The sequence below is a fragment of the Streptomyces sp. NPDC050508 genome, assembly GCF_040655155.1.
Lineage (GTDB): Bacteria > Actinomycetota > Actinomycetes > Streptomycetales > Streptomycetaceae > Streptomyces.
On the sequence record NZ_JBFAJJ010000027.1, the window covers coordinates 1 to 57,671 of the forward strand.

A 57,671-nucleotide genomic window follows, 5' to 3' on the forward strand; every position below is an offset into this window, starting at 1 on the left:
GCCCCAACGAATACGAACGCCGACACCACACCGCTAAACTCACGCTCGCCGCGTGATCAATAACCGCGTGCCCACCTTCACGGGGGAAGGCCCGTCGACCTCGACGTCGATGGTTGTCAACCCGACTTCCGAGGTCACATGCCATGTGATGGCTTCTAGCAAGTAAGGCACAGGGCGAGCAGGCACTGGCGCGCGAGTAGCCGTTGGGGAACTGCGGCCGTCTGGGGCGGCCGCGGCCAAGGATGAATGTCGAGCGGTACTGGCCGGATCCCCATGACGTGTAAGAGATTTCAAGTGCCAGGGGGTAGATCAGCCGGGCTGGAGGTATCGACGCCACTGGGTGCATGAAGATCGCTTTGGGTGGGTTGACGGATGACGGCGTACAACTCGTCGAGCGACAGCCCTAGTTCGACGGCCAGGGCGGCGACAGTGAAGAATTCTGGCGTGAACGTGCGGCCCTTTTCGATGCTGCGCACGGTCTCGACGGAGATCCCCGCGCTGCGGGCAACGGCCTCGGCTGAGCGCCCGGAGGTGCGACGGGCCTGCGTAAGGCGGGAGGCGAGTTCCCGCCCGCGGAGTTGGGCGGCGGGATCGAGCCTCCTTCGTGTCATGGGTGTAAGTATACCTGTATAGTTACACCCATGACGGTGACCGCAGTGGCCCCTTCCCCCAGTCGGCCCGAAGATGTACTCCGGCTGAATGCCGTCTGCCCGTACTACACGATGTTTCCGCTGGACTTCCCACTCCAGCAGCTTGCCGCCCGTCCCGATGCCACTCGTGTGCTGGACCCGTTCTGCGGGCGGGGAACAACCCTGTATGCCGCGCGTCTGGCTGGGCTGCCCTCGGTAGGCATCGACATCAACCCAGTGGCCGCAGCCATCGCCCAGGCCAAGCTCGTCCAGGTCACACCCGGTGCGGTGGTTCGTCTCGCGCGGCAGATCCTCGACGGCAGGACGCACGAAGAGGTGCCCGAGGGGGAGTTCTGGCAGTGGTGCTTCGAGCGCGAGACGCTTCGCGAGCTGGTGGCGCTACGTGAGGCCCTCCTGGGGATGACCACGCCGACGGCAGCCATGCTGCGCGCTGTTCTGCTGGGCATCCTGCACGGCCCGCGTAACAAGAACCTTCCGTCGTACCTGTCGAACCAGATGCCGCGCACGTACGCCTCCAAGCCGGCATACGCGGTCAAGTTCTGGAAGAAGCGTGACATGGAGCCGGTGCGTGTCCCGGCTCTGGAGGTCATAGAGCGCCGGGCCAAGCGACTGTTGGACGCGGCCCCGCTCGCCCACGGTGGCAGGGTCTACCTCGGCGACTCCGTCGAGACCCTTGGCAGCCTGCGGCAGAAGTTCGACCTGGTTGTCACCTCGCCTCCGTACTACGCCATGCGCACCTACGTGGCCGACCAGTGGTTGCGCTCGTGGTTCCTCGGAGGACCCCCCGAGGTTCCCTACGGAACGCACGGACAGATCGCCCGCCAGCCGAACCAGGAGGCCTTCATCCAGGCCCTGGCCGAGGTGTGGTCCGCAACCGCCAGCCGCTGCCATCGGGGCGCCCGTCTCGCGATCCGCTTTGGCGCCCTGCCCTCGGCCCGCACCGACCCGGAGCAAATGCTGCTGGCCTCCGTGAGGGAGGCGAAGGCCGGGTGGGCCGTTAAGGAAGTCCGACACGCCGGCACACCCCCGAAGGGCAACCGGCAGGCCGAGCAGTTCGGCAAGGCGGGCTCCGCGATTGACGAGATCGACCTCATCGCCGAGCTGACCGGACTGCCCCACTGATCGGGTAACGAGGTTGCTTCCCACAACTTCATGACGGATTGTCAGCGTCCCGTGCCATGCTGTGTAGACCAGGCGAGTGAATCACTCGCCTGTGCCAGCGCACGCGCGGTGTGGGGAGATGCATGTTCGACGCGGACCAGATCAAGCAGCTCAAGCAGTTGATCGGCGATCAGGTTGAAGCCGGTCGCGAAGAGCTGGACAAGCTGGTCGAGCAGGCCCAGGCCATCCGCTCTCAGGTCAAGGTGATCAGGCCGCGGTCGGCGACATCGGTCGCGTTGATGGCCTCCGACGGCGGCAACAACAAAGTCGCCTTCAACCCCTTCTACCTTCAGGTCGTCCGCGTCGTGGACTCCAACGGCAAGGAACTGTGCATGGAGGTGGTCTCCCCGATCGCCGACATCGACGGCCTGAGCACCCGCCAGTTCAACGAAGACGGCCGTCCGTGCACCGCGCTGGGCAGGCTGATGCATGGGTTGGGTGTCGAAAGGCTCCAGGACCTGTCGCCGATGATGTCCGGCAAGTCGCCCAGTTGGGTGCAGGTTTTCCGGGATCTGTGCGAGTGGGCGACGCTGTACGACCTGATTTGTCACCGTGACTACGCAGTCGACACCCTGATTGTCCGTGACGGCCTGCTGCGCAGCAAGATCTTCCAGGGCGAGTTGTTCGTGAAGATGGGCGAGCAGATCTACGAGGCCATCGAGCGGATCTGGCGCCAGGACCGTCGCAAAGTGTGGCTGGTGGGACTGGCAAAGAAGACCCAAGTCCTGGAGTACTACAGGCTGGCGATCTCGCTCTCGGGCGTGTTCGACAACGGCGCCGCGTGCTTCGCCAAGGTGCCCGCCGAGATGCTGGAAAAGGCATACCTGTGGGACGAATACACCCGCGACGTCAGGGACGACTCCCCGGGCGAGAAGCCAAAGTTCAACATCGGCTCCATGTACTTCGTCCGTTTCGGCCCGTACTCCGGTGACCCCATCTGGACCGTGGACATCATGTCCCGCCAGGACAGGGAAGCCCAGGCGATCTTCGGCTACCTGCAGGCCGACGCAGTGGCCGGCTTCCCTATCCCCCTCTACCCCAACTGCATTCAACAGGCCGACAGTTACTCCCGCGTCGCCGACCTGGACATGGACATCATCGAAGACCAACTCGTCGACGCCGTCCGCGACCAGGTCGGCGATGACAAGGCCCACATCATCGATGCCCTGCGGTTGGCCTCCGACGTGGCCGCCAACCGCTACGAGTAGCACCCCTCACTGTCCGCACCGCATCCTGTGGAGCAAGAACCGTCATGAGCCTGTTCGAGCGTGACAAAGTCGTCGGCACCTTCCGCGGTTTCTCCGAGGGTGGCATGGAGTTCCACGCCGACCTCGTGCTACCGCACCACGACGGCTTCCAGACCATGGCCATGCACGGCCAGTTCGTCCTTGTGCAGCTCGAACACGAACGGGAGGCTATCCTCGGGCGGATCACCACCATCGCCTCCCAGGGGCGCCTGGTATCTCCCATCGGTGAGGACTACGCCACTCGCGCGGTGCGCGACCAGCGGCCCATTCCCGATGAGCTGCGCGAGCGCTACCTGAAGTACAAGGTCGATATCCGCATCCTCGGCGTCCTTCGCGTGGAGGGCGACAAGCACATCTTCGTCCCCAGCCACCGGCGCCTCCCGCATGTCGGCGCGCAGGTCGCGCTCTTGGGTGACGACCTGCTCGCCGAGGTCGTCAACGCCAAGGACACTGACGATGGCGCGGTGCCCATCGGCTACCTCGCCTTCGGTGAATTCGTTTACGCCGGAACCGACAAGCGCGTGGGCGACACATCCTGGATGCAGCTCCAGGAGCCCGCGATCATGCCGACCTTCCAGATTGACAAGCTCGTGGCTCGCCGCAGCTTCGTCTTCGCCCGCGCCGGATTCGGTAAATCGAACCTGGTCAAGCTGCTCTTCTCCGCCCTGTACGAAGGCCAGCCCACTGTCCCGCGCCGCTCCGGCGAAGCCCCCGTCGGAACAATCATCTTCGACCCGGACGGCGAGTATTTCTGGCCCGACTTCAAGGGCCGCCCCGCCCTTTGCGACGTACCGCACCTGCGCGACAAGCTGGTCGTCTTCACCAACCGCAAGGGCCCCAGTGAGTTCTACCAGTCCTTCGTCATCAACGGCGTCAAGCTGAACATCAAGGAACTACAGGCATCACGCGTTCTGGGTATCGCGCTGCCACCGGAGAAGCAGGACCAGCAGAACGTCGTAAAGCTCAAGTCCCTCGACGGACCCCGGTGGAATCGGCTTGTCGACCTGATCCACCGGGACAAGTACGGCGCCGACCGCTCACAGGTCCAGGAGATTCTGAACCTCGATGCCGGCCAGGAGGCCGAGACTAACGCTGCGGTCAGCAATATGACCCGCGTTGTCAACGCACTGCACGACCCAGACAGCCAGCTCCTCAGCAGCCTGAAGGACTGTCTTTCCCAAGGCAAGCTCTGTGTGGTGGACATCTCGCAAATGCGTGGCTCCCAGGGGCTCCAGCTCGCTGGCGTGATCCTCGGCGACATTTTCGAGCACAACCAGAACCAGTTCACCGAGGCCGACCCGAAATCCATCCCTACCATCGCTGTCATCGAAGAGGCACAGTCCGTACTCGGTGGCTCCAGCCAGAGGGAAGACGGCCCCTTCATTTCTTGGGTGAAGGAAGGCCGCAAATACGATCTCGGTGCCCTGCTGATCACCCAGCAGCCAGGCAGCCTTCCGCAGGAACTCCTCAGTCAGGGCGACAACTTCTTCGTCTTCCACCTGCTCTCCCAAGGCGACCTGATGTCCCTGAAGAAAGCCAACGCCCACTTCTCCGAAGACCTGCTGGCCACCCTGCTCAACGAGCCACTCGTGGGTAACGGCATTTACTGGTCCAGCGCCCCCGGCACGGACCGCCACGCCCGCCCCTACCCCATCTCCGTGCGCGTCCTCAGCTTCGAGGACTCCTACAAGATGGCCGACCCGGACTACTCCCTCCCCGCCCCCAACAACTTCGCCACCCAGTCCCGGGCTTTCGTCGAGGAACGACGCACCGAAGCCCGGGCTGCTTCCGCCAGCCTCGCGGCTAACAACCCCCAAGGTGCCGCCACCGCGCCCGACGGGGAAGACGTCTCGGTGGACGACAGTGCGATCGCGATCGTCCACCTTCGGGACAACAAACCCGAGTTCCACAAGCTGATCAACAGCAGCCGCGGCATCAAGTGGGGACACATCGCCCACATGCTGGGCGAGAGGGCTCCCGAGTACGCGAAGCGCTCCGACGCCGCCTTCGACTGGGGCCGAAATCTGGTCAAGCAGGCACTCGACGAGCTGTATCCGGGAAAGTGGACCACCGAAACCCGCGAGGACGACAAGAACCCGGGCAAGTTCCCTAGGTACGTCATGCTCAAGGAGCACGCGTCAAAGGAGAAGCCGGACGCTGGAGAAAACACGAGCGGTGCATTGTTCGACACTGTACAGATCGAAGAGAAGCCTCCCTTCTAGGCCCGTGCCACCCCCGCCGCACGTCGCCGCGAGTGACACCCGTCGTTTGTGGCTGGTGACGATCCTGCTGGCTTATTCCGTGCTTAGTGGGGCCCATCGCCCGGACCGTATCTGCGGTAGCCAGCTTGCCTGCCCCGGCTTTTCTCGCACTGTGTGAGTGGATAAGCCAGCAGGATCGTCACCAGCCGCAAACGGCAGCATTCCTACGACGTGCTCGGCGGTACGTGTCCGCTCCGCTCAACCGACACGGCCGGTTGCCAGGGAGATGTCGGTGTGCCGTCCGGGTCTAGGCCGTGCGGCCACCACCTGTTGAAATTCGACGTCGCGAACGGGCGGTACGGGACGTCGGTGCCGCCGCGATCGGCGGCCTGACGGGCCAGAGTCTCGGCGCCTTCCCGGTCCCCGGCCTCCTCCCGCAATGTGGCCAGGAGGTACAGGGCGTCGGTATCGCCACGGGCGGCGGCCTGACGGTAGAGGTCCTCGGCGCCTTCCCGGTCCCCGGCCCTCTCCCGCATCCTGGCCAGAAGGGCCAGGGCGTCGGTATCGCCACGGGCGGCGGCCTGACGGTAGAGGTCCTCGGCGCCTTCCCGGTCCCCGGCCCTCTCCCGCGTCCTGGCCAGAAGGGCCAGGGCGTCGGTGTCGCCGCAGTCGGCGGCCCGACGGGCCAGAGTCTCGGCGCCGACCCGGTCCCCGGCCTCCTCCCGCATCCCGGCCACAAGGAACAGCCCGTTGATGTCGGCGGCCTGAAGGACGAGAGTCTCGGCGCCGACCCGGTCCCCGGCTTCCTCCCGCAACCGGGCCACAACGAACAGGGCGTTGGTGTCGCCGAGGGCGGCGGCCTGCCGGACCAGAGTCTCGGCGCCGACCCGGTCCCCGGCCTCCTCCCGCAACGTGGCCAGAAGGGCCAGGGCGTCGGTATCGCCACGGGCGGCGGCCTGACGGGCCAGAGTCTCGGCGCCTTCCCGGTCCCCGGCCTCCTCCCGCAACGTGGCCAGGAGGTACAGGGCGTCGGTGTCGCCACGGGCGGCGGCCTGACGGTAGAGGTCCTCGGCGCCTTCCCGGTCCCCGGCCCTCTCCCGCATCCTGGCCAGAAGGGCCAGGGCGTCGGTGTCGCCGCAGTCGGCGACCTGACGGGCCAGAGTCTCGGCGCCGACCCGGTCCCCGGCCTCCTCCCGCAACCGGGCCAGAAGGGCCAGGGCGTCGGTGTCGCCGCAGTCGGCGGCCCGACGGGCCAGAGTCTCGGCGCCGACCCGGTCCCCGGCCTCCTCCCGCAACCGGGCCAGAAGGGCCAGGGCGTCGGTGTCGCCGCAGTCGGCGACCTGACGGGCCAGAGTCTCGGCGCCGACCCGGTCCCCGGCCTCCTCCCGCAACCGGGCCACAACGAACAGGGCGTTGGTGTCGCCGAGGGCGGCCGCCTGACGGGCCAGACTCTCGGCGCCGACCCGGTCCCCGGCCTCCTCCCGCAACACGACCAGGCGGCGCAGGGCGTGGGCGTTGCCGTGGGCTGCGGCGCGTTGAAGGAGGTGGTGGCCCCATTGCAGGCGGTGCCGGGTTTCGGCCGCCTCGGCGAGGTTTTTGAGGTCGTCGGGGTGAGTGAGGTGAGTGTGCGCGGCGTGCCAGAAGGATGCGGGCGGGCACAGGTGACGGCGGGTGGTGCGGCCGTGTTGTTCGAGGTAGTCGGCGAGCTGGAACACCGAGCTCTTGGGTGGCGGCATGGTGGTGCTGGCTTCGGTGGTGGGGGTGGGTGGGCGTCGTGGGGTCCTGGGGGTGGTGCGGCGCAGGGGCGCTTGCTTGCCGTGGACCTGTTCGGCGAGTTCGGCGTAGGCCTGTTCGGCCCAGTCGTCGCTGAGCTGGTCGTAGTCGTCATCGCTGAGGTAGTCGGGGGCGGCGTCGGTCAGGAAGGCCTGGGGAAGGTGGAGGCCTACGCCCAGTCGGCGGGCGTCCATCGCCGCTTCCAGCAGTGCGCGGGCGGCGGCCTGGCGGGGCTGTTCGTAGCGGCGCAGGAGTTCGGGAGCTCCGGCCAGGTCCTGGGTGATGCGGCCGCCGCCCTGGTTGCGGGTGAGTGCGTCTGCCAGCAGAGCGTCGCCCTCCTCGGCCAGGGCCGTCGCGGCGGCCAGAGCTGCGGTGTCGAACGCGTCGGGGACGCTCGCCGTGTGGCCGGCCAGCAGTTCCCGCACCCGGCTGTACGGATCATCCGCGCCCGGTTCGGGCAGGGCGGTGTAGTCGTGGGCGTACTCGGGCCACAGCGTGCCCAGTACCAGGACCGGGCTGCGCTTCTCGTCGATCAGCAACTGGTGCACGGCCGCCGCGATCCGCTCGCCGAACTTAGGGTCGCCGAGGTAGTGCTGTGCCTCGTTGAGCCACACCACCGTCCGCGGCCCGACCTGGTGCAGGTCCTCCAGTGCGGCTTCGGCGCGGGTCGGGTCGAAAGGATGCCACAGCCGCCATGCCTTCTCAGCGAGCGGCTGCACGGCCTGCCAGCATGCCCGGGTCTTGCCCGTCGAGGAGGTCCCCACCAGGACCATGACCCCACTGCGGCCCGATGCGGCCGCCACTACCGCGTCGGCCAGCACCTGGTCATGCCCGCGTCGCACGTACCCAGGCAGTGCCCGCACGCCGTCGGCGCCCGACGCGCTCTGGCCTGGGCCGGCGGGGTGGACTTCCAGTTCGTGCGGCTCCCACTGCCCGATCGGCCGACCCGGCCCCGGCACGTCGACCAGCGCCGCGCCTGTCTCCTCGGCCGCGGTCCGCCTCAACTCCAGCAGCTCGCCCACCGGCAGCTTCAACGCACGGGCCAGCAGGGTCAACGTGTCCACAGACGGCACGCCCCCGCGGGGTGAGAGCGCTTTCGACACCGTCCCGCGCCCCACACCGGCGCTCCTGGCGAGCTGCGTCTGATCCAGGCGGGCACGAGCCCGTCCCTCATCGAGTCTCCTGCGTAGTTCGGCCAGTGCGGGACAGCGGCGGTCCGGCTCGTCGTGCATGTGATGGTCCCCCGGGGTGGTGTGTGCGCCCGTGTCCATCCTCGTCCCTGTGAACCATGACGCACAGCAATTCCGCGAGCTTCGTCCCTGTCAACGCCCCACCGTTTCCAGGGAGTTTGCCGTGACCCTCGCCATTGTCCTTATCGCCGTCGCTGTCGTTCTCGTCGTCGCGCTGCTGACCGCCGTCGGCGCCGGCATGCTAGCCCGAATCGACGGCGCTACCTGGCCGACAGCCTTGACCCGCGCGGCCGGCGCCTTCGCTGCTGTCCTCGCCCTCGCCGCCGCCGTCACCGCGGCCCTCTCCCCTTTCCTCACCTGACGAACAGCGCTCCTCAACCTCCGAAGACCCACCGTTTGCGGGTGGTGACGATCCTGCTGGCTTATCCACTCACGCGGCGAGGGAGATGCCGAGGCGGGCACGCTGGCTAACGCAGATGCAGTCGAGGGGATGAGCCCCGCCGGGCACGGAATAAGCCAGCAGGATCGGTGACGTGGCAGCGTTCTCACCGGCACCCCGTCCTGGACCGGGTGACGAGGCTCTCGTCAAGAGCTTCGCGAAGCTGAAAGGCGGCCGGGATGAAGGGCAAGTACCTTACCGACCGCACCCTTCATCCGAGCGCTATTGTGCTGTCCGCTCTACTGATCACCCGTCTGTGACCGGCGGCCTTTGGTGAGGAAGACCCAGGTCAATGGTCCCGCTTCGCTGGAAGCGCTGGGCTTGCGCGCGTTTTGCGCGCAGGAAGGTGAAAGTGAGGTCGATGCCCTCGATCTCACCCTGCCAGCCCTCGGCGACCGCCCGTTTGCGGCGCTCGACCAGGTCCTGCTCCAGCTCGTCCAGTCGCAGCAGCATCTTGGGGTCGATGCTCAGCATCGGGCAGCGGATGCAGGCGTGTTCGTGCGCACAGGGAGTCCCGTAAGGTCGGCCGCAGGAGCCCAGCTCGACTCGGCGTTTGTCGAAGTGCTGCTGGAAGTCGTTCCACTCTTCGGCGCTCGGCTCGCTGTACTCGTCTGTGGGCCGCTCCGCCCGGCGCCGGGCGAGGAACTGTTGATACTGGCTGATCACATCCTCGTCGAACACCGCGACATATCCGCGGGTGGTTCGGATGTCGAGGTGACCGAGCAGGGCAGCACCGATGTGGATGGGCAAGCCGTTGTTTACGAGTTCGGTAGCGAACAGCCTTCTGAAGTCGTGAGGTGCGAACCTCACACCCTTGAACTGCGGGTGCGTGACGGCCAGTGCGTCACAGGCCCGTTTGATCATGCGCCAGATAGTGGTAGTGGACATACCTCGCTGGATGCCGCCGTGGAAGGTCTGAAACAGGTAGGGCAATTCCTCGCTCCAGATCCTTTCGTGCAGGTCGTAGCGGGCACAGACCGGGACGGTGCCGTGCTGGTTACGGTGGCGCCGGATGATCTGAGCAATCACGTGGAATAGTTCAGCCGACATGGGGATGACCCGTTCCCGGTCGCTCTTGGACGGGGAGACGACCAACAGGGCCACGACTTCACCGCTGGACCGCTGGTATTGCCGGACGCTGAGATGGGTCAGCTCGGTCAGTTCCTCGGCCCGCAGGCCTGCAAGCCGGAGTGTTTCGACCACGGCCCACTGCCAGAAGACGGTGTTCTCGTCCCTGGAGAGGTGGACGAGTTCACCGGTTGTGCGGTTCACAGCCCGGATCGGCGGGCGGTTGTGCCGCTGGTCCTTGGTCGAGACCCGCAGCCAGGTAGTCCCATCCACGACGAAGTCTTCGCCGTTCTCGACCTGCTGAGCGGCTTCGAGCATGGTCCGCAGACGGTGCCATGTGTCATTGACGTACTTGGACAGGACCGGCAGGAGCGGCTGGCGGTCGCGGGTGCGGTTGGCCATGCGTTCTTGCAGCCGTCGCCGTCGCAAATGGAACCAGCGCAGGTCAGCGTCACTGACGGGGCAGGGGGCGGACCAATTCGCCCAGCGTTCCGGTTCGGCGACGGCCCAGGTCTGGAGGTCCAAGTAGAGGGAGCGGACGGCCATCAGCGGCCCGTCGAGGTCCAACCGCGGGCTGCCGTTCGGCAGGACCATCAGCCACTCCTTCCAACGGGTGAAGGTCTCTTCCGACAGTCGCAGGTCCTTCTGGTCCGGGTTGATCTCCTCGATCTGCTTCCAGAACACTCTGACCAGGAGGTTGGTCAGCTGTCGCAGCGTGGAGTAGTCCAGTCCAGCGGACCGCCGACGAATGTACTCGACCAGAACATTACGGACATCCCGATTGCGCAGGTGGTGCCGGTCGACGGCCTCCTCGACGGGGATCTGGCCGCGAGTCACCGCCGCCCGGAAACTGCGGGGCGCGGAAGCGGGAAACTGGCCCATATCATGCAGGATCGGCCAAGCCAGGGTCCCTGCGTAGGAGCCCGATTCCGAACTCTCGCCGGACAGATTGTGGGCGCGAGACTCCACGGCGTAGTGCAGGAACGCCTCAGGCGTCAGGTCTGCCAGGTCGATGCCGAAGACGGTCAACGCGCAGCAGACGTCGAACTTGGTTCTGGTGCGGCGGGCCTGGGCCATCGGCATCTGATCAGCCCGCCCGCAGAACTCCTCGAGCCACGGGTCGTTTGCGACGCCGCGGAACCAGGGAGCGTAATGAAAGAAGCGGTTGCAGCGGAAGCCCAGCAGGGTTGGGCGGACCAGACGCATGGCGAAGGAGTAACCGACGGCGCGGTTCAGCCGCTTGCGCAGATACTTATCGTCGCCAGCCACGTCCCCGACCGGCCGTCCTTCGTCGTGCCCGGACGCTTCCCATCGCTCCTGCCAGGTAGCCCCAGGGAACGTCGCGAGGTGATTGAGAAAGTCCCGCATGGCACCGCGCTGCTGCCATTTCTCCTGGCCGCTCTGGGAGAAGTGCTTGGCAGTGACCTGGATGATCTCCTTGGCCGGTGCGGTGCTGTAGTCGCCCAGCGACCGGGGAGGCCGGGCCGGGGGTGGCGGCGGCGCTGGGGTGATCGCACTTGAGGTGAAGTTGCCGCTCTCGACACTGCTGTCGAATTCATGGCGTTGAACCCGGTTGGTCGTCGGGCCCTTCAGCCGCAGGCTGTTGCCAACGTTACTGCCCGCCACCGAACACCGCCTCGATATCGTCTGCGCCGTACTGGGTCGGCCAGGAAGTCTGCTGAACGGGCCGGGAGTAGTGGACCGCGAGCTTGTCCACCAGGTCGTCCAGACCGACGACCGTGTAGAGCTCGGTGGTACTGATGTGGGCGTGTCGCAAGATCGTCTGCACTTCCACGAGCGTTAGCTCTGGGTCGCGAGCCATCCGTGTGGCAGCGGTGTGCCGCAGGTCATGCAGGGTCCAGTTCGAGTCGACCCTCTCGACCGCCCGTTGAATGATCCGGCGGGCCGCCCAGTAGGTCAGCGGCCGGGGTTCACCTCGGCGGGTCCGCCAGATCGGGACCCCGTCCGTTGGAAGACCGGTCTCGTCCAGATAAGCGGCGAGATGGGCCAGGGCCTCCGGAGAGGCCGGGACGGGCTGTCGGGCCCGGGTGCCCTTAGTGATCACCCAGAACTGGCCCTTGGTCCAGTCGATGTCGCCCAGTTCGACGTTCAGCAGTTCCGAAGCGCGGGCACCGGAGGAGACGTAGCAGGACAGCAGGGCCCGGTCCCGGGTGCATCCCATCTGCCCGAACAGCTCTGACCATTGCTGATCGGACATGGCCCTCGGCTGCCGGGGCTTCAGCTTCGGCCGCAGCCGGCCCCGACGGTGCTCAGCCCGGGTCTCCAGCGGCGACCGGTGGGCCAGTGCAGCCCGGCGAGCGCGGTTTTCGGGGACAGGGTTCAGTACAGGTCCGCGGCCGAAGTGCATATGGAAGGCGTAGAAGCCATGGACCACGGTCACGTTGTGAGCGATCGTTGCGGGTGCGTATCCGGCCCGCAGCCTGGGTTTACCGGTCTTCGGGTTCACCGATCCCGCCTGGAGGCTGCCAGGGCGCTGCCGCTGAGGATTCTGGGCGTGCCGGAGCCAGCCAACCAAAGCGACGGTTTCCGCCTCGGTGACCTGTTCCCATCCCACGTCCAGTGCCCACAGGACTCGGAACCACCGCAGCAGGTCGTACGCGTAGCTGCGACAAGTCTCGGGGCTGGCGTCGCCCAGCATCCGGTCCCGCAGATACCTGCTGACCGGTTCGACCTCTCGGTCGGCGGCATCCATCACGAACCACGGCAGCGACGGCGTTGCACCCACGGCAACCGTACCCACCCGCGGCAACCGTACCCGCCCGTCAATCAGATCGCGATGAAGCGAAGGAGTCTCGTGCATCCCCGAATAATCACGAATCACGGCCCCCTGGGCGAGCAGTTCAACCCGATAGTGCAGTTAACAGACCAGGCGACCCAACCGGCGAGCGTGAGAGGAGCCGCCGCGTGTTCGCCGTACGGCCCGACACAGCGACGGGCCACCGCGCGCCAGAGGCGCAGGGCCGGAACTGCCTCCTCGCCCTCCATCCATTCGGCCGCGCGGTCGCGGGTCGTGCGGTCCTGAAGGCCGAGGATCAGCGTGGCGGCTTCGTCGTGGGCGAGCAGTTCGTCGTCCCGCAGGTCCGAATGGAGCGCACCGGACAAGGGCGGCGCCGCGGCGAAGCGGCTCAGGATTCGTTGGGCGAGTTCCAGCGTCTCCTGCGCCACGTCCGCTCGGCTGGTGTCGTCGAGAATCCTGGGGACGATGGCCATACCGGCGGTGTCCAGGGCGATTTCCTGCTCCAGCGCGGCAGCCGTCTCCCAGGGCAGCAGCCTGGTCCGCAACTCGCGCAGTGTGCCCCGCACTTGGAGTCCGGCATAGGTCGCCGCCGCGGCGAGTACGGAAGTGCCGGGCAGGCCCATCGGAGCTCCGTCGACCGGGCAACATCCCTCGCTCGGGCAGCAGTACGACCAGAAGCGGCCGTCCGAGATGCAGAGCGCTTCGATCACGGTCACGTCGAGGCGGCCGCACTCGGTGCGCAGCTTCTGCACGAGCGGGCGCAGGCGTTCCATGACCTGACGCCCCGACTCTCCCGGCGCCGGTTCCTGACAGACGTAGGCGATCATCTGCTCGGGCCGGGTGCCTCGGCGCTCGCTGCCGGTCACCAGGCCGTGGGCCAACTGCCGCGCCACGGAGGCCCAGTCGTCCGCGCCGGCGGGAATGCCGAGCCGGGCTCGTCCGCCGAACCGGCCCCGGCCGCCCCGATCGTGCAGGGCGACGAGGACGATGCTGTCCTCGGGACGGTAACCGAGCAGGTAGGGCAGGGCGTCGGCGAGTTCGGCCGGGGTGCGCAGGGTGACCTGGTGCTCGGCGCCGTGCCGGTCGTACGCGGTGGGTTCGATGTCGCCGTTTTCGGAGGATCCAGTCGTTTCGCTGTGATTCGTCATGCGTCGACGATCTCGCGGATCGCAGCATTCCGCTTGGGCCTGTGGATAAGTCAGGTCAGGGGCACGTCATATGGCGTTCGGTACGACCAAGTCGGCCTATCTGGAGGGGACATCCAAGGACCGGAACTCCAGGTTCAGTTCCGGAGCTCTGGGCACAGCACCCACAACCGAAGCGCGCCCCGAAACCGGCCGGCATCACGCCGACCGCAGGCCGACAGGACAGACGCCGACGGGGAATCTCAGCCCGCCGCCGCGAGGACCAAGGGGAGAACCTGTTCGCTGCCCGCCCGGCGGAGCAGGCGGGCGGCGACTGCGAGGGTCCAGCCGGAGTCGGTGTAGTCGTCCACGAGCAGGACGGGGCCGGGAGAGGCGGCCAGGGCACCTGCCAGTTCGTCGGAGACGGTGAAGGCGTCGGACAGTGCCCTGAGTCGTTGGGCGGAGTTGCTGCGGCGTGCCGCGTGCGTACCGTCCGGTCCGGTGTACGTCAGGGTGCCCAGGAGAGGGAGACGGCCGATGGTCGCAATGCCCTGAGCGAGGGAACCGACCAGTTGCGGGCGGGTCAGGGACGGTACGGCAACGACCCCCACAGGTCGAGCGGAGGCGTCGGTGACATTGGGTGCCCAACCGCTCGGGGAGCGCGCCCAGTCGGCGAGGACCGCCACCGCGGCCCGCAGGACGTCGTCGGGGACCGGAGCGTCGGGCGCGTTCTCGGCCAGCAGCGGGCGCAGCCGGTTGCCCCAGCCGATGTCCGAGAGCCGCCCCAGCGCACGCCCCGTGGAGCACTGGTCCTTGGCCGGGATACGCCCCTTGAGGTCGATGCCCAGCGCGGCCATCCCGGTCGGCCACATCCGGCGCGGCTCGACTTCCACTCCCGGGCGGTCCAGTTCCTTGGTCGCGCCCGTCAACGTCTCCGCCGAAACAGAGGAATCGACCCACGCGCCCGCGCAGTTGTCGCAACGGCCGCACGGGACCGCCCCCTCGTCGTCCAACTGTTGGCGCAGGAACTCCATCCGGCACTGTGACGTACTCACGTAGTCACGCATGGCCTGCTGCTCGGCGGCCCGCTGCTTGGCCACCCACGCGTACCGCTCGGCGTCGTACGCCCACTCGGCTCCCGTGGCGGCCCAGCCGCCCTTCACGCGCTTGACCGCTCCGTCGACGTCCAGGACCTTCAGCATCGTCTCCAAGCGGCTGCGGCGGAGTTCCACCGCCGTCTCCAGGGCCGGCACGGACAACGGTCGCCCCGCGTCGGTGAGGGCCGCGAGGGTCTGCCGAACCTGCGTCTCGGGCGGGAAGGCCGTATCGGCGAAGTAGCGCCAGATGGCCTCGTCCTCCTTGCCCGGCAGGAGCAGCACGTCGGCGTGGGCCACACCTCGCCCCGCACGCCCCACCTGCTGGTAGTAGGCGATCGGCGAGGAGGGCGAGCCGAGGTGGACCACGAAGCCCAGGTCCGGTTTGTCGTAGCCCATGCCGAGCGCCGACGTGGCGACCAGTGCCTTGACCCGGTTCTCCTGGAGGTCGACCTCGGCCTGCAGCCGGTCGGCGTTCTCCGTCTTCCCGGTGTACGAGGCCACCTTGAAGCCGCGTTGGCGCAGGAAGGCGGTGGCCTCCTCGGCGGCGGCCACGGTGAGCGTGTAGATGATCCCGGAGCCGGGCAGCTCGTCCAGGTGCTCGGCGAGCCAGGCCAAGCGGTGCGCGGCGTCCGGGAGTTGGACCACTCCCAGCCGCAGGCTCTCGCGCTCCAGCGGACCGCGCAGCACCAGGGCCTCACCGGCGCCCGTGCCCAACTGTTCGGCCACATCGGCGGTCACGCGCGCGTTGGCGGTCGCGGTGGTGGCCAGCACCGGTACGCCGGCGGGCAGTTCGGCCAGCATTGCCCGCAGTCGACGGTAGTCGGGGCGGAAGTCGTGTCCCCAGTCGGAGATGCAGTGCGCCTCGTCGACGACCAGCAGGCCGGTCGTGGCGGCGAGCTTGGGCAGCACCTGGTCGCGGAAATCCACGGAATTGAGTCGCTCCGGACTGACAAGAAGAACGTCGGTCTCGCCTCGCTCGACCTCCCCGTAGATGGTGTCCCATTCCTCCGGGTTGGCCGAGTTGATGGTGTGCGCCCTGATGCCGGCCCGCGCCGCCGACTCGACCTGGTTGCGCATCAGCGCCAGCAGCGGCGAGATGATCACCGTGGGCCCGGAGCCACGCCGGCGCAGCAGAGCGGTCGCGACGAAGTACACCGCCGACTTGCCCCAGCCCGTGCGCTGCACCACCAGCGCGCGTCGACGCTCCTCCACCAGGGCCGCCACCGCCTGCCACTGGTCCTCGCGCAGCCGCGCCGTGCCGCCCGCATCACCGACCAGCTCGGCGAGGATGGCGTCGGCTTCGGCACGCAGCTCCTGGTTGCTCATACCCCCATGCAACCTCACGGCACTGACAACGGCCCAATCCCCGCCGTGGCGAAGCTCGCGGAGACCCTGTCCCGCGCCCGGGCCGACCGACGCCCTATGGACCTCCCGCACGTCAATGGCGTACGAAAGTGTCGTGCTCGAACGTCCCAGGCGTCGCTGGGCGACGCATTGGGTAGGGATATAAGCCACAGACCATCAGATAAGGGGCTGTGGCCCCATTTGCTCGTTGCCGCATCCAAGTTCGACAGGAAGAATTGGAGTCCGCTCCCCGCACGGCTCGTCCGTGGTCCGGTAGGGCTCTGCTGCGGTGTGCGCTCCCCCGAATCCGACCTCGCCCTCAGTGTGGGCGCGTAGCCGAAGGGAGGACCGTGACCTTCGGATTCGCTCCGTCCTCCGCGGCATCCACGTCGACGTCAGCCGACCTGTCCGCCGCTTCCGCCAACCCTCTGGCGCGCATGCTCGAACCCTCCGAGTGGGCCGCCGCCGGAATCCCGCTGCTGCGCAATCCCCGCGAAGTCGTCAGCGGGCTGCACTCCCGGCACCGCCCCAAACCGGCGACCGCGATCGTGGCCGTCCTCGACCCGGACGAGCGACTGCTCGCGAGCGCCTCGTTCGTCCGACGGTCCGCGCCGGCCGACGGCTGGATGTTTCGCAACGCTCTGCTCGCGCAGCTGCGCCGGGTCATCCCGCACGACCTGCGCCGCCGTACGCCGGTGCGCACCGCCGTGCTGCTCTACTGCCGTGAGGGCGACGCACGTTGGACGGAGGAGGACGGCGCGTGGATGTGGGGGCTGCGTGACGCCTGCACCCTGCACGGGCTGCGCTGCGGGGCCTACATCACGCTGACCCGTGACGGCTGGCAGGTGCTCGGCGAGGGGCGTGGCGGCCGACGCCCCAGCGCGGACTCGGCGCCGGAACCTTTCGCCATGTCCGAGGTGCCACCCCTGCTGCCACGCACCGGCGGCGCCGCCTCGGAGGTCCTCCGCCGCGCCGCGGCCCGCTGACATCCGGTCCGGGCTCCGCGCCCGGACCGCACGAGGATCCCGTACGGCACAGGGCGCATCCACGGAGTCCGTACGGCGCCCTCGACCACCCACCCGTGCGACGAGCCGCCGGTCGCGCACGCGGGAACGGAGCCGAGCCGCCCCGGGCGGAGAACTCCGGACGCCCTGAACTCACCCGCACCTCGTGCGAGACATCAGCACGCCCACGGAAGGATCACGGAAGTACCCCTGCGGCGGGCGCACTTCACCGACCGCACCTCGCGGACGGTACTCACTTCGCCCACCACACCGGTCACCGGACCATTGATCCGTGCACGCTGAAGGCCCCACCGTGCACAGAGCGCCACGACGGCACTTTCGTGACCGCCGTCGCCCTCCGAAAGATCCGGAGACGGCTCAGACGCCCGCGCCCAGCACCGAGTTGATCTGCTGCGGGTCACCGCAGACGATCAGCAGGGCACCGGCCCGGCCGAGGGCCAGGGGCAGGGCGGTGGCAACGACGTCGGGGCCTCCGTTGACGGCGACCACAACGACGGGACGGGACGCTGCCCGGCCCGCGACGGCGGCGTCCGTGTAGAAGACGTCGTCGCGCGCGTCGTGCTGGGCCCAGTAGGGGGCTTCGCCGAAGGACAGTTCGTGGGCGGCCCACGGGTGCGGTTCGCCGGTGGTGATCACCAGCACGTCACCAGGGGTGCGGCCCGACTCCAGGAGCAGGTCGACGGCTTCCTCGGCAGCGTCCAGCGCGCCTTCGGCCGAGGCCGGGACCAGCTGGATCTGCGGGGTCGCCACAGCGGTTTCGGAGGTGGAGGGGGCAGCCGGACCCGAGGGTCCGGGCTTGGCCACGGCCACGTCACGCGGTGTGCGTTGCGCCGGCGCCGTGGGCCGCAGGGGGCCGGGACGACCGGGACGCGACGGAGCCGCGGGGCGGGGGCCGGGTACGGGGCGGGGGGTCGGCGCGACGCGGCCACTGGCCGGAGTTGCGCGGGGACCCTGGGCACTCTCGTGAATCTGAGGCTCCTCGGGAATGAGAGGCATGAGCTGATTTTTATCAAACGATGGTGCGGCTCGCGTCGGCGGGTGGCACATGAGTGCGAGCGGAACGGTCAGAAGTCGAATCCGAGTTGGCCTTCGATCTTCGGAACGGTTCCCTCCGCCCAACTGCGGGCCTTCTTGAGGTGCCGCCACTGGGGCAGCGCATCAAGATACGCCCACGACAACCGGTGGTACGGGGTGGGGCCCCGCTCCTCCAGCGCGGCCTTGTGCACGGGTGACGGATACCCGGCGTTGGCCGCAAAAGCGAAGTCTGCATGGTCGATGCCCAGTTCGGCCATCATTTTGTCGCGCTGAACCTTGGCGATCACCGAAGCGGCCGCGACCGCGACACACGACTGGTCGCCCTTGATCACCGTACGGACCCGCCAGGGGTCCCCGAGGTAATCGTGCTTCCCGTCGAGAATGACCGCGTCGGGGCGAACCGGCAAGGCCTCCAGGGCACGCACTGCGGCGAGCCGTAGTGCGGCTGTCATCCCCAGGTCGTCGATCTCCTCCGGGGAGGAGTGTCCCAGGGCGTACGCCGTGACCCACTTGCGTAGTTCTTCGGCGAGTTCGGTGCGTCGTCTGACCGCGATGAGCTTGGAGTCGGTGAGGCCTTCGGGGGGTCGGCGCAGTCCGGTGACCGCCGCGCAGACGGTGACGGGGCCGGCCCACGCGCCGCGCCCCACCTCGTCGACGCCGGCAACGACCTTGGCTCCGGTCGTGGCGCGGAGTGAACGCTCGACGGCGTGAGTGGGTGCTTCGTACGGCATGGCGCCCTTAGAGTACGCCGCCCGGAACCCCCTGCGACACTCAGGTTTCCCCGAGCCCCCTCAGGCCCGCCCCGTCCCGGTTTCAGGCACCGCCGGGCCGGAGCAGCGGAAGCATCAACTGGTCGATCATCTCCTCGATGTCACGGTCGTTCCATTCACTGCCGCACATCTTCGATCGGTACATCATCATCGCCGGGATGGCATCGAAGACATAGGAGTTGGACGCGTCGGCGCGGACTTCACCTCGCTCTATTCCACGGTCGACAGCCTGGCGGAGCAGTCGGATCGTCGGTTCCACGACCCCTTCGAAGATCACGCCGTGGAAGCGCTCCGCCTGCACGGTGTCGCATTCGTGAATCACCGCACGCAGGGCGAATCCGGGGCGGGAGAACATCGCGTCGCGCGCCTGCGTGCACAGCGCCAGCAGATCCTCGCGCACGTTCCCGAGGTCGGGCGCCTCGTCCAGACGCGGCAGTCCGGCCTGCAACGCGTCCGCGACGAGGTCCTCCTTCGAGGACCAGCGCCGGTAGACCGCGGCCTTGCCCGTCTGGGCGCCGGCTGCGACGCCCTCCATCGTGAGGGCGTTCCATCCGACCGTACTGAGCTGTTCCAGCGCGGCGTCCAGGATCGCGCGTTCGAGCACGGCGCCACGGCGTCGGAGGGAGGCCGTCTGAGCGGGGGCGGCCGTCCAGCCCGAAGTAACCATCTGAGTGTCTCCAGCGAGCAGTGGAAGCGGGGATTCCGGGGATTGGGGATGCGTCACGCGGCAGCGACGGGGGACGCGCCACACGAAGGCGAGTTAAGTGAACGCTTGCGTTCACTGTTGGGGACTCACTACCGTTGACGTGACAGTGAACGCGAGCGTTCACTAACGCACTTGTGGGGGACCCATAGTGACAACCTCTCAGTTGATTCAGGACCCAAAGCCCGGAGCAGCCCGCCGGGAGGGGCATCCCGGCATCGCGCTCGCAGTCATCGCGGCCTGCCAACTCATGGTGGTACTCGACGCGACGATTGTGAACATCGCCCTCCCGCACATTCAAGCCGCGCTCAGTTTCAGCACCACCGACCTCACGTGGGTCGTCAGCGCCTACACGCTCACCTTCGGCGGCCTGCTGCTTCTCGGCGGCCGGGCGGGCGACATCCTCGGCCGGCGCCGGGTGTTCACGACCGGCATCCTGCTCTTCACCTTCGCCTCGCTGCTCGGCGGTCTCGCCCAGGAACCCTGGCAGTTGCTGGCCGCACGCGTCCTGCAGGGCGTGGGTGGCGCGATCGCGTCGCCCACCTCGCTGGCACTCATCACCACCACGTTCCCCGAAGGCCCGGAGCGGAACAGGGCGTTCGGAGTCTTCGCCGCGGTCTCGGCGGGCGGCGGTGCGATCGGTCTGCTCGCGGGCGGCATGCTCACCGAATGGCTCGACTGGCGCTGGGTGTTCTTCGTCAACCTGCCGATCGGCATACTGATCGCCGCGCTCACGCCGCTGTACATCAACGAGTCGGAACGGCACACCGGCCGCTTCGACATCGCGGGCGCGCTGACCTCGACGGCGGGTATGGCGTCCCTCGTCTACGGCTTCATCCGGGCGGCGGACAAGGGGTGGCGCGACGGTCTGACCATAGGCTCCTTCGCCGCGGCGATCGTCCTGCTGCTGGCCTTCGTGATCACCGAGTCCCGGGCCAAGGAGCCGATCACTCCGCTCAGGATGTTCGCCGACCGCAATCGCTCGGGCACCTACGTGATCATGCTGAGCCTGGCCGCCGCGATGTTCGGCATGTTCTTCTACATCGTGCTCTTCGTGCAGAACGTGCTGGGGTACACCCCGATCCAGGCGGGTCTGGCCTTCCTGCCGGTGACGGTCGTGATCGCGGCCGGCGCGGGCCTGTCCCAGCGGTTCCTGCCGGTGCTCGGGCCACGGCCCTTCATGCTCATGGGCTCGGCGCTCGCGGTGATCGGGTTGACCTGGCAGACCCTGATCAGCTCGGACAGTTCGTACGTCGGCGGAGTGCTCGGCCCGATGCTCGTGTTCGGCTTCGGGATGGGCCTGAACTTCGTGACGCTGACGGTGACCGCCGTCTCCGGTGTCGCCCAGCACGAGGCGGGCGCGGCCTCCGCGCTGCTCAACGCCATGCAGCAGGTGGGCGGTTCGCTCGGGCTGTCCATCCTGACCACGGTGTTCGGCTCGGCCGGCAAGGACGAGGCGAAGAAGCAACTGCCGAAGTTCCTTGCCGACGGATCGGCCGAGCAGAAGGCGGCGTTCTCCAAGACGCACCAGCTGCCCGCGCCGTGGGGGCACGAGGTGCTCGCGCACGGCATCTCGACGGCTTTCATCCCGGCCGCCTCGATGGCCGTACTCGCCCTGGTCACCGCCTGGTTGGTGATCCGGGTCCGCAAGAGCGACCTCGATGCCCTCGCGGGCACGGCGGGTCCGGGGATCGGCTGACCGGTCGGGCCCGGTGAGGGCCCGGCCGACCAGCACCGACGAAAACCTCATGACCACCCCCTGCAGTCGTCGCGTCCTGTCCCCCTGTGTGGACTCATGTGTCACACAGCGGCTGCCAGGACAACGGCCGGGCCGTCACGGACAGTTCCCGACAGGCACAGAGAGTTTCGGTCGCACGCGGACGGCGCTGCCCGGCCAGGAGTCGAAGGCGTCAGACGGACGTCGGCACCCAGCCCGGCAGCGCCTCCGTCCGCTCCACCCACTCGGCGGGCGGTGCTCCCGCCTTCCCGCCGGCGATCACGCCGCCCACGATGGCGCAGGTGGTGTCCACGTCCCCGCCGACCTGGGAGGTGGCCCAGAACGCCTGCTCGTAGTCGCCGAGCCCGCGGGCGGCCGACCAGAGCGCGAAGGGGACCGTGTCGTGCGCTGTCGTACGACGTCCGCAGCCCAGTACGGCCGCGACGGTGCCGGCATCGGCGTAGTCGAGCATGTCCCGGGCGCGCCGCAGGCCCGCGCCGACGGCGCTCTTCGGTACGAGTGCGATCACGCCGTCGAGGAGCGCACCGGCGCTGGGCGGGCCGCCGGGGGCGGCGGCCAGCGCGGCGGCCGCGGCGACGGCCATGGCGCCGACCACGGCCTCACGGTGCTGGTGCGTGGGGTACGCCGAGATCTCCGCCTGGTGCGTCGCCTGCTCGGGGTCGTCCGCGTACCAGGCACCCAGGGGCGCGATCCGCATCGCCGCGCCATTGCCCCATGACCCCTGTCCGTTGAAGAGCGCGGCGGACAGTTCGCGCCAGTCGCCGCCCTCGCGGACGAGGCGCAACAGCCGGTTGACCGCGGGGCCGTAGCCGCGGTCGAAATCGTGGTGCTCGGCGAAGGAACAGGCCAGGGCGTCCTGGTCGACGCGGTGATGGGCGGCCAGCACCGCGACCACGGAACAGGCCATCTCGGTGTCGTCCGTCCACTGCCAGGGAGCCGCGGGCAGCTCACGGCCCTTGAGCAGCGGGTAGTTCGCGGGCACGAAGAACTGTGAGCCCAGCGCGTCCCCCACCGCCAGTCCCCGCAGGCTGGCCAGGGCGCGGCCCAGGCGCCCGTCGGAAGAGGCGTCAGCGATCATCACTCACCCCTTCATCCGGTGATCCCGTACGGTTCCGGATCCCGCCAGCTGGCGAACGGCCGGTCAAGCGCGTACCTGCCGTCGTCTCCCAGAACGAGCATCCGCATCTCGGCGTTCCCCGGGTTCGACAGCGACTCGAACTCCGCGACCGTCCAGTGGAACCAGCGCATGCAGAACAGCCGCATCGCCAGGCCATGCGTCACCAGGAGCACGTTTGTCGGGTGGTCCGGGGCCTCGAAGCTGCGGTACAGGCTCTCCAGGAACCCGCCGACACGGTCGTAGACGTCGGCGCCGGACTCGCCCTGGGCGAAGCGGTAGAAGAAGTGCCCGTAGGCGTCCCGGTACGCCTTCTGGAGGCGTACGTCGTCCCGGTCCTGCCAGTTCCCCCAGTCCTGTTCGCGCAGCCGGGGTTCCTCGCGTACGCGGACGAGGTCGGGATCGAGGTGGAAGGCGCGGAAGGTCTCGTGTGTACGGCGGTACGGGGAGACGTACACGCTGATGCGCTCCCGGCCGAACACCTCCCGCAACCGCTTGCCGGTCTCCTCAGCCTGCCGCCAACCCTGGTCGGTCAGTGCCAGGGCATGGTCGGGTTCACGCTCGTAGACGGTGTCATCAACATTGCCCGTCGACTCGCCATGCCGGACAAGAACGATGCGCCGTGGTCGTGCCATGCCAAAACCCTAGATCGAGTGACGGCATATCGAGCAGTCGTACGGGCTCCATACGGCGTAGGTCACACGAATTCTGCCCGATGGGCCACATAGGGGCGCACGATTCACACACCGGGACGCCGACGGAGTCAGTCCGGATTTCAAACCGTCCAGGACGGTTCCAGCTGCACGATGTCTCCCGTGAGGGACGCGACGTCCGCCTCCGTCTGGGCCCGCAGTGCGAGCCGCTCCACGCGCTCGGTGCGGTACTTGCCGTGTTCCGCGGGCGAATGCCACATCGACAGCACCATGAACTCATGCCCCGGGGCCTCGCCGAACAGCCCTCGGAGCATGCCAGGGGAACCGGCCATCGCCGGATTCCAGACCTTCTCCTGCATCAGCGTGAAGTGCTCGGCACGCTCCTCGTGGACACGGCACAGGGCCACCCGCACCAGGTCGGCGTCGGTGAAGCGCGGTTCGAAGCCGGTCTTCACGTCGAAGCGATGGTCGAACAGCTTGACCTGCGCGTCCTTGAAGGTGCCCGCCTGAGCCGACGCCAGCCGATCGTGGGATCGGGCCATGAAGGAGTCGTAGAAGGCACGGCTTTCCCAGAACGCGAAAATGTGTGCCACCCCTGGCCGCGCTCTGCTCCAGCCTCCCCCCTGTCCCCGAAATCCCGGCTCCCCCAGAAGCCCCGCCCACTTTCGCTGCCCGCGCTCGAAGCCGCGGCGGTCCACCACGGTGCAGCGAATCCACTTGACCAGCACCGCGCCATCGTAAGGCCACGGAGCGTGGCGCCGGTCACGCTCCGGCTGAGATCGTCGGCGCATGCGCCCCCGCGCGCGTGGCACGATGGACAACGAACGCTGATCGCCCAGCAGTTGGGGCGCGCGATCGAGGCGAACGGGGAAGGGGAACTGTGGTGAACGGCCTCAACAAGGGGATCCGCAAGGCCGAAGTCGGGCTCCAGTGGGATCCGAGTCCCACCGGGCAGCCGCCCGTCGATCTGGACATCGTCGCCACCACCTATGCGACGGGCGACCTGTACGGCGCTCCCGCGTACGCGGTGCACTTCGACAGCCGATCCCCCGACGGCACCATCTATCTCAACCGGGACAGCAAGGACGGCAAGGGCTTCGGCTGGGACGAGGTCATGACCCTGGAGCTCGACCGGCTGTCCGAGCGGTACGCGCGCGTGGTGGTCGGTGTCGTCATCCAACAGCGTGTCGCCCACCGCACGTTCGTCAACGTCCTCAACCCGAAGCTGCGCATCCGCGAGGGCTACACCGTCCTCATCCAGCACGACTTCGGCGACGTCCTCGGTGCGACGGCAGCGACGGTCGGGGAGTTCGTCCGGGACGAGTCCGGAAGCTGGGACTTCCATCCCGGCATCCAGGGCTTCGAGGACGACCCCGCGACCTTCACCAGGACGATGGGCAGGGCGCAGCAGCCCTGAGCCCCTCGCGGACGGCTCGTCAGCCGGCGGTCCAGCCCGGGACCGTCGGCAGCACCTTTTCGGCGATACGGAACAGCGCCTCGTCGTCTGGCGCCACGTCGTCCTGGCGCCAGATGGATATCTCGAAGGAGTCGCCACCGTCCTTCGCACTCGTGGAGACCAGCAGGCTGCGGGCGACACCTCCGGGGCCCGTACTGGCCTTGCCACCGCCGAGGTTGAAGCTGATGGCGATGGTCCGGTCCGAGTAGAGGACGGCCGGGTGACCCAGGACCATCTTCACCTCTGAGGTCGAGTCCACGTAGCGGGCCGCCTCGGCGACGGGAATGTCGTCGTAGGACGCCGACAGCCGTACGGAATAGGTCGTCAGGTCTACGTCGGCCTCGGGGCTGGCGATCTTGGTGCCACCGGCGAGCGTCATCCAGCCCGCGCTGCCTCCGGCGGTCTCCGCGTGCTCGTCCGGGGTCCCCAGGAGCACCGGAAGGTCCGAGCGGTTCAGTGCCGTGCAGAGTTGCGCCGGCGATACGTACTTCGCCGGCAGTGTCTTGTCCGTGCTCGCCGTGCAGGTCGCCGGTTTGCTGTCTTCCTGTGACGTCTTCGGCAGGACTGCCCCAAGTCCCCACATACCGCCCACGACACCTCCGACCAGCACCACCGCCGCGACTGCCTGGGCCCCCGCACTCATGCGTCTTTCGGGTTCGACGGAATCGTCGACCATGCCCCCACCCTCCCCTGTGCGCACGCTATGTGCGTCGAGGGAGATTAACTGTTGATCGTTCCGCTGGGAAACCGGATTCGTTCCGGGCCCGGACATGCTGAGGGCGGTGGAGCTCGGATATCGGCTCCACCGCCCTGACCAGCTAGTTCACTTCAAGCAGGTGTCCTTGATCAGCTGCAGCCGCTGGTCGAGCCACACCCCTCGCAGATGTAGCAGGAACCGGCCCGCTGCATCTTCGTACCGCAGGAGAAGCACAGCGGAGCGTCGGCCTGGATGCCCAGTTGCATCTCCACCAGCTCGGCGCTGGTGTGCGCCTGCAGCGGAGCCGGCTTGACCGCCTCTGCCACGGCCTTCGGCGCGGCCACGGCCTTCAACTCCTGGGCGCGCGGCGCCGACTGGGCCAGGCCCTCTACGTCGACCTCGTCCTCCGTCGGCTCGTACGAACCGGTCTCCAGGTGCCGCTGACGCTCCTCGGCGGAGTGGATGCCGAGCGCGGAGCGCGTCTCGAAGGGCAGGAAGTCGAGCGCCAGGCGACGGAAGATGTAGTCGACGATCGACTGCGCCATCCGCACGTCCGGGTCGTCCGTCATGCCGGCCGGCTCGAAGCGCATGTTCGTGAACTTCGAGACGTACGTCTCCAGCGGGACGCCGTACTGCAGACCCACGGAGACGGCGATCGAGAAGGCGTCCATCATGCCGGCGAGAGTCGAGCCCTGCTTCGACATCTTCAGGAAGACCTCGCCGAGACCGTCGTCCGGGTAGGAGTTGGCCGTCATGTAACCCTCGGCACCGCCGACCGTGAAGGAGGTCGTGATGCCCGGGCGGCCCTTGGGGAGGCGCTTACGGACGGGGCGGTACTCGACGACCTTCTCGACCGCGGTGCGGATGGTGTCCTCGGCCTTGGCGGTGACCTCGACCTTCTCCTTCTCCTTGGTCTTCGCGGAGAGGGGCTGGCCGACCTTGCAGTTGTCGCGGTAGATCGCGAGCGCCTTGACGCCCATCTTCCACGCCTCGAAGTAGACCTCTTCGACGTCCTCGACGGTCGCCGTCTCCGGCAGGTTGACCGTCTTGGACAGCGCGCCGGAGATCCAGGGCTGGATGGCGGCCATCATGCGGACGTGGCCCATCGCGGAGATGGAGCGCTCGCCCATGGCGCAGTCGAACACCTCGTAGTGCTCGTGCTTGAGGCTCGGGGCGTCGATCACATTGCCGTTGTCGGCGATGTGGGCGACGATCGCCTCGATCTGCTCCTCCTGGTAGCCCAGGCGGCGCAGGGCCTGCGGAACGGTGCCGTTGACGATCTGCATCGAGCCGCCGCCGACCAGCTTCTTGAACTTGACCAGCGCGAGGTCGGGCTCAAGTCCGGTGGTGTCGCAGGACATCGCGAGACCGATGGTGCCGGTCGGGGCGATGACGGACGCCTGCGAGTTACGGAAACCGTTCTTCTCGCCGAGGCGCAGCACGTCCTGCCAGGACTCCGTGGCCGCGGCCCAGACGGGCGTGTCCAGGTCGTCCGCGCGCGGGGCCACGGCGTTGGCGTCGGCGTGCTGCTTCATGACACGCAGGTGCGGCTGCTCGTTGCGGGCGTAGCCGTCGTAAGGGCCGACGACCGCGGCGAGTTCGGCGGAACGCTTGTACGACGTGCCGGTCATCAGCGAGGTGATGGCACCCGCGAGGGCACGGCCGCCGTCGGAGTCGTACGCGTGGCCGGTCGCCATCAGCAGGGCGCCGAGGTTGGCGTAGCCGATGCCGAGCTGGCGGAACGCGCGCGTGTTCTCGCCGATCTTCTGCGTCGGGAAGTCCGCGAAGCAGATGGAGATGTCCATCGCGGTGATGACGAGCTCGACGACCTTGGCGAAGCGCTCGACCTCGAAGGACTGGTGGCCCTTGCCGTCGTCCTTCAGGAACTTCATCAGGTTCAGCGAGGCGAGGTTGCACGACGTGTTGTCCAGGTGCATGTACTCGCTGCACGGGTTCGAGCCGTTGATACGGCCGGACTCCGGGCACGTGTGCCACTGGTTGATGGTGTCGTCGTACTGGATGCCCGGGTCGGCGCAGGCCCAGGCGGCCTCGGCCATCTTGCGGAAGAGCTGCTTGGCGTCGACCTCCTCGATGACCTCGCCGGTCATGCGGGACGTCAGGCCGAACTTGTCGCCGTTCTCCACGGCCTTCATGAACGTGTCGTTCACGCGGACCGAGTTGTTGGCGTTCTGGTACTGCACCGACGTGATGTCGTCGCCGCCCAGGTCCATGTCGAAGCCCGCGTCACGAAGGGCGCGGATCTTCTCTTCTTCCTTGACCTTGGTCTGGATGAAGTCCTCGATGTCGGGGTGGTCGACGTCCAGGATGACCATCTTGGCCGCGCGGCGGGTGGCGCCACCGGACTTGATGGTGCCCGCGGAGGCGTCGGCGCCGCGCATGAAGGAGACCGGTCCGGAGGCGTTGCCACCGGAGGAGAGCAGCTCCTTGGAGGAGCGGATGCGGGACAGGTTCAGGCCGGCGCCGGAACCGCCCTTGAAGATCATGCCCTCTTCCTTGTACCAGTCGAGGATCGACTCCATGGAGTCGTCGACGGCCAGGATGAAGCAGGCCGAGACCTGCTGGGGCTGCGGGGTCCCGACGTTGAACCACACGGGGCTGTTGAAGCTGAAGACCTGGTGCAGGAGGGCGTACGCCAGCTCGTGCTCGAAGATCTCGGCGTCGGCGGGCGAGGCGAAGTACTTGTGGTCCTCGCCGGCCTTCCGATACGTCTTCACGATGCGGTCGATGAGCTGCTTGAGGCTCACCTCGCGCTGCGGGGTGCCCACGGCACCGCGAAAGTACTTGCTGGTGACGATGTTGACCGCGTTCACCGCCCAATCGGCGGGGAACTCGACGCCACGCTGCTCGAAATTGACCGAGCCGTCGCGCCAGTTGGTCATGACGACGTCACGACGCTCCCACTCCACCTCGTCGTACGGGTGTACGCCGGGGGTGGTGTGAATACGCTCGATGCGCAGTCCCTTGGTGGCCTTGGTCCCCTTCGCGCGGGAACCTCGTGCCGGACCGCTCGCCGTCTCTGTCATGCCGCCTCCCTCTACAGGCAAAAACGCCCGGAAATGCCACGATGTTCCCGTGGCAGAGTGTTTGTCTGATGTCGCGGGCGCCCACAGCTCATGGCCCCGCAACAAGTCCTGGTTCGCCGCCGCCCGGCCGGATCCGGGGTCTCCGCCCGGTTCCGGCCCGTCGGTCAGTCGGCGGAGTGGGCGGGCACGGGGACCTGAACAGTCCCCCCGGTCCCGCCGTCGTCTTCCTGGCTTCCCGAAACCGCGTCTTCGTCGTCCGCGGCGGGGCCTGGCGTCGCCTCCCGCAGTTCCACGATCGCGGCCTCGAAGTCCTCAAGGGAGTTGAACGCCCTGTAGACGGAGGCGAATCGCAGATAGGCGACGAGGTCGAGCTCCTGCAACGGGCCGAGTATGGCCAGCCCGACGTCATGGGTGGTCAGTTCGGCACTTCCCGTGGCCCGCACCGCCTCTTCGACCCGCTGGCCGAGCTGGGCGAGTGCGTCCTCGGTGACAGGCCGTCCCTGGCATGCCTTGCGCACACCGTTGATGACCTTGGTACGACTGAAAGGCTCGGTGACTCCGGACCGCTTGACCACCATGAGCGAGCACGTCTCCACGGTCGTGAAACGACGGGAGCAGTCAGGGCACTGGCGGCGCCGGCGGATCGACGTGCCGTCGTCGGTCGTACGGCTGTCGACGACACGGCTGTCGGGGTGCCTGCAGAAGGGGCAGTGCATGGTCTCCAACCCTCCCTCACAGCAGACTCAATAGCCTCGTGAGACCTCTTGGGCCTCTCGAAGCAGCCCCAAGCATAGGCGATGACCGGGACTCTGGAGACCCGGGGGACCACAACTTCTGGGCTGCTACCGCAATCCAACCACTAGATGTGGTGATTGGCTCACACAAACACGCCGTACGCGCGTGTCGCACCCGTATTGGCATGTGCCATACGACCGTCCCGCCACCCCGAACACGCGGGCGCACAGCCTTACCGCCAGGCCACTTGCGGAGATACCGTGAGCGCGGCACGGAGGAGGCGTGGGGCTCCCGCACAGAACGGGACCGGCTCCCGGCTGCCGGGACACCGGGTGGCAGACTGGGGCGGCAACCCACAAGGTCACCACCCAGGCAGTGAAGAGCACGACAAAGTGCCCCTTCGTCCGCCAGGTGCCGCGTTGGCCATACACCCAGACGCATGATCGCGACAGGCTATCTGCACTTTTTCACTCGAACGTGTGTTTGGCGCAACCTTTCGAAAGCAACTACCGTTGTCCAGCAGGGAGACCATCGAGAGGGGCCGACGTGACCACCACCGCAGACAGTGCCACCATCACTGCCCAGGATCGCTCCCAGGGCCGACTCGAGCCGGTGCATGCAATGAACGAAGCCGCGAATCCCGAGGGACACAAGCGCTCCCTGCCGGGCCGACCTCCCGGTATCAGGGCGGACAGCTCGGGGCTCACGGACCGGCAGCGCCGGGTGATCGAGGTCATCAGGGACTCGGTGCAACGACGGGGCTACCCGCCGTCGATGCGCGAGATCGGCCAGGCCGTGGGCCTGTCCAGCACGTCCTCGGTCGCACACCAGCTGATGGCACTGGAGCGCAAGGGCTTCCTGCGCCGCGACCCGCACCGCCCGCGCGCGTACGAGGTCCGCGGCTCCGACCAGTCCTCGTCGGTGCAGCCCACGGACACCGCGGGCAAGCCGGCCGCGTCGTACGTCCCGCTGGTGGGCCGTATCGCCGCCGGTGGCCCGATCCTGGCCGAGGAGTCGGTCGAGGACGTGTTCCCCCTTCCCCGCCAACTGGTGGGTGACGGTGAGCTGTTCGTCCTCAAGGTCGTCGGTGACTCGATGATCGAGGCAGCGATCTGTGACGGCGACTGGGTCACTGTGCGCCGCCAGCCGGTCGCCGAGAACGGTGACATCGTGGCCGCCATGCTCGACGGCGAGGCCACCGTCAAGCGCTTCAAGCGCGAGGACGGCCATGTGTGGCTCCTCCCGCACAACTCCGCGTACGAGCCGATCCCCGGCGACGACGCGACCATTCTCGGCAAGGTGGTGGCAGTGCTGCGGCGCGTGTGACGGCTGCGGCGGGCGGGCCCCATCGGCCTCGCCCCCTGACCGGACCCCGGGACCCCTGCGCCGGTTCCGGGGTCCTGTGCTGTGCGGGCACCGGCGGCAGCCGGAACCCGACTCGGTGTTGGCCCGACACTCCGGGCCAACACCGCACGGGATCACTCCTGTTCGGCTTCCCCCTGCTTCGCCTTCGCATCGATCGCGGCCAGCGACCTACGGACCTGGTTACGGTCCGTGGTGTACCAGAAGTCGGGCAGTGACGCCTTGAGATAGCTGCCGTAACGGGCGGTGGCCAGCCGTTGATCCAATACGGCGACCACTCCTCGGTCTCCTGACGCCCGTACGAGACGGCCGGCGCCCTGGGCCATGAGAAGCGCCGCATGCGTGGCGGCCACGGCCATGAAGCCGTTGCCTCCGGCGTCCTCAACCGCCTTCTGGCGGGCGCTCATGAGCGGATCGTCCGGGCGCGGGAACGGGATCTTGTCCATGACCACCAGCTGGCAGCTGGGTCCGGGGACATCGACGCCCTGCCAGAGCGACAGTGTGCCGAAGAGACAGGTCTTCGGATCCGCCGCGAAGTTCTTGATCAGCTCACCGAGCGTCTCCTCGCCCTGGAGCAGGATCGGGTACTCGGGGATGCGCGAGCGCAGTTCCTCGGCGGCGAGTTGGGCGCCCCGCATCGAGGAGAAGAGACCCAGAGTGCGACCGCCCGCCGCCTGGATCAGCTCCGTCAACTCGTCCATCATGTCGGCGCGATCGCCGTCCCGCGCGGGGCGCGACAGGTGCTTGGCGACGTAGAGGATGCCCTGCTTCGGGTAGTCGAAGGGCGAGCCCACGTCGACGCCCTTCCACTGCGGAAGATCGTCCCCCGCCGTACCTTCGGGGGCGAGGCCCAGGGATGCCCCCACGCCGTTGAAGTCGCCGCCCAGCTTCAGCGTCGCGGAGGTCAGGGTCACCGAGCGGTCCGCGAAGAGCTTCTCCCTCAGCAGGCCAGACACGGACATGGGGGCGACGCGCAAGGAGGCGCCGAAGCGGTCGTGGCGTTCGTACCAGACGACGTCCCACTCGGAGCCGTTGGTGACGCGCTCCGCCACGTCGTGCACGGCCTCCACGGAGGCCAACGCCTGCTTACGGACCGCGTCCTCGTCCTGCACGGACTTGTCGCGGGTGGCGCCGATCCCGGAGATGACCGTACGGCAGGCGTCGCGCAGCGCCATGAGGGCGTAACCGAGGTCCTCCGGGATCTCCTCCAGGCGGCCCGGCAGGGCCAGCTCCATCAGCCGCTCGAAGCCCTCGGCGGCGGTCTGGAGCTGATCGGCGGCCTTCTCGTTCACCAGCTTCGCGGCACGGCGCACCGCTCGGTTGACCTGGCCAGGAGTGAGCTCGCCGGTGGCCACTCCGGTGACCCGCGAGACCAGTTCGTGGGCCTCGTCGACGATCAACACCTCATGCGGCGGGAGGACGGGAGCGCCCTCGATGGCGTCGATCGCGAGCAGTGCGTGGTTCGTGACGACGACCTCGGCGAGCTTGGCGCGCTCGCGGGCCGCCTCTGCGAAACACTCCGCCCCGTAAGCACACTTCTGGGCGCCCAGGCACTCCCGGGAGGACACCGAAACCTGCGCCCAGGCGCGGTCGGAGACTCCGGGCGTGAGGTCGTCGCGGTCACCGTTCTCGGTCTCGTCCGTCCAGTCGCGCAGCCGCAGCAGGTCCTGGCCCAGCTTGCTGGTGGGCGCCGCCGCCTCGAACTGGTCGAAGAGGCCGTCCTCCTCGTCCTGCGGCATGCCTTCGTGGAGTCGGTGCAGGCACAGGTAGTTCGACCTGCCCTTGAGCATCGCGAACTGGGGGCGGCGGCGCAGCAGCGGATGCAGTGCCTCGACCGTGCGCGGCAGATCCCGCTCCGCCAGCTGGCGCTGGAGCGCGAGGGTGGCGGTCGCCACAACCACACGCTCCCCGTGCGCGAGCGCGGGCACGAGGTAGCCGAGCGACTTTCCGGTGCCGGTGCCGGCCTGGACCAGCAGATGGGAACCGTCGTCGATCGCCTCCGCGACGGCTTCGGCCATGGTCACCTGGCCGGGGCGCTCCGAACCGCCGACGGCAGTGACGGCAGCATGCAGGAGTTCGGGGAGTGAGGGCTTCGTCATAGCCCGACCACCCTACGGGGCGGGACTGACAACCGGGCGATCAAGGCTGGGAGGCGAGGGTGGATCGAGGTCGGGGGCTTTCGGACGGGGGCTGGTTCCGTGCGGATGGGGATCGGTTCGATTCGGTTTGGTTCAGTTCGGACAGAAGTTGGTTCGGTTCGAAGTGGGCTCAGTTTGGTTCAGGGAGTCTGGTCGGTTCGGGGCGGGGTCCGGACAGTTCGGTTGAGTTCGGTGGAGTTTGGTGGGTGGGTGCCCGTCCGGTCGGGAGCGGGGCCCGGTGGTGGGTGCGAAACCCGGTGATGGGTATGGGGCTTGCCGGTCGGGACACGGCGACGCGACTGAGGACCGGATCGACTCGATTGCGTTTCCGGCTTTCCGTGTTGGCCGCCCGTGCAGAGCAGTCGGCTCGGCCGGGTGGCCCGGTCGGTGGGGCAGATCGATCGGGATCGAGCAGATCGGCGTCGGTCGGAATCCGATTCGACGGAGTGGGAACCGGAACGGCCCGGGCGGTGTACCAAATGTGACGGCGCTGCCACGTGGCGCTACAGCAGATCGCGCAGGGAACGGTCTCGGACCATGAGGGCGGCCCGCTTGGCGGGCAGGTCGACCTCGGCGGAGAACCGGAAACCAGCGCCCAGGAAAGCAGCTACGGAGGGAGTGTTGCGAAGGTCGGGTTCCGCGACGATGCGAGCGCAGGCGGAGCGCTTGTCGAGTACGAGATCGGCGACGGCCCGGAGGAGGGTACTGCCCAGCCCTCGTCCTCGGTCGGCGACGTCACCGATGAGGAGGTGGATGCCTGTGTCGTGCGGTCGGGCGGGGTAATGACGGGCCAGTGTGTCGAGGTCCGCCCGGTAGATCTCCCAGTAGCTCATCGGGGTGCCGTCCAGCACGCCGAGACAGGGAACGCTGCGTCCGTCGCCGGCGAGTTGGGCAAGCAGGTGGTCCTCGGTCAGCGCCTGAGGCCCGGCCAGCTCCCAGAACGCTGCGACAGCAGGGTCGTTCATCCAGTGGCTGATCAGCGGAAGGTCGCGCTCGATCTGGACGGGGACGAGGTGGAAGGCGCCTGCCGGTGTGCGGGTCCACCCCCAGTCGCCGACACGGTCGAGGAGATTGTCACCGGTGGGGATGCGGGAGTCGGGCGGAGCCGTGATCTCCCGCGGGTTCCCTCGCCCGTTGGTGTCGGACGCGCGGGCGTCGGCTGCGTCGGAGCCAGCTGTGTCGGTGTCGGTCACGTCGTGGTCTGTCACGTCGTGGTCTGCCGCAACGTGGGCTACCGCGTCGGCGGCGTCCGCCTCGGCGCAGAGTGCGATGAACTCCTCGGGCAGGCGGAGGTCGAGGGTGTCCTCGGCGTCCGTGCCCGGACTCTGGCTTGCACTCGCGCTGGTGCCGAGATCGGAGGCGGGGACAGTCGCGATGTCGGCGCTCGCATGGGTGGGACGCACAGTGACGCTCCTCTCAGGAGATGGGGTGGGTCATGTTCCTCAGGGACGAAGGGAGTTGGGGGTTGGGAGTTGGGAGTTGACAGTCGGAGCGAAGGGAGCGAGTGACGCTCGGAGTCGGAAGCAGTCAGTGACGGTGGGAGCCGTAGCCGGTCGGTGGTGATCGGAGCCGGTGATGGTCAGGAATGAAGGGGGTTGGCGATGGTGACGTAGACGGACTGGGTGTCGACCGGGCCGATGAGTTCGTCGAGGCCGTGCAGCCGGGTCAGGAGGTTGGCCTTGCAGCGGAGGACGGGTGAGTCGAGCAGGCGGGCCGGCAGGGAGGTGCGCAGCCGGGCGGGACCGGAGGCCACGTCGCCGAGGAAGCGGCGGAAGGCGGAGAGCAACAGCCGCTCGTCGGCGAGGCGCTGCGAGCCGAACGCTCCGATGAGACCGAGCACGTTGTTGATCGCGAGGTAGTACGCGAAGCGTTCGTCAGTGACCTCGTCGGAGACGAAGGTGTCGCTGTGTTCACCGATGCCGGGCAGTCGGGCGTCGAGTTCCGCGCGCCGGGATGCACGGAAGTAGTAGCCCTGGTTGTCGCGGTAGCGGCCACCTGCGGGCCAACCTTCACCGTCCAGCAGGAGCAGCGTGTTCTGCTGGTGTGCCTCCAGGGCGATCCCCGCCTCGCTGTCCAGCCACAGCACGGGCCGGACGACCTGCTCCAGGTAGCGCAGGAACCACTCGGCGGCGACTGCCGCACGTGGCCGGCCGGTCCGCTGGGCAAGGCTCGTGACGACCTCGGCCAGACGGGATCGCATCAGAGGTGCACCGGACGCGGAGCGGCTGATGTGCGAAGTTGCCCCCGGTTCGGCGACGGTGGCGCTCCGCCTGGCGTACGGCCTTAGTGAAACGAGCCCGGCGATGCAGGAGACGTCGTCGGACACGCTGAACGGGTTGTGCCGGATCACCACGTCGATTCCGGCCAGGGGTGCGCGGGTACCCGGCTCGCTCGGACCGGCGCCACGCTCGCCTGCACCTGGGCTTGGGTTTGGGCTTGGGTTTGGGCTTTGGTCTGCTCCGCGCTCCCCCAAGTCGACACCGCACCAGTCCAGCGCGTCGACGGCCAGCCAGGCCGGGTCGCGGACGATGTCGAAGCCGGGGTGGGCGGCCAGCCACTCCTTGGACAGGCCGCTGCGGAGCAGGCGGTGCACTTCGACGCCGCGGTGGAGTTCTTTGCGGAGGTTCTCACGACGGGAGTTGGTGATGCGGAGGCCAAGAGACAGCTTGAGCATGGCGGGGGCGCCGGATTGGTGGACGGTTCGCACGGAGGAGGTGGGGTGCCACGGGGTGCCATGAGGGCCGAGGTCCTGGATCAGCCCGGCGTCGAGCAGGGCTGCGATGTCGGCACGGTGTCGGATCTCGCGCCACTGCCAGGGGTGCAGGGGAAGAGCAGCATGTCCGTCGGGGAGGGGCAGCTCGGTTCCGGCGAGTCGGGCCGTGAGTTGAGCGGCGGGGACAGGTCGGCCGCGTTCGGTCCAGGCCGAGTCGGTGGCGAGTACGGAAGGAGCGACAGCCAGCCAGTGGAGTGGGAAGGAGCCACGCAACTCCGGTGAGTACAGGCGGGCTTCAGCCTCGGAGAGGCCCTCGCGGCTCTTCGGGGTCGGGTGCAGCGGGTGTCCGAGCAGCAGTGCCTGTTCGGCGGAGAGGAAGAGATCGGTGTCGCCGGCCGGGTGTGCACGACGGTCGGCGATGAAGGTGACGGTACGGCGGACGGAGTCGGCCACGCGGGCCACCAGGTCGGTCGCGGTGCCGGGTGCCATTGCGGTTGCGGTTGCGGTTGCCGCACCCACTGCCGACGGCGACGCTACTGCCGACGTCGCTGCCGCTGCTTCTGTCCCTGCCTCTGCCTCTGCCTCTGCTTCCTCGGCAACAACCGGCGTGGTGCCGGAAGTTGCCACCCCCTCGGCGCCGCCGTGCGCAACCGTCTCCCTGGCAAGCAACGCAGCGACCGTCGCCGCGTCGGCCGGTGGTGCGCCGTGGGGAGCGTCGGACAGGTACGGAAGGCCGAAGCGGTGCCAGCCCGTCGGGGACCAGTAGTGGACCTGGGCATGCAGGGCCGTGCCGCTGGTGGGGAGGGGGATGCGGAGGACGCCCTTGGCGGGGGCGGGGAGGTTCGTTTCGCGTACCCAGCAGCGCAGGAGGTTCTCGACAGCTGCCGCCTGGGCGGCGGTGTGGGGGTCTGGATGCTCCAGCAGGTCGGCGCTTGTGACACGGGGCGGGCCTACCTCCGGGCTGCGCGGCTGCTGCCGGGGAACGGACTCGGCCGACGCCGTCGCCAGGGTTTGCGTGTGTCGAGGGTTCGGCTCGTAGGAGTGGCCGTCAGGGGTGAACGTGGGGTTCAAGACTGTTCCTCGGGAGGTGTTTCGGAGTGGGAGTCGTGAGGCGACGGACCCGGTGGCTCTGGCAAGCGTTGGTCCTGGGCGTTCTGCAACTGGTGCTTCAGGGAAGGCGAGTTGGCATCCGATGGCGTTCCGTCCTCCGGAGCAGCCGCCTGGATGTACCGGTGTCGGCCGGTCAACGTGCCAGTGCCGACCGGTCGGTGCACCGGTACCAGCCGGTCGACGCACCGACCCACCGACGCACGGAGGACCGGTGGTCGACGGCGACGTACCGGCGCCCCGATGAGGTCGCCGTACGCGCATATCCGCTCTGCACGCGCGTGGGCGTCGGTCACATCGGTTGGCGCGGGCTGGCCGGACCGTTCGGAGCGGGCACTGTTCCGCTGGTGACGCGGGAGTGCCTGGTCGTGGTCGGAGCGGAGGCCGGTACCGTCGCTGCTGCCGGTCTGGCCGCGGGCCACGGGCTCCACCGCGTCGGCGAGGCGGTCAAGTACCGCTGTCGCCTGCTCGTCGGTGAGTGTGAGGGGTGGGAGGAGCCGTACGACGTTTGCGTGGCGGCCGGCGAGTTCGACGACGAGGTCACGACGCAGGCACTCCTGTTGGACCGCGGGGGCGAGTTCGGGAGAGGAGGGACGGGGATCGTCAGCGGGCCCACGTCCCCTGAACGCAGACTCGGCCACGGTTCTCCGTCCCTCCCGCTGTCCAAAGGCGAGTTGAGGTATCGCGTCGCCACGGGTTCAGGGGACCGCGTACCGACAGCAGGCCCCCATCGCTACCAACCCCGCACCGTCGACGGGGTTACGGGTTGCCTCAAGATCCTTGCCGTGACGGAACGGTTGTCGGTCCAACACGGCCTTAGGTGCGGGTGTTTGGCATCTCTTGGCTACATCGACTTGGCTGCACCGGCTTGGCTGCACCGGCTTGGCTGCACCGGTTTGGTTCCGTCAGCTTGCCGTTCAAGCTCTGCCGTCGAGCGGGCTCAAGCTTGTTCGGACGCGTGCGCCCGGAGCCGTTGGAAGCCGCTTGTGCTGAACCACACCTGCGGCAGTTGTTCCGACCGGGTCCAGGATCCAAGGTGCTGGCCGCGATCACTCTCGCGAACAGCACTCTGAACCCGGGGAGGGCTGGCATCGATTCTGTCCGGTCGGCTACGTTGTGCGGCGATGACTACCGGGACGGCATTGCGCCACGCACGGATTGGTGACCCGGCGCTCCTCTGAGCGCCGTACGGGCCGGTGTCGGCCCGCTGTTGGATCGGGGATCCGGCGCTGCTGCGCGGGCTCCGCCTCCTGTCGTGTTGATCAAAGCTCGACACGTCAACCACGACAGACGACAGGAGCAGGAGAACGCATGCCCGACAAGATGCTGCACATTGCCACTGCGGACGGTGAGGCCGACGCTTTCGCCGCCTTCCCCGACGGTGGTGAGCGGCACCCAGGGGTGCTGATGTACCCGGACGGCTTCGGCATCCGGCCCGTGTTGCGGGAGATGGCCCGCGAACTGGCCAGGCACGGGTACTACGTGCTCGTCCCGAACATCTTCTACCGGCACGGCCCGGCACCGGTGATCGAACTTCCCGAGTACATCGGAGAAGAGGTCCGGCCCGCGGTCTTCGCCCAGCTGATGCCCTTGATCGAGGCGCACACCGCCGAACGCGCCCTGAGCGACGCCGACGCCTACCTCAGGTTCCTCACCACCCGGCCCGAGGTCTGCACCGGACCGGTCGCGGTGACCGGCTACTGCATTGGCGGTCTGCTGGCGATGCGCACCGCCGTGGCCCACCCCTGCCAGGTGGCCGCCGTCGCCGGATTCCACGCTCCCGTGGGGGCCGACGGGCCCGACAGCCTCTCCAAGCTGACGGCCCAGGCCCACTTCGGTCATGCCGAAGGCGACCTGACGCCCGAGGCCCTCGGCGAGCTCAACCAGGCCCTGGACGCCGCGGGTGTCGACTACACGTCCGAGATCTACCCGGGCACCATCCACGGCTTCACCATGGCCGACACCGACGCCTTCAACCCCGCCGCGCTGCAGCGCCATTGGGACCGCCTGCTGCCCCTCCTCGACCGCGCGTTGGCCAACAGCTGAGGCTCCCGCTCGGAAACCAAGCCTGAGTACATCGCGCTCTGGAGTGCCGTCGATCAATGGCTCCCCAGCCGGTCGGATCGGCGGGCTGGTGACGGCGGTGGGGAGGGGCGGTACTGCGCCCCGGCATTGACCGCCGGGCAGCCTCAAGACCCGGCCGCGCCGGCGTCTTTCGCATCAAGCACGCGCCGCGCCTCGGCCGCGCGGGCCGAGCGCACGAAAGCGGTGACGGCCGGACGGGACGCCCCCTCCGGCCACGCCAGAGCAAGACGCGTGGGCCGCAGGTCCGACACCGGCACTGCGGCCACCTCGGAGGGGATCCGTTCGGCGGCCCCCGAACCCACGACGGTGATCAGGCGCCCGAGCACGACCCGGTCGATGATCTCGTCGAGCCCGACCGGCGGGCATTCGGGCGCGAAGTTCGCGTCCTGGCCGAGCTCGGCGACCGTCACGACGGTGCGCCGGGCCAGTGGATGGCCGCGCGGGACCAGCGCGAAGGGTGCCTCCTCCGTCAGGTCGGCGGTCCGCAGCCCGGTGAGGTCGTCGGTGCCGAGGCACAGCAGCGCTACGTCGGCCCTGCCGTCTCTGAGGGCGGCCGGGCGGTCATGTGTGAACACGACGTCGTGGCTGCCGACTTCGGAGGAGCGAACCAGGTCGGCGATCAGCCCGGACGCGGTGCCGGGACGTACCGCCATCACCAGCCGCCCGGGCTGCTGCACGCGCTGGGCTCGCCGCACGGCCGCGTCGAGCGAGTCGAGCAGCCGTCGGCTTTCGCCCAGGAACACGGCACCCGCGTCGGTGAGCGCGACCCGGCGGCTGCTGCGCTCCAGCAGCCGTACCCCCATGCGGCGCTCCAGACGGCTGATCGCGCGCGACAGCGGGGGCTGGGCCATGCCCAGGCGCTCCGCGGCCTTTCCGAAGTGCAGTTCCTCAGCGACCGCGACGAAGTAGGCGAGTTCGCGGGTCTCCAGACGATCCATACCTTCAGGGTATCGACCCTTGCCGGAACCCTCATGGCTCTCACCTTCCCCCGGTGTTCCACTCGATTCAGGAACAGGAACGGGACTCGTATCAAGTACGGGGCTCGTATCAAGAACACGAAGGGAACGTGCGAAACCATGAGCGACGAGCGCAAGGTCCAGGAGGTCCTGGCCCGCTATGTCCGCACCACCGACCGACGCGACGGCAAGAGCCACGGCGCCCTCTACACCGAAGACGCGACCGTGCATGTCTTCATCAAGACCGGCCACAAGTCCGGCCACGACGCCTATGAGGCGGTCGGCGAGCCGATCATCGGTGCCTCGGGCGTGGAGTACGCGATGGACAACTTCATGGCGCCGCACCCCGAGGGCGGCTCCAGTCACCACGTCACCTCGGACCACCTCATCGAGGTCGACGGCGACCAGGCGCACATGAACGCCCAGTTCGTGGTCTTCGAGGTCCGTGCCGCCTCCCGCCCGGCAGCCGGCTGGCCCGAGGACGCCTTCGGCATCCAGGGCACCGTCCGGCCCATCGAGTCCGGCTACTACGACACCGATCTGCGCCGCGTCGACGGCGAGTGGAAGATCGTCCGGCACCGCGTCCTGCACGACATGCCGTATGTGTTCCCGGGGGCCTGAGCGGATGAAGGCCGTCGTGTACCTCCGCCACGGCGGACCGGAGGTCCTTGAGCTCACCGAACTGCCCGGGCCGAAGACCCACGTGGACTCGGTGCTGATCCGGGTCAAGGCCGCCGGGCTGAACCGCGCGGGCGCCGCTGTCCAGGTCGGGGCCCTGGACAGCGCCGTGGAAACGTTCTTCCCGGTGGTGCCCGGCTGGGACATCGCCGGTGCGGTGGAGCACTCGGGGCCCGGAGCACGGGAGTTCGCGACGGGCGACGAGGTGATCGCGTACATCCGCGGCGACGTACAGCGGGCGCACGGCGGTTTCGCCGAACCGGTCTCCGCGGGTGTGCGCACCGTGGCACGCAAGCCGAGCGCCCTGTCCTTCACCGAAGCCGCGGGCCTGCCGCTGGCCGGCCCGCGCGCGCTCGGCGCCCAACCGGTCGCGTACAGCGGGGACTTGATCGACGAGGTGCTCAACCTGGTCCCGAAGGGCGTGGACACGGTGTTCGACACCGTCGGCGGGGGCCGTACGGTCCGGTGGCAGGGCGGCGTCCATTGCCGAGGCCGGCCTGCTCACCGTACGCGTCGGCGCGGTCTTCCCCCTGGAGAAGGCTGCCGAGGCACAACGCGCCTTCGCCACCGGGAACATCACCGGCAAGGTCGTCCTCGAAATCGGCTGAGCCATCGGTTTCCTGGACGCACTCGATGTCCCCGATACGGCCAATGTGGCAGCCCGGAACCCCAACGACCGGTGTCAACGCAAGCGCCGACACCGGTCGTTGGCATCAGTCGTTGACGTCAGTCATTGCCGTCCACACGAGCCGACAGTCCCGACGATTGCCTGGCCAGGCAGCCCGTAGCGAAACCGTTGCCGTTCCATGCGAAGTCCCCCACAGCGAGCGCATAGTGTGTGATGCCGTTCCCGAAGGCCATGAGTTCCGGCTGGGAGCACAGCCGTGGCGCACCATCCGTTCACCCAGGGGGAGTCAACACCATGCGATCGATACGGCCGTCCTTCACCGCCCGGCGTGGGAGGGGCGCGCGTCGCGGAACCTCCCCCGCGCTGGCCGCTGTTGCCCTCGCCTCGGTGCTCGCGCTCACCGCGACCGGCTGCAACTCCGGTGACACCAAGGCGGACGGCCAGTCCACCGCGTCGGCGACCAGCAGTGACACCGGCGACGGCAAGATCAAGATCCCGGACGACATCAAGAACAAGCTCAAAGAGCACGGGATCGACATCGACAAGTGGAAGCACGGCGCCTGGAAGAACTGGAACAGGGACGACTGGCTGCGCGAGGCCGACGACTACATCAACCCCATCATCAAGGGGTTGTGGAGTAACGGCCGGATGCGGGACGCCAACGACCCGGACAAGGGTGTCGACACCAACGACATCTCCGGTGACCAGGGCGTGACCGACCCGACGCCCGCGGTGGTGGACGCGAAGGCCGTGTCGCCTACGTACCACGCGAACGCGGCGACGGCGGGCAAGGTGTTCTTCGACTCCCCCGAGGGCACGATGGTCTGCTCGGCGACGGTCGTGGAGGACCCGGCGCACCCGGGCAAGTCCAACCTGGTGTGGACGGCGGGGCATTGCGTGCACGCGGGCAAGAAGGGCGGCTGGTACCGCAACATCGCGTTCGTGCCCTCGTACAACAACTCCGGTATGACGACTGCCCAGTTGGGGACCGCCACCCGGGACCAGGTCGCTCCGTACGGCGTCTGGTGGGGCGACTGGGCGCAGACCTCGCAGCAGTGGATCGACCAGGGCGGCGAGACGGGCGGGCAGGGTTCGTCGTACGACTACGCCGTGATCCATGTGACACCCGAGAAGGGCAACGACGGCAAGTCCCTTGAGGAGACGGTCGGTTCGGCGCTTCCGGTGAACTTCAGCGCACCGGCCGTACCGAAGGTTTCCAGCATCACGGCGACCGGCTACCCCGCGGCGAAGCCGTACGACGGTTCGACGCTGTACCGGTGCACGGACCAGCCGGGGCGGCTGTCGATCAACGCCTCGGACCCGACGATGTACCGCATCGGCTGCAGCATGACCGGCGGTTCCTCCGGTGGCGGCTGGGTCGAGACGGGCTCCGACGGCAGGCCTGCGCTGGTGTCCAACACCTCGATCGGCCCGGTGACTTCGGGCTGGCTGGCGGGTCCGCGGCTCGGTGATGTGGCCAAGGGCGTGTACGACTCGGTCAGCAAGAAGTTCGCCGGCCAGTAGGCGCGGCGGCAGGCACAGTCGGGGGACGGGCGGCGGCCGGGTGTCTCACAGGAACCTCACCGCCTCACCGGCGTTCGTCCCCAACTCCCCCGGCATAGTGGGGTGTCGCGGAACGACCAGCAGTACACGGTCAGTAGTGAGCGATCAGTAGTAGTCAGCAGTAGAAGACCAGCAGTTTCCACGGGGGTTATCGCACCATGCGTTCCACACGTACGCCCGCAGCGTCTCCGCGCGGGCGGCGCACCGGGCTGGCCGCCGCCGGTCTCGTCGCGGCCCTGTCGCTCACCGCGACAGCCTGCAACGGCGACGACTCCGCGAGCGACAAGCCCGCCGCCACCGCCACTCAGGCCTCCGACCAGGACAAGGTCCGGATTCCGTCGTCCGTCGCCGACAAGCTCAAGGAGCACGGCGTCGATGTCGACAAGTGGGCGGACGGCGGGTGGAAGAACTGGGACAAGGACAAGTGGCTCAGTGAGGCCAAGGACTTCGTCAACCCGGTGATCAAGGGGCTGTGGAAGCCGGAGCGGATGAAGTCCGCCAAGGAGGCCAACAAGACGGTCTCCACGAAGGCCGCCGCCGCCGACCAGGGCGTCAGCGACCCGGAGCCGGCAGCCGTCGAGGCCGCGGCCGAGAAGACGCCGTACCATGCGAACGCGGCCCCGGTCGGGAAGGTCTTCTTCGACTCCCCCGAGGGTTCGATGGTCTGCTCCGGCACGGTCGTCAAGGACGTCAACCACCCCGGCAAGTCCAACCTCGTGTGGACGGCGGGCCATTGTGTCCACGCGGGCAAGGGCGGCGGCTGGTACCGCAACATCGAGTTCGTGCCCTCGTACAACGACCTCGGCGAGTCCGCGTCCCGACTGAGCAACGCCTCGGCCACGGAGATCGCTCCCTACGGCCAGTGGTGGGCGGACTGGGCCTCGACCTCGAACCAGTGGATCCAGGACGGCTCGGAGACGGGCGGCGCGGGTGCCGCGTACGACTACGCCATCCTCCATGTGAAGCCGCAGTCCGGTTCCAAGTCCCTTGAGGAGACGGTCGGCGCCGCGCTCGACGTGGACTTCTCGGCGCCCTCCGCGACCGAGGTCGGCTCGATGGGCGCCTGGGGCTACCCGGCCGCGCCGCCGTACAGCGGTCTGAAGATGTTCAAGTGCCTCGACCGGCCCGGCCGGTTGTCGCTCAGCACGGCCCTGCCGACGATGTACCGCATCGGCTGCACCATGACCGGCGGTTCGTCCGGCGGCGGCTGGTTCCGCGTGGTGGACGGCAGGACAGAGCTGGTCTCCAACACCTCGATCGGCCCGTCCGACAACACCTGGCTCGCGGGCCCCCAACTCGGCGCCACCGCCGAGTCGCTCTACGAGAACATGAGCAGGACGTACGGCGGTCAGTGACCCGCGCGCACCCGTGCATGCCGAAGGCCCGCCCCCGGGAAGAGAGTTGGGGGCGGGCCTTCGGACCTACCGTGCTACGACCCGTCAGGCCAGCGGTGCCGGGACGTACGGCGCGAGATCCGCGGCCAGTTCCTCGTGCACCCGCACCTTGAGCAGCGTGCCCTCCGGGGTGTGTTCCTCGGAGATCACCTCGCCCTCGGAGTGGGCGCGGGCGACCAGCTTGCCGTGGGTGTACGGCACGAGCGCCTCGATCTCGACCGAGGGGCGCGGCAGTTCGTTGTCGATGAGCGCGAGCAGCTCGTCCATGCCCTGGCCGGTGCGGGCCGAGACCGCGATGGAACGCTTCTCGTTCCGCATCAGCCGCTGGAGCGTCAACGGGTCGGCCGCGTCCGCCTTGTTGATCACGACGATCTCGGGCACCTTGGTAGCGCCGACATCCCGGATCACCTCGCGTACGGCGGCCAGTTGCTCCTCCGGGGCCGGGTGCGAACCGTCCACCACGTGCAGGATCAGGTCGGCGTCACCGACCTCCTCCATCGTGGAACGGAAGGCCTCGACCAGGTGGTGCGGCAGGTGCCGGACGAAGCCGACCGTGTCGACCAGTGTGTACAGCCGTCCGCCCGGGGTCTCGGCCCGGCGCACGGTCGGGTCGAGGGTCGCGAACAGCGCGTTCTCGACCAGCACGCCCGCGCCGGTCAGCCGGTTCAGCAGCGACGACTTGCCGGCGTTGGTGTAACCGGCGATCGCGACCGAGGGCACCTTGTGGCGACGGCGCTCCTGGCGCTTGATGTCGCGGCCCGTCTTCATGGCCGCGATCTCCCGGCGCATCTTCGCCATCTTCTCGCGGATACGACGCCGGTCCGTCTCGATCTTGGTCTCACCGGGACCACGGGTGGCGAGGCCGCCGCCCGAGCCGCCGCCCATCTGACGGGACAGCGACTGACCCCAGCCGCGGAGCCTCGGCAGCATGTACTGCATCTGCGCGAGCGCCACCTGCGCCTTGCCCTCACGGGACTTGGCGTGCTGGGCGAAGATGTCGAGGATCAGGGCCGTACGGTCGATGACCTTGACCTTGACGACGTCTTCGAGGTGGATCAGCTGGCCCGGGCTGAGCTCACCGTCGCAGATGACGGTGTCGGCGCCGGTCTCCAGGACGATGTCCCGCAGTTCGTTGGCCTTGCCCGAGCCGATGTAGGTGGCCGCGTCCGGCTTGTCGCGGCGCTGGACGACACCGTCGAGGACGAGGGCGCCCGCGGTCTCCGCGAGGGCCGCCAGCTCGGCGAGCGAGTTGTCCGCGTCCTGGACCGTGCCCGTGGTCCAGACGCCGACGAGTACGACGCGCTCCAGGCGGAGCTGTCGGTACTCGACCTCGGTGACGTCCTCAAGCTCGGTGGAGAGGCCTGCCACGCGGCGCAGGGCCGCGCGCTCGGAGCGGTCGAGCTGGTCGCCGTCCCGGTCTCCGTCGATCTCGTGGCTCCAGGCGACGTCCTCTTCCATCAGGGCATCGGCCCGAAGACCTTCGGGGTAGGCGTGCGCGAAGCGCTCAGTGTCCTGGGAAGGGGAAGAAGAGGAGGTCATTGGGTCCTTACGTCGATGGGAGTCCTGCAAAGGTCATAACGTGCGAGTGCCTCCGGAGATTCCCGGTGGACCGCGCCGCCGACCTGACGATGGTCGCACGGCGCGGATCGCCCGTCACGGCCTTATTTCACGGGTGCCTCGGACTTCCAGTCCGGGTGACCCGGCATCGGCGGGGTCTTCTCGCCGTAGAGCCATGCCTTGAAGAAGCCGCTCAGGTCGCGGCCGGAGATCGCGGAGGCGAGGTCCTCGAAGTCCGCCGTGGTGGCCGTGCCGTCGCGGTGGACGTTCACCCAGGTGCGCTCCAGGCGCTCGAAGGCCGGGCGGCCGATCTCCTGGCGCAGGGCGTAGAGGGCCAGGGCGGCGCCGTCGTAGACGTTGGGGCGGAAGATGCTGATCTTCTGGCCGGGCGCGGGCGCCTTGGGCAGTGCGGGCGGTCCGCCGGCGGCGCGCCAGCCGTCGGAGGCACCGTAGGCCGCCTTCATGCGCGTCTCCATCGGCTTGTGCGCCTTCTCCTGGGCGTACAGCTCCTCGTACCAGGTGGCGTGCCCTTCGTTGAGCCACAGGTCGGACCAGGTGCGGGGGCTGACGCTGTCGCCGAACCACTGGTGGGACAGCTCGTGCACCATGATCGACTCGACGTACCACTTGGGGTAGGCGGGCTCGGTGAAGAGATCTCTCTCGAAGAGAGAGATCGTCTGGGTTTCGAGTTCGAAGCCGGTGGACGCGTCGGCCATGAGCAGCCCGTACGTCTCGAAGGGGTACCGGCCGACCTTGCTCTCCATCCAGGCGATCTGGTCGGGGGTCTTCTTGAGCCACGGTTCGAGCGCCGCGCGGTCCTTGGCGGGTACGACGTCACGCATGGGCAGTCCGTGCGGTCCGGTGCGGTGCAGCACGGCGGAGCGGCCGATGGACACCTGGGCGAGTTCGGTGGCCATGGGGTGCTGGGTGCGGTAGGTCCAGGTGGTGTTCCCGTCGACTTTGTCGACGCCGGTCGGCAGTCCGTTGGCGACGGCCGTGTAGGCGTTGGGCGCGGTGACCCGGATGGTGAACATCGCCTTGTCGGAGGGATGGTCGTTGCACGGGAACACCAGGTGCGCGGCGTCGGCCTGGTTGGCCATGGCGAGCCCGTCCTTGGTGCGCACCCAGCCGCCGTCCTGGCCCTTCGCGGACACGGGGTCGCTGGTGTGCCGCACGGTGATCCGGGTCCAACTGCCCTCGGCCAGCGGCTTCTCGGGCGTGACCACCAGGTCCTCGCCGGCACTGGCGAAGTCGGCGGGCCGCCCGTCGACCTCGACCGAGTCCACGGTGCCGTGCGCGAAGTCGAGGTTGATCCGGTCCAGCGCCTCGGTCGTCCACGCGTCGATGGTGGTGACGGCCCGGAGCGGCTTGCTGTTGGTGCCGGGATAGGTGAAGGCGAGGTCGTACGACGCCACGTCGTAGCCCGGGTTGCCCAGGGTCGGGAACAGGCGGTCACCGACGCCCAGGGGCGTGGGCGGTGCGCTCGCGGCGACGAGGCAGACGGACACGGCGGAGGCGAGCAGGGCCGCCTTCAGCCGTCGGGGAGCCCGGGCGCCGGGCCCGGGGGTGCGGAGGGTGAGCAGCATGCACCACCGCTACCAGCGCGCGCGTGCCGCACGGCGACGACTCGCGCCCGGCCCACTCGAACGGGGTCCTCCGAGGGTCTACGGGGCTCCCGGCGCGCCGGGGCGCGCAGGCCGGGGCGTGGCCCGGGGAACCGGGGCGCGTGGGCCTGCGCGTGTCTCAGAAGGCCGTCGTGTGATGCTGCGCCCGGCTCACGTCGTAGACGCCCGGCACATTGCGCATCGCCCGCATGAGGGCGGGGAGGTGGGCCGCGTCCGGGAGTTGGAGCGTGTAGGTGTGGCGGACGCGCTGCTGGCTCGGGGGTTCGACGGTGGCCGACACGATCTCGGCGCCCTCCAGGGCCATGGCCTCGGTGAGGTCGGCCAGCAGATGAGGGCGGCCGAACGATTCGGCTACCAATGTGACCCGGCATTCGGTGGTGTCGCCCCAGCGCACACCGACCTCCGCGCGCCCCACGCTCTTCATGTGCGCCACCGCGGTGCACTCCACGCGGTGGACGGTCACGACCCCGCCGCGCACCGAGAATCCGGTGACCTCGTCGGGCGGTACGGGAGTGCAGCAGCCCGCGAGCCGTACGGTCGCCCCGGGCTGGTCGACCACGGGCGTGGCGGGGCGGGCGGTGGAGGTGTCCAGGGTCTCTTCGGAGGCGGGGGGCGCCGATCGGACGCTCTGTGCTCCCTCGTCCGTCGCGGCGCCCTCCGCCTCGCCGCTCCCCGGATGGGCCGCCAGCCACCGCTGGATGGCGATCCGGGCGGCGGGCGTGTGCGCGTGCTCCAGCCACTCCCTGGAGGGCTCGGAGGCCGGGTCCTGGCCCATGAGGGGCTGGACGGTGTCGCCATCCCTCAGGACCGTGCTGAGGGTCGCCAGGCGGCCGTTGACGCGGGCGCCGATGCAGGCGTGGGCGTCCTCGCCGTACTGCGCGTACGCGGCGTCCACACAGGTCGCCCCCTCGGGCAGGCCCAGGGTGCCGCCGTCGGGCCGGAACACGGTGATCTCGCGGTCCTGGGCGAGGTCCTCGCGGAGCGTCGACCAGAAGGTGTCGGGGTCGGGCGCGCCCTCCTGCCAGTCGAGGAGGCGGGAGAGCCAGCCGGGCCGGGTGGGGTCGGCGCGCTCGCCGTCGTTCGCGGCCTGTTGCTCCTCCGAAGGAGGAGCGTAGGGATTGCCGAGCGCGATGACGCCGGCCTCGGCGACCTTGTGCATCTGGTGGGTGCGGATGAGGACTTCGACGACCTGGCCGTCCGTGTGGGCGACAGCCGTGTGCAGCGACTGGTACAGGTTGAACTTGGGGACGGCGATGAAGTCCTTGAACTCCGAGACGACGGGCTTGAGGCAGGTGTGCAGTTCGCCGAGGACGCCGTAACAGTCCGCGTCCTCGTTCACCAGCACCAGGAGGCGGCCGAAGTCGGCGCCGCGCAGCCGTCCGCGCTTGCGGGCGACGCGGTGCACGGAGACGAAGTGCCGCGGCCGGATGAGGACTTCGGCCTGGATGTCGGCGTCGCGCAGGACGGTGCGTACCTCGTCGGTGATCTCGGCGAGCGGGTCGTCCGTGCGGGAGGAGTTGTCGACGATCAACTCCCGTGTGTGGTCGTACTCCTCGGGGTGGAGGATCGCGAAGACCAGGTCTTCCAGTTCGGTCTTGAGCGCCTGGACGCCGAGTCGTTCGGCGAGCGGGATGAGGACGTCCCGGGTGACCTTGGCGATGCGGGCCTGCTTCTCGGGACGCATCACACCCAGGGTGCGCATGTTGTGCAGGCGGTCGGCGAGTTTGATCGACATCACGCGGACGTCGCTGCCGGTGGCGACGAGCATCTTGCGGAAGGTCTCCGGCTCGGCCGCGGCGCCGTAGTCGACCTTCTCCAACTTCGTTACGCCGTCGACGAGATAACGCACCTCCGCGCCGAACTCCTCGCCGACCTGATCGAGCGTCACTTCCGTGTCCTCGACGGTGTCGTGGAGCAGAGAGGCCGTCAACGTCGTGGTCTCCGCGCCGAGTTCGGCGAGGATCAGGGTCACCGCGAGGGGGTGTGTGATGTACGGCTCACCGCTCTTGCGCATCTGGCCGCGGTGCGAGGACTCGGCCAGCACCCAGGCGCGGCGCAGCGGTTCGAGATCGGCGTCGGGATAGTGGGCGCGATGCGCCTCGGCGACATGGCCGATGGCGTCGGGCAGCCGGTCGCGGGCGGCGGGGCCGAGCAGAGCGGCCCGGCCGAGCCGGCGCAGGTCGATCCGGGGGCGGGCCTTCCTGCGGGGCACTGTGTTGATCACAGGGCCTGGGCTCGCAGGGTTCGTGGCCTCCGCACTCATGGGCACCTCCGGCTGCTTGACCGGCGGACGGGTGCCCCATGGCGTACTCGGCTCAGGGGATCTTCGATCCCCCGTCCGGGCCGGTGCTTGATGCTACCGAGCCCACCACGTGCGACTGACCGCCTCTCGCCGAGCGTGAAACGGATCACCCATTCGAGCGAAGGTTGGGAGGTTTACGGTTTTGCGCCACGACATAGGAGATCAGCCGTGGTTTCGGGCAGTGCCGGACGCCGGAGACTTCGGATCAGGGCGTCCGGAGCGAACAGGACTGCGATTCACCCGTTCAGCGGATGGCGTTTTCCAGCCACTCCGCGTCGATCTCGCCCTCGGCAACGATCACCGCGGGACCGGTCATCTCGATCTGGCCGTCGGGCCGCTCGGTGATCACCAGCGTTCCACCGGGCACATCGACGGTGTACGTCACGTGCGTCCCGGTGACGGCCGGGTCGGCGCCGTCCCTGCGGGCGGCGGCCACGGCGACCGCGCACGCGCCCGTGCCGCACGAGCGGGTCTCGCCGGCGCCGCGCTCGTACACGCGCATGGCGACGTGCCCGGGGCCTCGGTCGACCACGAACTCCACGTTCACACCGTCCGGGTAGGCGGCGGCCGGGCTGAAGGGCGGCGGGGAGTGCAGGCCTCCCGCGTGCGCGAGGTCGTCGACGAAGGCGACCGCGTGCGGGTTGCCCATGTTCACGTTCCGTGCGGGCCAGCTGCGCCCGCCGATGCTCACCGTGACGTCCCCTTCGGGGAGGCGGGCCCTGCCCATGCCGGTGGTGACGTCACCGTCCTTGGCGATGTGCATGGCCTTCACACCCCCGCGCGTGGCGATCGCGAAGTCACCTTCGGCCACATATCCGGCGCGCTGGAGATAGCGGGCGAACACACGGGTGCCGTTTCCGCACATCTCCGCGATCGACCCGTCGCCGTTGCGGTAGTCCATGAACCACTCCGCCTCGGCCGCCATGTCCCGCGCCTCGGGGTGTGCGGCGGACCGCACCACATGCAGCAGTCCGTCACCGCCGATGCCCGCGCGGCGGTCGCACAGGGCGGCCACGGCGGCCGGGGACAGGTCGATGGCGTTCTCGGGGTCCGGGACGATCACGAAGTCGTTCTCGGTGCCGTGCCCCTTGAGGAAGGCGATCCGCGTGCTCATTCCTCGATCGTACGGGGTGGCTATGACATCCCGACGATCACAGTGACCGCGTCGACGCCTAGCGGAGCCTGGCCACGCGGTACACGGCGAGGACCGCGACCACGCCCACCACCAGGGCGTACGTGATGACGACCCGCCAGTCCGGGCGGCGACCGGAGCCGCGCTGCGGGAAGCCGGGCCAGGTGTAGCCGACCCGGCGGGCGGCCGTCGTGCCCCAGCCGGCCGCGCAGGAGCAGATGAGCAGGCCGAGCATGGCGACCACGGCCCCGCTGTCGCCGAAGTCGAAGGCGAGCGGGAAGGCGAACATCAGGGAGCCGACCGCGGCCAGGGCCACGATGGGGGCGAGCTGCCAGATCCGCAGACGGCGCTGCGGGCGGAGTTCGACCTCGACCTCGGGTCCGGCGAACATCTCGTCGGGTCCGGGACCGTCGGCGGTCACGCCGCCTTGGATCTCGTCCGGGCCGTCCGGGCTCAGCCGGCCGTCGCCCTCTTCCGGTTCACCACGGTCCGCGGTGACCTGCTCGATGCCTTCTGCGGTGTCGCGAGGGCCGGCCTCCATCGCCACGCGCCCTCCCAACTCGGACTCCACTTGGTCGATCGAAGCTCGATGATGGCACGCCCCCGGAGGCCGGAACGGCGGCCGGAGCGTCCCGATGCCATGACGTGATCAGGCTGTGACCGGTCGTTCGACCAACGCCAGTGCCAGGTGCGGAAGTTCTGTGAGATCCGCCGCAGCCCCACTCAACCAGTGCACCCGGGGATCGCGTCTGAACCACGAATCCTGGCGGCGCGCGAAGCGCTTGGTGGCACGCACGGTCTCCGTGCGCGCCTCCTCTTCCGTGCACTCCCCCGCGAGCGCCGCGAGCACCTGCTGATAGCCGAGCGCACGGGACGCCGTGACCCCCTCGCGCAGGCCGCGCGCCTCCAGCGCCCGCACCTCGTCCACGAGCCCCGCGTCCCACATCCGGTCGACCCGGCGCGCGATGCGCTCGTCGAGTTCGGGGCGTGCCACGTCGACGCCGATCTGGACGGTGTCGTAGACCGAGTCGTGGCCGGGGAGGTTGGCGGTGAAGGGCTTGCCGGTGATCTCGATGACCTCCAGGGCCCGGACGATACGGCGGCCGTTGCTGGGCAGGATCGCGTGCGCGGCCTCGGGGTCGGCGGCGGCCAGGCGGGCGTGCAGGGCGCCGGAGCCACGCAGGGCGAGCTCCTCCTCCAGGCGGGCCCGGACCTCGGGGTCGGTGCCGGGGAATTCCAGGTTGTCGACCGCCCCGCGCACGTACAGCCCGGAGCCGCCGACCAGGATCGGCCAGCGGCCCTCGGCGAGCAGGGCGTCGATGCGCTCGCGGGCGAGCCGCTGGTACTCGGCGACGGACGCCGTGACCGTCACGTCCCAGATGTCCAGGAGGTGGTGCGGGATGCCGCCCCGCTCCTCGGGCGTCAGCTTGGCGGTGCCGATGTCCATCCCTCGGTAGAGCTGCATGGAGTCGGCGTTGACGACCTCGCCACCTAGGCGCTGGGCCAGGAAGACGCCCAGATCGGACTTTCCGGCCGCGGTCGGTCCGACGACGGCGATGACTCGGGGGGTGGGGGGTGCGCTGCTCACGTTCCCAGTCTCGCAAACGTCGGACCCTCCCCTCGAACGAGTTACGTGACAGCACGCGCGCGGGGTCGTTGCCCGTTGCGAGATGTCCCGCCGCCGGTTTCCGGAGGCGGTGACCCGGGCGACGCAAACGGACGCACCGGGCTACGCGGGATTTCGCCCGCACGAGTAACGTATGGAGTGGATATGGGCGTTTTTGACCGGCTTCTTCGGAGGTCGAAGGCTACGGAGGAGGCGTCGACCGCCGAAGCGCAGGCCGACGCGCAGACGGCCGAGGCCCTGACGGCCGAAGCGGCGGACGAGGTGTCGGAGACCGAGGCGGGGGTCCAGGAAGCGGCGGAGACGACGGCGACGGAGGCCGTCGGGGCCGCGGACGGCGTCGACGGCGTCGAGATCCCCAAGCAGCAGTCCGCCGAAGAGGCCGCCGACAACGAGGCCGGTGAAAGCGCCCGCACGTAACCGCCCCGCATGGAAGGTGAACCATGGGTCTGATGGACAGTTTGAAGGCCAGACTCGCCCCGGCGAAGGACAAGGTCTCGGGCCTCGCGCAGCAGCACGGAGGCAAGATCGAGAACGGCCTGGACAAGGCCGCGAAAATGGTCGACGAGAAGACCAAGGGCAAGTACAGCGACAAGATCCAGTCAGGCACGGGCAAGGCCAAGGACGCCATGGACCGCCTCGCGCACAAGGACGACACGGGAAGCACCGGGACGGAGGGCGGCGGCACCACACCGCCGGACTCACCCCCGCCTGCCACCTGAACGGCACCTGCACATCGATCGGCGGACGGCCGCGGAGCACTTGGCTCCCGGCCGTCCGCCGTTTCGTCGAAGGGAGGCCCGGAGGAGCGCGTCCAGTTCGGGAGAGGGCTGTTCGTACGGTCCGCCGGACAGGTTGAAGGACGTTGACGGAGTCGGTGGGCGACGGCATGATGACCGACTGCGTGGCCTACGCCGAACCTCCCACGACCGTCCCCAGCACGGTCTCCCCCGGAGGCAAAGGGACCAGCGTCTCAGGTCGTTGTCGCAGCCCGATCGCCTCGGGCGAGGTTGCTGGGGAGCCGTCGTCCAAGGCGTGGAAGGCCGCGATGACAGCCCGCAGGAACTTCAAGCGCCAGGTGCGCGCACGCGCCGCCAAGACCGGCGAGTCCTACACGTCTGCCCTCCGGCACTTCCGCCCGACTCCATCAGGAGACGTCATGTCGGAAGCCAGGAACCCCAAGAGCGTGCGGATCGCCGTAGCGCAGACCCCCGTACGCGAAGACCCCCGAGACGTCGACGCGCTGCGCGAGAGCGGCCGTCAGGTCCGAGCTCTGATGCGTGAGGCCAGTGACCGGGGCGCGCGGATCGTGCACTTCCCGGAAGGCGCGATCTGCTTCCCGCACAAGCTCGTCATGTCCGTCGACGGCCCGGACGCGGTCGGCCCGGCGGACTGGGATCGATGCCAATGGCCGGTGCTCCGTTCGGAGTTGGCCGCCATCACCGAGTTGGCCCGCGAGCTGCGGCTGTGGACGGTGATCGCCTCGGTGCACCGCCTGACCGAGCCGAACCGCCCGCACAACAGCCTCTACGTCATCTCCGATCGCGGCGAGGTCGTCACACGCTACGACGAGCGTCTGCTGTCGAAGACGAAGGTCTCGTACATGTACTCGCCGGGCGTCTCACCGGTGACCTTCGACGTCGACGGTGTCCGCTTCGGCTGCCTGCTCGGCATGGAGGTCCACTACCCGGAGTTGTTCGCCGAATACGAGGAGCTGGACGTCGACTGCGTCCTGTTCTCCACAAGCGGCACCTCGGGCAACACCACCGCCCAAGCGCAGGGTCACGCCGCGGTCAACAGCTACTGGGTCAGCTTGTCGGTGCCCACACAGCACAGCGCCAAGGCACCGTCCGGAATCATCGCCCCCAACGGCGACTGGCTTGAGCGGTGCCCCGCGGACGACTCGCCGTCGGTGGCGGTCGTGAACCTCGACGACAGTTCCGAGGCCGCCGCCGAATCGGTGACCTACGGGCGTCCTTGGCGTCGTGAGGCGCGCGCGGGCGTCTACACCGAGCACCAGGTGACCGACCCGCGCAGCGAAGACCGGACAGCGGCCTTCTAGCGCGGCGGCAGAAACAGAATCCGAGGGGTTCGCGGGTACGGGAGGGCTCCCGCGCCGCGAGCCCCTCGGATGGCGAGCCGCTGGGGCAACCGGACCGTTGTCGGCGGCCGGGCCCCGGAGCTCCAAAGCCGGACGGGAACCGGGAGGACGACGCCTACGACCAGGTCGCGACCACGTACCCGACCCCGTACGGCGCGTCCTCGTACAGCAGCGCGCCGCCGAGGTCCGTGCCCTCCGCCGCGCCCGCGAGCACCTGCCAGGGGGCGCGGCCGGAGGCCTTCAGTTCGTACGCCAGCTCGGCGTCCAGCGCCTTGAGGGCCGGCACGTCCGCCGCCCCCAGCGCACGCGCGACCTCCGCGTCGAAGGGTGCCGCCCGCTCGTCGAGATAGCCCGGCGCCTTGAGCGTCCGGCACGCGCTGGCGTCGCCCATCACCAGCAGCGCGACCCGCTCGGCCTGCGCGACGATGTCCCTCCCGACTTCAATACACCGCTCAGCCGCGAGAGGTTCCCCCACACCGAGTCCCTCGATCGGGGCGTCGGACCACCCGGTCCGCTCCAGCAGCCATGCGGCGACGGCGAGGGAGGGCGGAAGTTCACGCTCCGACGCCGCGGCCCTGTCCCGGCCGAGCCGTACGTCGAGATCCACTCCGAAGCCGCGGAACGAACCCCGGGTGCCCTCGGGATGCGGCCCGCGCCCGCTCTGTTCGGCGGGTCCGACGACCACCAGCCGGTCGGGCCGGGCGGCAGCGAGCACCCCCAGTGCATCGGTGCACGCGGCACGCGCGGCGGCCAGCTCGGACGCGGCGCCGACGGCGACATCGGGGACGAGGAGCGGCGGACAGGGGCAGACGGCAGCGGCTACGAGCATGGCCGGAACACTAACAAGGCACACCGACAAGTCCGCCGACAATCCACATGGCCACGCGACCACATGGCCACACGGTGGACTCGACGTCACTCAGCAGATCGCAGCGCCTCAGTCGCAGCCACAGCCGCTCCCCGTGGCGACCGGCTGCGGCGCGGGCGCGCCGATCTTCGGCAGGCCCAGCATCACACCGGCCGGCTTGGCGGCCTCGGCCGCGTTCCGCTTCTCCCAGGCGTCACCCGCGCGCGTGGGACGCACGTTCAGGGTGGGGCCCTCGGCGAGGAGGTGGTGCGGGGCGGCGTAGGTGACCTCGACCGTCACCACGTCCCCGGGGCGGACGTCCTGGTCCGGCTTGGTGAAGTGGACGAGGCGGTTGTCGGGGGCGCGCCCGGAGAGGCGGTGGGTGGCGCCGTCCTTGCGGCCCTCGCCCTCGGCGACCATCAGCTCCAGGGTGCGGCCGACCTGCTTCTTGTTCTCGTCCCAGGAGATCTCCTCCTGGAGGGCGACGAGACGCATGTAGCGCTCCTGGACGACCTCCTTGGGGATCTGGTTCTCCATGGTCGCGGCCGGGGTGCCGGGTCGCTTGGAGTACTGGAACGTAAACGCTTGCGCGAAGCGGGCCTCCCGGACCGCGTGCATCGTCTGCTCGAAGTCCTCCTCGGTCTCGCCGGGGAAGCCCACGATGATGTCGGTGGTGATGGCGGCGTGCGGGATGGCCGCGCGGACCTTGTCGATGATCCCCAGGTAGCGCTCCTGGCGGTAGGACCGGCGCATCGCCTTCAGGATCGGGTCGGAGCCGGACTGCATCGGCATGTGCAGCTGCGGCATCACGTTCGGCGTCTCGGCCATCGCGGCGATGACGTCGTCGGTGAAGTCTCGCGGGTGCGGGGAGGTGAACCGGACCCGCTCCAGGCCCTCGATGGTCCCGCAGGCCCGCAGCAGCTTGCTGAAGGCCTCGCGGTCGCCGATGTCGGAGCCGTACGCGTTGACGTTCTGGCCGAGCAGCGTGATCTCGGAGACGCCCTCGCCGACCAGAGCCTCGATCTCGGCGAGGATGTCGCCGGTGCGGCGGTCCTTCTCCTTGCCGCGCAGCGCCGGGACGATGCAGAAGGTGCACGTGTTGTTGCAGCCGACGGAGATCGACACCCAGGCCGCGTAGGCGCTCTCGCGCCGGGTCGGCAGCGTCGAGGGGAAGGCCTCCAGGGACTCCGCGATCTCGACCTGCGCCTCTTCCTGCACGCGTGCGCGTTCCAGCAGGACCGGCAGCTTGCCGATGTTGTGCGTGCCGAAGACGACGTCCACCCAGGGCGCCTTCTTCACGATGGTGTCGCGGTCCTTCTGCGCGAGGCAGCCACCGACGGCGATCTGCATCCCGGGACGCTTGGTCTTCATCGGGGCGAGCCGGCCGAGGTTGCCGTAGAGCCGGTTGTCGGCGTTCTCGCGGACGGCGCAGGTGTTGAAGACGACGACGTCCGCGTCCCCGTCCGAACCCTCGGGCGCGCGCACATAACCGGCACCTTCCAGGAGACCGGAGAGCCGCTCGGAATCGTGAACGTTCATCTGGCACCCATAAGTGCGCACTTCGTACGTTTTGACGTCCACTGCCCCGCTCCGGTCACCGCTGCTCATGTGACAAGGGTAGGCGGTGCCGGGAGTGGCTCTTTCTGCGGCCGAAAACGCCGTGGCTCATGTCACTCGTCGCCCGCGCGCCACCCCTGCTCGCGCAGCACCCCGGACACGTCCGGCACCTCGTAGTGCTCCCCCTTGAGCACCTTGCCGTCGGTTCGGCGGGCAATCTGGCCGTCCGGGCCGATCTTGGTCATGTTCGAGCGGTGAACCTCGGCGATCACCGCGTCGAGGTCGATCCCGTGGACGAGGGCCGTGCCGTACGCGACGTAGACGACGTCGGCCAGCTCGTGCGCCAGCCGGTCGAGGGGGCCGATCACCGAGACCTCGGCGACCTCCGCGGCCTCTTCGGCGAGCAGTTCGCCTCGGTGGGCGGCCAGGTCGGGGGCGACCTCAGTGGGTGTCGTACGGGCGTCGAGACCGAAGGTCAGGTGGAATTCGCGGACCAGGTCGGCGGGCGAAGAACTCATGCCCCGACCCTAACGGCCGCCACTGACACCCCTGCCCGCGAGCCGGACCCTGGTCAGTACCGCGTAGGGGCTGGCAGGATCGCGCGCATGCTCAAGGTGTTCTCCCGTATCAGCAGGCGCCGGGCCCTGCAGGGCGCGGCGGCCGGCTTCGTCGCGTTCGGGCTGCTGCTGTGGTGGCTGCTGCCCCTGGGCGACGAACCGCCGACCGGGACGATCACCTTCAGCACCGGGACACGCCTCGGGGTCTACCAGGAGTACGGCAAGCTGCTGCGCACGGAGCTCGACAAGGACATGCCTGGTCTCAAGGTGAAGCTGGTGAACAGCGCCGGGTCGCAGGAGAACGTCGCGCGCGTGGCGACTGGCCACGCCGACTTCACCATCGCCGCGGCCGACGCGGTGGAGACGTACCGACTGGACGGCAAGCCCGGTGCCACCGGGCTGCGCGGGGTCGCGCGGTTGTACGACGACTACGTCCAGCTCATCGTGCCGCGTGACTCGGGCATCGACTCGGTCGCCGACCTGCGCGGCAAGCGGGTGGCCATAGGGGCGGCCCGCTCGGGTGTGCGGCTCATCGCGAACCGGGTGCTCACGGCGGCCGGTATCGACCCGAAGAAGGAGATCACGCCGGTGGCGGCCGGCATCGACACCGGACCGGACCTGCTCAAGCGGGGCAAGATCGACGCCTTCTTCTGGTCCGGCGGGCTGCCGACGGACGGCCTGAAGGATCTCGCCGCCCACTACTCGTTCAAGTTCGTGCCGATC

The 57,671-nt window shown here is 68.8% G+C and carries 44 protein-coding genes and 3 pseudogenes (1 of these 47 running past the window's edge); 18 read left to right on the forward strand and 29 right to left on the reverse strand.

The annotated features are described in order from the left end of the window. Positions 1-290 precede the first annotated feature (290 nt). A complete protein-coding gene (locus AB0I69_RS44125; protein WP_363101473.1) occupies positions 291-611 on the reverse strand; it encodes a helix-turn-helix transcriptional regulator in 321 nt (106 codons plus the stop codon). Between the two features lie 30 nt (positions 612-641). Here AB0I69_RS44125 and AB0I69_RS44130 point away from each other — a divergent pair, with 30 nt between their 5' ends. The 3 genes from AB0I69_RS44130 (at position 642) to AB0I69_RS44140 (ending at position 5,280) form a co-directional block, all read left to right on the forward strand. Beyond that, complete coding sequence (locus AB0I69_RS44130; RefSeq protein WP_363101474.1) at positions 642-1,772, forward strand: site-specific DNA-methyltransferase; 1,131 nt, start codon at positions 642-644, stop codon at positions 1,770-1,772. Positions 1,773-1,894: 122 nt separating this feature from the next. Continuing rightward, a complete protein-coding gene (locus AB0I69_RS44135; RefSeq protein WP_363101475.1) occupies positions 1,895-3,019 on the forward strand; it encodes a hypothetical protein in 1,125 nt (374 codons plus the stop codon). A 44-nt stretch (positions 3,020-3,063) separates the two neighbouring features. After that, entirely contained in the window at positions 3,064-5,280 is a 2,217-nt protein-coding gene (locus AB0I69_RS44140) for a DUF87 domain-containing protein (RefSeq protein WP_363101476.1), read from the forward strand. Between the two features lie 203 nt (positions 5,281-5,483). Here AB0I69_RS44140 and AB0I69_RS44145 read toward each other — a convergent pair whose 3' ends face one another. Continuing rightward, positions 5,484-8,096 carry a hypothetical protein gene (locus AB0I69_RS44145; protein WP_363101477.1) on the reverse strand — a complete coding sequence of 871 codons (2,613 nt, stop codon included), beginning with the start codon at positions 8,094-8,096 and terminating at the stop codon, positions 5,484-5,486. Positions 8,097-8,385: 289 nt separating this feature from the next. Here AB0I69_RS44145 and AB0I69_RS44150 point away from each other — a divergent pair, with 289 nt between their 5' ends. Then, positions 8,386-8,583 carry a hypothetical protein gene (locus tag AB0I69_RS44150; RefSeq protein ID WP_363101478.1) on the forward strand — a complete coding sequence of 66 codons (198 nt, stop codon included), beginning with the start codon at positions 8,386-8,388 and terminating at the stop codon, positions 8,581-8,583. 324 nt (positions 8,584-8,907) lie between these two features. Here AB0I69_RS44150 and AB0I69_RS44155 read toward each other — a convergent pair whose 3' ends face one another. The 4 genes and pseudogenes from AB0I69_RS44155 to AB0I69_RS44170 form a co-directional block, all read right to left on the reverse strand. Next, positions 8,908-11,355, reverse strand: a complete 2,448-nt coding sequence (locus AB0I69_RS44155) for a site-specific integrase (protein WP_363101479.1) — start codon at positions 11,353-11,355, stop codon at positions 8,908-8,910. After that, on the reverse strand, positions 11,342-12,550 hold the full coding sequence (locus AB0I69_RS44160) for a tyrosine-type recombinase/integrase (RefSeq protein ID WP_363101480.1): 1,209 nt from the start codon (positions 12,548-12,550) through the stop codon (positions 11,342-11,344). Before AB0I69_RS44160 ends, AB0I69_RS44155 begins: the two co-directional genes overlap by 14 nt. Positions 12,551-12,612: 62 nt before the next feature. Next, a pseudogene (locus AB0I69_RS44165) lies at positions 12,613-13,635 on the reverse strand (DUF4192 domain-containing protein); the annotation flags it as partial. Between the two features lie 239 nt (positions 13,636-13,874). Beyond that, positions 13,875-16,034, reverse strand: a complete 2,160-nt coding sequence (locus tag AB0I69_RS44170; protein WP_363101481.1) for a RecQ family ATP-dependent DNA helicase — start codon at positions 16,032-16,034, stop codon at positions 13,875-13,877. A gap of 368 nt (positions 16,035-16,402) precedes the next feature. Here AB0I69_RS44170 and AB0I69_RS44175 point away from each other — a divergent pair, with 368 nt between their 5' ends. Further along, entirely contained in the window at positions 16,403-17,038 is a 636-nt protein-coding gene (locus tag AB0I69_RS44175) for a hypothetical protein (protein ID WP_262062450.1), read from the forward strand. A gap of 396 nt (positions 17,039-17,434) precedes the next feature. Here the strand turns inward: AB0I69_RS44175 and AB0I69_RS44180 are convergent, their stop codons facing one another. From AB0I69_RS44180 to AB0I69_RS44190, 3 genes are all read right to left on the reverse strand, one after another. After that, a complete protein-coding gene (locus tag AB0I69_RS44180; RefSeq protein WP_363101482.1) occupies positions 17,435-18,073 on the reverse strand; it encodes a hypothetical protein in 639 nt (212 codons plus the stop codon). 68 nt (positions 18,074-18,141) lie between these two features. Then, positions 18,142-18,843: a ribonuclease HII gene (locus AB0I69_RS44185; protein ID WP_363101483.1), complete on the reverse strand. Its 702-nt coding sequence runs from the start codon at positions 18,841-18,843 to the stop codon at positions 18,142-18,144. 82 nt (positions 18,844-18,925) lie between these two features. Continuing rightward, on the reverse strand, positions 18,926-19,549 hold the full coding sequence (locus tag AB0I69_RS44190; RefSeq protein WP_363101484.1) for a TetR/AcrR family transcriptional regulator: 624 nt from the start codon (positions 19,547-19,549) through the stop codon (positions 18,926-18,928). 187 nt (positions 19,550-19,736) lie between these two features. On the opposite strand from AB0I69_RS44190, the gene AB0I69_RS44195 reads away from it, so the two are divergent. Further along, on the forward strand, positions 19,737-21,284 hold the full coding sequence (locus AB0I69_RS44195) for an MFS transporter (RefSeq protein WP_363101485.1): 1,548 nt from the start codon (positions 19,737-19,739) through the stop codon (positions 21,282-21,284). A 211-nt stretch (positions 21,285-21,495) separates the two neighbouring features. Here the strand turns inward: AB0I69_RS44195 and AB0I69_RS44200 are convergent, their stop codons facing one another. The 3 genes from AB0I69_RS44200 to AB0I69_RS44210 all read right to left on the reverse strand — a co-directional run bounded on the left by AB0I69_RS44200 (position 21,496) and on the right by AB0I69_RS44210 (position 23,818). Further along, positions 21,496-22,401: an ADP-ribosylglycohydrolase family protein gene (locus tag AB0I69_RS44200; protein WP_363101486.1), complete on the reverse strand. Its 906-nt coding sequence runs from the start codon at positions 22,399-22,401 to the stop codon at positions 21,496-21,498. Positions 22,402-22,412: 11 nt separating this feature from the next. Beyond that, positions 22,413-23,072 (reverse strand): histidine phosphatase family protein, encoded by a 660-nt coding sequence (locus AB0I69_RS44205; RefSeq protein WP_363101487.1) that lies wholly within the window; start codon positions 23,070-23,072, stop codon positions 22,413-22,415. A gap of 140 nt (positions 23,073-23,212) precedes the next feature. After that, positions 23,213-23,818: a YdbC family protein gene (locus tag AB0I69_RS44210; protein ID WP_363101545.1), complete on the reverse strand. Its 606-nt coding sequence runs from the start codon at positions 23,816-23,818 to the stop codon at positions 23,213-23,215. Between the two features lie 155 nt (positions 23,819-23,973). On the opposite strand from AB0I69_RS44210, the gene AB0I69_RS44215 reads away from it, so the two are divergent. Continuing rightward, complete coding sequence (locus AB0I69_RS44215) at positions 23,974-24,507, forward strand: TerD family protein (RefSeq protein ID WP_363101488.1); 534 nt, start codon at positions 23,974-23,976, stop codon at positions 24,505-24,507. 19 nt (positions 24,508-24,526) lie between these two features. On the opposite strand, the gene AB0I69_RS44220 is transcribed toward AB0I69_RS44215, so the two are convergent. The 3 genes from AB0I69_RS44220 to nrdR all read right to left on the reverse strand — a co-directional run bounded on the left by AB0I69_RS44220 (position 24,527) and on the right by nrdR (position 29,003). Then, positions 24,527-25,222: a DUF6215 domain-containing protein gene (locus tag AB0I69_RS44220; protein WP_363101489.1), complete on the reverse strand. Its 696-nt coding sequence runs from the start codon at positions 25,220-25,222 to the stop codon at positions 24,527-24,529. 170 nt (positions 25,223-25,392) lie between these two features. After that, a complete protein-coding gene (locus AB0I69_RS44225; RefSeq protein ID WP_363101490.1) occupies positions 25,393-28,287 on the reverse strand; it encodes a vitamin B12-dependent ribonucleotide reductase in 2,895 nt (964 codons plus the stop codon). 164 nt (positions 28,288-28,451) lie between these two features. After that, positions 28,452-29,003, reverse strand: coding sequence for a transcriptional regulator NrdR (gene nrdR / locus AB0I69_RS44230; protein WP_363101491.1), 552 nt, complete (start codon positions 29,001-29,003; stop codon positions 28,452-28,454). A 565-nt stretch (positions 29,004-29,568) separates the two neighbouring features. Here nrdR and lexA point away from each other — a divergent pair. Next, entirely contained in the window at positions 29,569-30,348 is a 780-nt protein-coding gene (gene lexA, locus AB0I69_RS44235) for a transcriptional repressor LexA (RefSeq protein ID WP_363101492.1), read from the forward strand. A gap of 152 nt (positions 30,349-30,500) precedes the next feature. On the opposite strand, the gene AB0I69_RS44240 is transcribed toward lexA, so the two are convergent. From AB0I69_RS44240 to AB0I69_RS44255, 4 genes and pseudogenes are all read right to left on the reverse strand, one after another. Next, on the reverse strand, positions 30,501-32,483 hold the full coding sequence (locus AB0I69_RS44240) for an ATP-dependent DNA helicase (RefSeq protein WP_363101493.1): 1,983 nt from the start codon (positions 32,481-32,483) through the stop codon (positions 30,501-30,503). 542 nt (positions 32,484-33,025) lie between these two features. Further along, on the reverse strand, positions 33,026-33,925 hold the full coding sequence (locus AB0I69_RS44245; protein ID WP_363101494.1) for a GNAT family N-acetyltransferase: 900 nt from the start codon (positions 33,923-33,925) through the stop codon (positions 33,026-33,028). A gap of 176 nt (positions 33,926-34,101) precedes the next feature. Next, positions 34,102-36,306, reverse strand: coding sequence for an IucA/IucC family protein (locus tag AB0I69_RS44250; protein ID WP_363101495.1), 2,205 nt, complete (start codon positions 36,304-36,306; stop codon positions 34,102-34,104). Positions 36,307-36,755: 449 nt separating this feature from the next. Further along, a pseudogene (locus AB0I69_RS44255) lies at positions 36,756-36,941 on the reverse strand (aspartate aminotransferase family protein); the annotation flags it as partial. Between the two features lie 712 nt (positions 36,942-37,653). Between AB0I69_RS44255 and AB0I69_RS44260 the strand changes: the two are divergent. Further along, the gene (locus AB0I69_RS44260; protein WP_363101496.1) at positions 37,654-38,388 is read left to right on the forward strand and encodes a dienelactone hydrolase family protein; all 735 of its coding nucleotides are present in this window, start codon (positions 37,654-37,656) and stop codon (positions 38,386-38,388) included. Between the two features lie 143 nt (positions 38,389-38,531). On the opposite strand, the gene AB0I69_RS44265 is transcribed toward AB0I69_RS44260, so the two are convergent. Next, positions 38,532-39,365, reverse strand: coding sequence for a LysR family transcriptional regulator (locus AB0I69_RS44265; protein WP_363101497.1), 834 nt, complete (start codon positions 39,363-39,365; stop codon positions 38,532-38,534). A gap of 138 nt (positions 39,366-39,503) precedes the next feature. On the opposite strand from AB0I69_RS44265, the gene AB0I69_RS44270 reads away from it, so the two are divergent. The 5 genes and pseudogenes from AB0I69_RS44270 to AB0I69_RS44290 all read left to right on the forward strand — a co-directional run bounded on the left by AB0I69_RS44270 (position 39,504) and on the right by AB0I69_RS44290 (position 43,607). Further along, a complete protein-coding gene (locus tag AB0I69_RS44270) occupies positions 39,504-40,004 on the forward strand; it encodes a nuclear transport factor 2 family protein (protein WP_363101498.1) in 501 nt (166 codons plus the stop codon). A gap of 4 nt (positions 40,005-40,008) precedes the next feature. Continuing rightward, positions 40,009-40,221, forward strand: a pseudogene (locus tag AB0I69_RS44275) (NADP-dependent oxidoreductase); the annotation flags it as partial. A 370-nt stretch (positions 40,222-40,591) separates the two neighbouring features. Beyond that, positions 40,592-40,669, forward strand: coding sequence for a hypothetical protein (locus AB0I69_RS44280; RefSeq protein ID WP_363101546.1), 78 nt, complete (start codon positions 40,592-40,594; stop codon positions 40,667-40,669). A 314-nt stretch (positions 40,670-40,983) separates the two neighbouring features. Further along, positions 40,984-42,213: a hypothetical protein gene (locus AB0I69_RS44285; RefSeq protein WP_363101499.1), complete on the forward strand. Its 1,230-nt coding sequence runs from the start codon at positions 40,984-40,986 to the stop codon at positions 42,211-42,213. A 197-nt stretch (positions 42,214-42,410) separates the two neighbouring features. Next, complete coding sequence (locus tag AB0I69_RS44290; protein WP_363101500.1) at positions 42,411-43,607, forward strand: hypothetical protein; 1,197 nt, start codon at positions 42,411-42,413, stop codon at positions 43,605-43,607. A gap of 84 nt (positions 43,608-43,691) precedes the next feature. On the opposite strand, the gene hflX is transcribed toward AB0I69_RS44290, so the two are convergent. The 6 genes from hflX to miaA form a co-directional block, all read right to left on the reverse strand. Beyond that, on the reverse strand, positions 43,692-45,185 hold the full coding sequence (gene hflX, locus AB0I69_RS44295; RefSeq protein WP_363101501.1) for a GTPase HflX: 1,494 nt from the start codon (positions 45,183-45,185) through the stop codon (positions 43,692-43,694). A 122-nt stretch (positions 45,186-45,307) separates the two neighbouring features. Beyond that, entirely contained in the window at positions 45,308-46,789 is a 1,482-nt protein-coding gene (locus tag AB0I69_RS44300; protein ID WP_363101502.1) for a M1 family metallopeptidase, read from the reverse strand. A 157-nt stretch (positions 46,790-46,946) separates the two neighbouring features. Next, positions 46,947-49,091, reverse strand: a complete 2,145-nt coding sequence (locus AB0I69_RS44305) for an HD domain-containing protein (RefSeq protein ID WP_363101503.1) — start codon at positions 49,089-49,091, stop codon at positions 46,947-46,949. 283 nt (positions 49,092-49,374) lie between these two features. Further along, positions 49,375-50,244 (reverse strand): diaminopimelate epimerase, encoded by an 870-nt coding sequence (gene dapF / locus AB0I69_RS44310; RefSeq protein ID WP_363101504.1) that lies wholly within the window; start codon positions 50,242-50,244, stop codon positions 49,375-49,377. A 58-nt stretch (positions 50,245-50,302) separates the two neighbouring features. After that, positions 50,303-50,803: a hypothetical protein gene (locus tag AB0I69_RS44315; protein WP_363101547.1), complete on the reverse strand. Its 501-nt coding sequence runs from the start codon at positions 50,801-50,803 to the stop codon at positions 50,303-50,305. A gap of 108 nt (positions 50,804-50,911) precedes the next feature. Continuing rightward, complete coding sequence (miaA, locus tag AB0I69_RS44320; protein ID WP_363101505.1) at positions 50,912-51,850, reverse strand: tRNA (adenosine(37)-N6)-dimethylallyltransferase MiaA; 939 nt, start codon at positions 51,848-51,850, stop codon at positions 50,912-50,914. A 183-nt stretch (positions 51,851-52,033) separates the two neighbouring features. Here miaA and AB0I69_RS44325 point away from each other — a divergent pair, with 183 nt between their 5' ends. The 3 genes from AB0I69_RS44325 to AB0I69_RS44335 all read left to right on the forward strand — a co-directional run bounded on the left by AB0I69_RS44325 (position 52,034) and on the right by AB0I69_RS44335 (position 53,948). After that, positions 52,034-52,306: a hypothetical protein gene (locus AB0I69_RS44325; protein ID WP_363101506.1), complete on the forward strand. Its 273-nt coding sequence runs from the start codon at positions 52,034-52,036 to the stop codon at positions 52,304-52,306. A 23-nt stretch (positions 52,307-52,329) separates the two neighbouring features. Continuing rightward, complete coding sequence (locus AB0I69_RS44330; RefSeq protein ID WP_363101507.1) at positions 52,330-52,608, forward strand: antitoxin; 279 nt, start codon at positions 52,330-52,332, stop codon at positions 52,606-52,608. A gap of 437 nt (positions 52,609-53,045) precedes the next feature. After that, positions 53,046-53,948: a carbon-nitrogen hydrolase family protein gene (locus AB0I69_RS44335; RefSeq protein WP_363101508.1), complete on the forward strand. Its 903-nt coding sequence runs from the start codon at positions 53,046-53,048 to the stop codon at positions 53,946-53,948. A 154-nt stretch (positions 53,949-54,102) separates the two neighbouring features. Here the strand turns inward: AB0I69_RS44335 and AB0I69_RS44340 are convergent, their stop codons facing one another. From AB0I69_RS44340 to AB0I69_RS44350, 3 genes are all read right to left on the reverse strand, one after another. Then, positions 54,103-54,816, reverse strand: coding sequence for a class III extradiol dioxygenase subunit B-like domain-containing protein (locus tag AB0I69_RS44340; protein WP_363101509.1), 714 nt, complete (start codon positions 54,814-54,816; stop codon positions 54,103-54,105). Positions 54,817-54,924: 108 nt separating this feature from the next. Further along, entirely contained in the window at positions 54,925-56,442 is a 1,518-nt protein-coding gene (miaB, locus tag AB0I69_RS44345) for a tRNA (N6-isopentenyl adenosine(37)-C2)-methylthiotransferase MiaB (protein WP_363101510.1), read from the reverse strand. 62 nt (positions 56,443-56,504) lie between these two features. Further along, positions 56,505-56,909 carry a hypothetical protein gene (locus tag AB0I69_RS44350; protein ID WP_363101511.1) on the reverse strand — a complete coding sequence of 135 codons (405 nt, stop codon included), beginning with the start codon at positions 56,907-56,909 and terminating at the stop codon, positions 56,505-56,507. Between the two features lie 87 nt (positions 56,910-56,996). Here AB0I69_RS44350 and AB0I69_RS44355 point away from each other — a divergent pair, with 87 nt between their 5' ends. After that, positions 56,997-57,671, forward strand: partial view of a TAXI family TRAP transporter solute-binding subunit gene (locus tag AB0I69_RS44355; protein WP_363101512.1) — the 5' portion only. 324 nt of this gene lie beyond the right edge of the window; the window shows 675 of its 999 coding nt (coding positions 1-675); the start codon lies at positions 56,997-56,999; its stop codon lies off the right edge, out of view.

Excerpts from the sequence above, each read along its gene's own strand:
- AB0I69_RS44125 (WP_363101473.1), bottom strand. The coding sequence starts at position 611 with ATGACACGAAGGAGGCTCGATCCCGCCGCCCAACTCCGCGGGCGGGAA.
- AB0I69_RS44130 (WP_363101474.1), top strand. The coding sequence starts at position 642 with ATGACGGTGACCGCAGTGGCCCCTTCCCCCAGTCGGCCCGAAGATGTA.
- AB0I69_RS44135 (WP_363101475.1), top strand. The coding sequence starts at position 1,895 with ATGTTCGACGCGGACCAGATCAAGCAGCTCAAGCAGTTGATCGGCGAT.
- AB0I69_RS44140 (WP_363101476.1), top strand. The coding sequence starts at position 3,064 with ATGAGCCTGTTCGAGCGTGACAAAGTCGTCGGCACCTTCCGCGGTTTC.
- AB0I69_RS44160 (WP_363101480.1), bottom strand. The coding sequence starts at position 12,550 with ATGCACGAGACTCCTTCGCTTCATCGCGATCTGATTGACGGGCGGGTA.
- AB0I69_RS44170 (WP_363101481.1), bottom strand. The coding sequence starts at position 16,034 with ATGAGCAACCAGGAGCTGCGTGCCGAAGCCGACGCCATCCTCGCCGAG.
- AB0I69_RS44180 (WP_363101482.1), bottom strand. The coding sequence starts at position 18,073 with ATGCCTCTCATTCCCGAGGAGCCTCAGATTCACGAGAGTGCCCAGGGT.
- AB0I69_RS44185 (WP_363101483.1), bottom strand. The coding sequence starts at position 18,843 with ATGCCGTACGAAGCACCCACTCACGCCGTCGAGCGTTCACTCCGCGCC.
- AB0I69_RS44190 (WP_363101484.1), bottom strand. The coding sequence starts at position 19,549 with ATGGTTACTTCGGGCTGGACGGCCGCCCCCGCTCAGACGGCCTCCCTC.
- AB0I69_RS44200 (WP_363101486.1), bottom strand. The coding sequence starts at position 22,401 with ATGATCGCTGACGCCTCTTCCGACGGGCGCCTGGGCCGCGCCCTGGCC.
- AB0I69_RS44205 (WP_363101487.1), bottom strand. The coding sequence starts at position 23,072 with ATGGCACGACCACGGCGCATCGTTCTTGTCCGGCATGGCGAGTCGACG.
- AB0I69_RS44220 (WP_363101489.1), bottom strand. The coding sequence starts at position 25,222 with ATGGTCGACGATTCCGTCGAACCCGAAAGACGCATGAGTGCGGGGGCC.
- AB0I69_RS44225 (WP_363101490.1), bottom strand. The coding sequence starts at position 28,287 with ATGACAGAGACGGCGAGCGGTCCGGCACGAGGTTCCCGCGCGAAGGGG.
- nrdR (WP_363101491.1), bottom strand. The coding sequence starts at position 29,003 with ATGCACTGCCCCTTCTGCAGGCACCCCGACAGCCGTGTCGTCGACAGC.
- AB0I69_RS44240 (WP_363101493.1), bottom strand. The coding sequence starts at position 32,483 with ATGACGAAGCCCTCACTCCCCGAACTCCTGCATGCTGCCGTCACTGCC.
- AB0I69_RS44260 (WP_363101496.1), top strand. The coding sequence starts at position 37,654 with ATGCCCGACAAGATGCTGCACATTGCCACTGCGGACGGTGAGGCCGAC.
- AB0I69_RS44265 (WP_363101497.1), bottom strand. The coding sequence starts at position 39,365 with ATGGATCGTCTGGAGACCCGCGAACTCGCCTACTTCGTCGCGGTCGCT.
- AB0I69_RS44270 (WP_363101498.1), top strand. The coding sequence starts at position 39,504 with ATGAGCGACGAGCGCAAGGTCCAGGAGGTCCTGGCCCGCTATGTCCGC.
- AB0I69_RS44285 (WP_363101499.1), top strand. The coding sequence starts at position 40,984 with ATGCGATCGATACGGCCGTCCTTCACCGCCCGGCGTGGGAGGGGCGCG.
- AB0I69_RS44290 (WP_363101500.1), top strand. The coding sequence starts at position 42,411 with ATGCGTTCCACACGTACGCCCGCAGCGTCTCCGCGCGGGCGGCGCACC.
- hflX (WP_363101501.1), bottom strand. The coding sequence starts at position 45,185 with ATGACCTCCTCTTCTTCCCCTTCCCAGGACACTGAGCGCTTCGCGCAC.
- AB0I69_RS44300 (WP_363101502.1), bottom strand. The coding sequence starts at position 46,789 with ATGCTGCTCACCCTCCGCACCCCCGGGCCCGGCGCCCGGGCTCCCCGA.
- AB0I69_RS44305 (WP_363101503.1), bottom strand. The coding sequence starts at position 49,091 with ATGAGTGCGGAGGCCACGAACCCTGCGAGCCCAGGCCCTGTGATCAAC.
- dapF (WP_363101504.1), bottom strand. The coding sequence starts at position 50,244 with ATGAGCACGCGGATCGCCTTCCTCAAGGGGCACGGCACCGAGAACGAC.
- AB0I69_RS44315 (WP_363101547.1), bottom strand. The coding sequence starts at position 50,803 with ATGGAGGCCGGCCCTCGCGACACCGCAGAAGGCATCGAGCAGGTCACC.
- AB0I69_RS44325 (WP_363101506.1), top strand. The coding sequence starts at position 52,034 with ATGGGCGTTTTTGACCGGCTTCTTCGGAGGTCGAAGGCTACGGAGGAG.
- AB0I69_RS44330 (WP_363101507.1), top strand. The coding sequence starts at position 52,330 with ATGGGTCTGATGGACAGTTTGAAGGCCAGACTCGCCCCGGCGAAGGAC.
- AB0I69_RS44335 (WP_363101508.1), top strand. The coding sequence starts at position 53,046 with ATGTCGGAAGCCAGGAACCCCAAGAGCGTGCGGATCGCCGTAGCGCAG.
- AB0I69_RS44340 (WP_363101509.1), bottom strand. The coding sequence starts at position 54,816 with ATGCTCGTAGCCGCTGCCGTCTGCCCCTGTCCGCCGCTCCTCGTCCCC.
- miaB (WP_363101510.1), bottom strand. The coding sequence starts at position 56,442 with ATGAGCAGCGGTGACCGGAGCGGGGCAGTGGACGTCAAAACGTACGAA.
- AB0I69_RS44350 (WP_363101511.1), bottom strand. The coding sequence starts at position 56,909 with ATGAGTTCTTCGCCCGCCGACCTGGTCCGCGAATTCCACCTGACCTTC.